Raw genomic sequence first — 57,671 nt, forward strand, 5'->3', positions numbered from 1 at the left:
GATAGTTGGTGGGTAGCTGCCTGCAAAAATAGCTCGATGCCAGGGCTCTTTTCTAAACAAACAGAGGGAGAGAGGAATGACAGTTCATTGTCACTCTTCTCTCCCTCTCCCTTTGGGACTCGTATTTCCAACGTCCCGATCGGCTCTGCTCTCACACCACATAGAATCCGATCGCCTGTCGTAAGCTGTGCTTTCGGATGAGTAAGTGTTGAGCAATGCTTCTGCTCTCCCTCCGGCATTGTTGAGGTAAATCGCCATAACCTGTCAACGCGTTCGACGAGGAATGAGTGGGGTGACACTCAGTTCTTATAACGTGGTGTCTTTGCAACACAATTGCAACAAGTCCGTATAAAAGCTGAAGCCAATTTAGGCTGAACTATTTCTTTCTCTCGTTGCAGTGAACTCCGTTTGGGAACACTATAGAAGTAAGGGCTAATATATGTAGCCTACTGGTTGAGTTCTGGCTTTGCTTATGAACGCACCGAGACTTGCTATTCAACGTGCAAATGATTGCTTTCGAAAAGCCGATTATGCCCGTTGGCACCGTCAGCAGAGCAAGATGCATATTTTGCGATCGCAGCTTGGGTTTACAGATGCCCCGAGTGGTCGTCCATCGACCTGTCAAGATTGCCGTCACTATCACGGCATTGCCTATGGTTATGGTCATCAACGAGCGGTTTTAATCTGCGGATTTCATCCCCACGGGTGGCAAGGTGAGCAATGCCCTGACTGGCAGTTTACGAGTAGCCTGGAACAATCACCTGAGAACCCTTAGCGAACAGAGCAGCCAAATGGGACAATAAATAGGAATGCTTTCGGAAACCTCACGATGTTGAAGCGAATTGCTGCGATTCTGCTTATTGTTTTCAGCCTTTCATTGCAAAGCTGTGTCTCAACAGTTGCAGGGCTCAAAAGCTTTGTTGATAGCTACGACGGTTATCAATTTCTCTATCCCAATGGCTGGGTTCCGGTTCAAGTATCCAGTGGCCCAGATGTGGTGTTGCATGATCTTATCGAGGAGACCGAAAACGTTAGCGTGGTGATTAGCCCAGTTCCCGAGGGAAAAACGCTGGCTGAAATTGGCACCCCCAGCGAAGTGGGATATAAACTCTCCAAAAATGCGATCGCCCCACCAGATTCGGGTCGTACTGCCGAGTTGGTGAATGCTGAAGCTCACGAAGCGGGTGACAAAACGTTTTACATCTTAGAATATGCCGTGAAATTGCCCAACCAAGACCGCCACAATCTTGCCAGCGTTATCGTGCGTCGCGGACAGTTGTTTACTCTTAATCTCTCTACATCCGAGGTTCGCTGGCAAAAGGCTGAGCCTCTGTTCCGCCAAGTCGTCGATTCTTTTGACGTGTACTAGATAGACGTTACTTCGGGATGGATGGGCTGAAGCACCTTTTTAAAAGCCCTGAACTAACACTGACGTTTGCTAAACGTTTGTTTGATTAAGCCGATTGATTCGATCCCATGTAAAACTTGCTGTTTGAAGCCCAAATCTTTGTGCAATTCTGCCGCGCAACGCTTTATGCGTAAAACCCATTGAATAAACTCTAAAAAGACTGTGTATTAAATTGCACAGTCTTTTTAGAGTTTATTCAGATTGCGCATAGGACACGCACCCTGTTAGCCTATCACGTTTGCCTGCTCTCCCCGACTCACAGGTGGCAAAGTCTGATTAGAACTGCGAACCGCACGGAACATCCCAAAACGGCACAACCCAGCGCCAAACGCCAGACGCATCAACAAAATTGTCGGCACTTCTCGTAGCGATTTAATAAAACCAGAGAAACCAAACTTAACCAATCCACGAGGCCGCACAATGCCCTGCCAAATGGAATCTAGCCACGATGGAAGAGTTTGCTCTGTCCAATCTGCGGTGATGACCCTGCCCTCGGCTAACCCCGTAGCTTCCAGCTGCTCTGCAAACCCTTCGATGCTAGAAAATGCAGGGTGCGACCACTGATCCAGAAGCTGCTTCATGACGGGCTTTTCCCAAAAGTTCAACGGCTTTTGGCGATCGTCGCGTTGGTTCCAATCGGCCACAACCAAAATACCGCCTGGCTTCAGTACGCGCAGTAGCTCCTGCGCAAAGGTGGCCTTGTCGGGCATGTGTGGCCCTGCCTCAACTGACCAAACCACGTCAAAACTCTCGTCGGGAAACGACAGAGCCATCGCATCATCCACCCGAAACTTTGCGTTAACGTCGGGGGGAGTGAGTTCTTGTGCTCGTTTCACCTGCTGAGGGCTAATTGTAATGCCAGTGACATCAAAGCCATAGTCGCGAGCCAAAATACGGCTACTGCCTCCAATGCCGCAGCCTACATCCAGCACGGTGGTTCCGGCAGGCAAGTGATTCAATCCGCCCCAGCGCACCATTTCATGCACAAAGTCTGCTTTGGCAGCCAAAAAGTCTTTGCGGCGCGGCGGCGATCCGTAATACCCCAAGTGAATGTGCTCTCCCCAATAAAACTCTAAGATGCCGTCTTCAGTCCATTCGTCGTAAGAATGAGCGACGGAATCGGAAGATTGGTAGCGGCGAGCGGTAAGAAGGTAGAGTGCAAGCCCTACAACAATTAGTGCTAAAGCTATTCCGAGCGCAGCAAACAACACGTTCATCCAACTAAATCCCCATTCTTTGCGATAACCATTGCTCCTAACCGGGTAATTTGGCAGGCATGGTTCTCCCTCCAGAATAAGATGAATTGCTGAATGGTGCTGAGTGTGAGCAATTGAATGCTGAGATGAGGGACTGAGGTGGGATGCGATCGCACTGATTAAATGACCGTGGCGACCGTGGCTCTGGCCTTGTGTCAGCTTTTGTAGCAAAGACATACCAAAATTGGCTGGATGCATGCATCCAGCCCGTTACCTTGAGGAATGTTTAACTGGTAAATTCGACTACACCAGGGCTGACTCACGTTTATGGTGGATAGGGTGCGTCGCATCCTATCCACCATAAAAACACACTAGGTTTAGTTGGTTCGCGTCAGCTCTATTCACATTAAGTGAGCGAATCTAGGTAATCGCGAACACGATTGCGGCGCTTGGGCTGACGTAGTTTTTGCAGAGCCTTGGCTTCAATTTGCCGAACCCGCTCGCGCGAGAGATCAAGGGCGCGACCAATTTCAGCGAGGGAATAGGGATGACCATTACCTAGCCCAAATCGCATTTGAATGACATCGCGCTCGCGGCTTGTTAGGTCGGTGAGCAACTGCTGCAAATCGCGGGCTAACGATTCACGCATCAGTAGCTCTTCAGGAGATGCGCCTTCTTCGGGCAGCAAGTCACCTAGCTCGGTATCGCGCTCTTTACCCACTTTTGTTTCTAACGAAACGGAGCGAGGAACCCGCAGCAATACTTCGCGCACCTGAGGCGGAGTCATATCTAGCTCAACTGCAATGTCCTCAATCGTGGCTGTGCGGCCTTTTTCTTGGGAAACCTTACGCTGGGCTTTTTTGATTTTGTTCAGCTTTTCGGTGATGTGGACGGGGAGGCGAATGGTGCGGCTTTGGGTGGCGATCGCCCGAGTAATGCCTTGTCGAATCCACCAGTAAGCATAGGTGCTGAATCGGTAACCCTTCGTTGGGTCAAATTTTTCGACCGCACGCTCTAAACCCAGCGTACCTTCCTGAATCAAATCCAGCAACTCTAGGCCCCGGTTTTGATACTTTTTGGCAACGGAGACGACCAGCCGCAGGTTTGCCTTGATCATGTGATCTTTCGCGGCAACCCCTTCCGACTGAATTTGGTCTAGCTCTTCAACTGTTTTTTCAGCCAGTTCTGCCCAGCAGCGCTTGCCTTCTGCTAGGGTCGGCTTCAAATCCACCACATCAATACCGGCTGCTGTTGCCCAACGCTCCAACGAGGGACGATGCCCCAGAAGCGAGGCGAGGCGATCGTGGGCATCCATTAAATTGACGTAGCGCTGCATGGTCACGTTGCCCTTTTCGGCAGCTTTGTGGCATAGCTCTAATAGAGCCATGTAGCGCTGTACTCGCTGGGCCTCGGTAACTTCTTCGTCTCGGCCCAACAGGCGAACTCGCCCAATTTCTTGAAGGTAGAGTCTTACGAGGTCCGTGGTACGGCGTGTTCCAGCCTTGGCCAATGGTTCTATCGCAGAATCATCAACGTCCAAGCTCGCTAAATCCTGCTCCATATTGTCAAATCCGGCGTTTTCCGCCTGAAGTGCAAATGCGTTTGAGGAGTCGTCGTATTCAGCTTCAGCGTAAAAAGGTCTTGCTGGCATAGTCTCGTCTCAGTTGCTCCAGATAACAGGGGGCTGGCCAAGTCCTGCATGTGATTAGTATTCCCGAATCACAGAACTAACTCATCAGACTGATGAAGAATATTCGAGTTCCTGGCAAGGGAACCTTTCTGCCTTCGGAGGTATTCTCGATTGGCATCAGGTAATTAAGTGTTCAGCATGCACCCGTAAAATTACGCAGCACTGAGCTAAAAGAAAGCTTTTGCGTGTGTAATAACCTGTTCTACATTGCCCTCGAAGCAAATTCCTGAAGAGAAGCTTGAATCTTAAAATTCTTTGCATTAAGTTCTTGTAAAGCGCAAGCGATCGCCTGTTTTAGTGATGAGAGGATCTGAAGTTAGTCGTTGCCCTGAGTGGAGGAACTGCTATACAGCGTGTGGTAGCAAGGCAATTTCGTTTTGCACAGCCTAAACGGCGTTGTATCATTTTTTATAGTTGCTTCGGCAATTTTCGATCGTGTCCTGCTGACAGTTTTTGTGACCTAGGGGTGTGATAGTAATTAGAATTCACGCATCACTTTAAACTGTTGGTTTGACCTGTTTATTGCAATTCGAAGCGTGATATTGAATTTCATCCATAGGAACGGCATGGCGAATCAACGGTTCTGGGCTTGAACAAGGGCTTCGATCGGGAGCGAATGGGACGGGATAAACGTAGGCCTGCTGTACCCCAGATAGCGCTTCTTATGGAATCTATTGATGCGTGAAATACGCTTATAAGGTTGTGCTGTTGGATGATGAGTGGAATTCAATTATGGAGTGTGAACCTGACATAGATTGCTGTTGGCAGCGAACTTCACAAATGGCTGCCGGACGCTGGTTTGGGGAGCTATGGGTTGCGATGCATAAGCGATCGCCCGTGGTACGAGTTTTGCCTGCTCTGCTTCTTGTTCAGCCAACGGGCTCTAGTTCACTGTGTTGGCCACTCAGAATGAGTTCGGTAGGCTTGTGATGAATAGTTTGCCCCTGCGGACCGACAACGGCACGATTTTGATTGTGGATGACAAGCCAGACAACCTAAGGCTGTTGTCGATTGTGTTAATGGAACATGCCTATGAGGTGAAGCAAGCCATCAATGGCTCGATTGCGCTGATGGGAGCCAAGGCAGCCCCTCCTGATTTGATTTTGCTGGATGTGAGCATGCCTGAAATGGACGGCTATGAAGTGTGCCAGCAGCTCAAACAAAGCGATCGCACGCGCGACATTCCCATCATTTTCTTAAGTGCGCTAGACGATACGCTGAATAAGGTGAAAGCCTTTGAAGTGGGAGGGGTGGATTACATCACTAAGCCGTTTCACATGCAGGAAGTGCTGGCTAGGGTTGAAAACCAGCTGACAATTCAACGCCAAAAGCAACAGCTCCATCGGCAGATGGAGCAAGAGCGAATTGTGGGGGCGATCGCCCAGCGGGTGCGCCAATCCCTGGATTTAAACGTCATTTTAGAGACTACCGTTTCAGAAATTCAGGCGTTTTTTCAGGCCGATCGCGTCATCTTATGTCGCTTTGTCGATCGCGAGCTCATTCGCTTGGTTACGGAAGCCGCCTCACCCATGGTGCCAACGTTGGGGGTGGGCAACGACTGGAGCCAGCTCTTTGAAGAAGCCGATTTAGAGCGCTTTTGCCAGGGCAGCATCGAAATTTTGGATAGCCGCAACCTAGAAAAAGTCACCCCAGCCCATGCTGCAATCATTCAGGAACTTGGCATCAAATCCAAGATGATTGCACCGATCCTCCATCAACATCAAGTGTGGGGATTCATCAGCATCCATTCCTATTTTGAGTTTCGGCAATGGTCGGAACAGGATGTGCGCGTTTTGCAACAATTGGCAACTCAGGTTGGCATTGCCATTCAACAGGCCGAGCTGTACCAACAGGTGCAGCAAAGCAATATGAACCTGGAGCAGCAAGTTGCCCAGCGTACCCAACAGTTGCAACTTGCTTATGATTTTGAATCGACCCTGAAGCGCATTATTGAGCGGGTGCGCGATAGCCTGGATGAAGCCAAAATTATGCAGGCGGCGGTCAAAGAGTTGGCGATCGCTCTGGATATGGCATCGTGTAACGCATCCATTTACAACCTGGAACGGCGCACTTCAACCATTTGTTTTGAGTACACCACCCTGGATTACTCGTTTCAAGGGCATGTGTCGCAGATGGAATCCTATCCCGAAATTTACAGCCAGTTGCTCAAGCGGCAGGTTGTGCAGCTATGTTCGCGCACACCCAACCCGCTGCAAGGCTCAATGGCCATGCTGGCACACCCCATTTTTGATGACCAGGGGGCGCTGGGAGATATTTGGCTAATTAATCACTGCAATTATGCCTTTACAGAACGCGATATTCAGCTAGTTGAGCAGGTTGCGTGTCAATGCGCGATCGCGCTGCGTCAATCACGACTGTATCGAGCAGTGCAAGCCCAAGTCAACGAATTAGAGCAGCTTAATCAACTCAAGGATGACTTTCTCAACACGGTATCCCATGAGCTGCGTACTCCCATGGCCAACATCAAAATGGCCACACAGATGCTGGAACTCCTGGTTGAGCGAGCAACCATGGTCGGAGAGGATAGCGTTGCATTTTCTCAATATTTGAAAATGCTGACCGATGCCCATCAGCAGGAAATGAAGCTGATTGATACGTTGCTGGATTTATCTCGGCTGGATGCAGAAACCGATCCGTTGGTCATTTCCACAATTGAACTGCAAATTTGGTTGCCATATTTGGCAGAGCCTTTTCTAGAACGAGCACGGTCTCAAACCCAGCAGTGGGAGATCACCGTTCAACCTGATTTACCACCGCTCACGACTGATTTGTTGTATTTAGAACGCATTCTTATGGAGTTAATGCAGAATGCTTGCAAATATACTCCGCCCAATCAAACCATTCGGTTAGAAGCACATCGCATTCGTTCGCCTTTGCCACTGCTTGATGCAATAAACCGTGAGGTGAACAATGAGCCCACTCCCTACGCTGTTGAAACTGGCGATCGCGATTGGGTGCAGATTAACGTCATCAACACAGGGGTTGAAATTCCGGAAAGTGAATGGGAACGGGTTTTTGATAAGTTTTATCGCATTCCCAACAACGATCCATGGAAGTATGGTGGAACAGGTCTGGGATTGGCTTTAGTCAAAAAACTCGCACATCGCTTAGGCGCAACAATTGCGGTCTCAAGCCTATCTCAGCAAACGATATTTACCCTTCGTTTGCCAATAACACCCACAGGCTTTATCAGTTCCCGCGCCGAATTTGGTGAGTAATGTTCTGGCTGAGTCAATTAAAGTGACAATCCGTATTGAGATGGCTCAGATGAGATAGCTCAGTAAGCGGGGTAGCGATCGCGCTTATACAACCTGGGTTTGGTAGCTCTCGTGACGAGAGTAGCACACCTGCATCCGAAGCTGCCGCTTTGCCTCTTGTTCCAGGGCTCGGCGCACCTGCAAGCAGGCAATCCCGGTAGGAGGGAGGTGATACAACTGCTGAAACCCCACAACCGCACTGCGGGTTCCCGTTCCGTAAAACTCGCTGATGGGTATCTGCGCCCGCATCACCAAGTTGAGGCTGTGTTGCAAATTGCGAACCAGCTGGCGTGCCCGCTCTTGGGTTGCTGCATCGGGCTGGCCGGTCAGGGCTAATCCGTAATCTCGCTGAAAGGCTTCGATTGCAGCTTGTAACAACGATGGTTCTATTTGGTGAATTGCATTGGCGTAGCCCAGTCCAACCAGCACTTCTACGAACTGACTCGCCGTATATGGCATGTTCATAATTCCCTCTGGCCGGATATGCAGATCTCTAAGCTGTTAGGGTGCTTCGAGGCACATACCCATAAACTTCCCGATACCTTTAGCCTAGAAAAGTTGGGTCAGTTTGGCCTCATGCCCCAGTGTCACCCAACAGTATGATTTTCAAGAGGGCTGAAGAACGGTTGCTGGTTAAGTTCGCGAGGATATTGAGAAGATATTGATCCGCATCCATGCCGTTTATTGAACGGTCGCTTGCTTCTGCGATCGCCCAATGTTCGGTATCCTCAAGTAGGTTGCTGCATTCAGTTGCCTTTATCAATTTGGTCTTGATTCATCTTGTTCACTTGGGATTGGCCCTGTAAACAAACGCTATGGCTTCACTATTGGATTTAGTGATCAAAGGCGGCCCCGTGATGGTGCCTATTTTGGGATTTTCGGTTGCGACTATTGCCTGTGCGCTAGAGCGGACATGGTTTTGGTATCAGCTGTTGAGTCAAGAAGATCGCATTGTCAATGATGTGCTAGAAGCTTCTCACGACGATCTTGACGCTGCGGCCGCCATTGCCGAACGTGCCCAAACGCTCCCCATTGGTCGGTTTTTGCATGCGCCGTTGCGGTTGCGCCAGCCCACACCCGAAACCTTTCGCTTAGCGATGGAAGCGGCAGGCGATAAGGAATTTGTACGGATGCAAAAGGGCGACAAATTGTTGGAAACCACCGTCGCGGTTTCGCCATTGTTGGGTTTGCTTGGCACGGTAACCGGGCTTATCGGCACGTTTACCAATCTCAATATTGGCGGGGGCGGCACCTCGGAGCAGGCAACTCAAGCGGCAGCAGGCATTGGGGAAGCGCTGATCACCACGGCTGGTGGCATGATTGTGGCAATTATGGCGCTGCTGATTTTTCGGGTGCTGGTGACGCTGCAAGCTCGCCAAATGAACTATTTTTCGGAAGTGGGCAATGAGCTAGAGCTGATTTATCGGCAGGTGTGGTACGAGCCTGGGACGGATGTCCCTGATGAACCGCTCGTGTCGGCTAGCAAACGGTCTGGTTTGCCATCGGGCGATCGCTACTAAATATGGCCGTGACAGGAGCAAACCATGCGGTTTAAGAGCCAGCAGCGAAGCAACCAGCTACCGGGAATTAACCTTACGCCCATGTTGAATGTGATGATGGGCATTTTGGCATTTTTTGTCATGATCACCATGATGCTGAGCGAGGAGCAAGGGCTAGAGGTGCCGCTGCCCAGCAATGAACCGAGAGCCACCCAGCAAGATGACTTGCCGCCACTGATTGTGGAGTTGGATGCGACCGGACAATTTGCGATTGAGCAAGTGCCGGTCAACTCAGCTCAAGTGCTCACTCAGGTACAAACGTATTTAGCCGAAAACCCTGGAGCGTTTGTGGTGCTACAGGCCGATCGCCAATTGCCCTATGAACGAGTGGTACAAGCCTTGGCCGAGCTAAAGCAGATTGGTGGCGATCGCGTATCACTGGCGGTTGATCCGTAGTGGCGTTGGGTAAGAGCAGGTTGGGATGATGGAGCACACCAAAAGGGCAGACCGGAGAGAAGCATGGCCTTGAAAAACCGTCGGCGATCGCCCATGCCAGAAGTCGATCTGGTGCCAATGATGGATGTGTTGATGACGGTTCTCACCTTTTTCATCATTATTTCCATGACGCTGCGAGGGCAGCAGGTTGCGGGTATTAACCTGCCATCGCCTGAAGACAGCGCTGGGGAAATGGGCTCTAGTCTGACCGCCCCAACGCTGGTTGTGGGGTTGAATGACCAACAACAAATTGTGATTGAAAATCAACCCGTTTTAGTAGCTGAATTGGCTGAAGCAATGCAGCAGCACTATAGTCAACATCCCGATGGGGTGGTGCTGCTAAAGGCAGATAAAACCTTAACCTATGACCAGGTTGCCAATCTGCTACAAACGATGCGCGACATCGGGGGCGATCGCGTTTCCCTCGCCATCACCCCCTAAGGCACGTCATTCACCAACCGCTCGGATGGCCATACCGCGAAATTGTAGTATGGCACTACAGCCTCAAGGGGTTAAGAGTCCGGTGGTTAAATGATGTTCAACGTTCGGTTAACCCCATGCCTGACCAACCAATGTTTCAGATTTGGGAATTAAGTGAAGGGCGAAAATCCTTGTTTTGTGAGGGATTTAGCTAAATTGACAAGGAGCGATCGCCCCAGACTGAGGTGTAAGGTACGGGAAACCTCACCCGGTAGGGTGAGCCCTTTGGGTGAGGCAAAAGCTAAGGCGTTTCTGTAGTATGAGCTTCATGCATTCTTTGCTCGAAAGGGAGGCAACGCACATGGTAAGAAATATACTGACTGACGCGCAGCTCGTATCGCAGGCAGTCGTTGGCGTTGCAGAAACTCCCCAAATTGGGCAGAAGTTGCCGCTCGCTCGCTTGGCCGACGTGACCAACCCCATTCACAGCGATCCGAGCCTGAAACAATGCAAACAACAATATAAACAGCCATGTGAACAGCGTGGACAAGATTTGGCTCCCTTTGAGCCATTGCTTCCTCCATTTCCCTTGCGACGAAGCGGGGTGTCTGGCAGCTCAAGCAGCACAGAAGATGGCTTAGCGTTTGGATTCCTGGAGCCAAGTTTTTGGTCTCTTCGGATAAGCAGCCTGTGGTTGGGACTTAGTCTCTAGCAGCTTTTCCAAACCTTACAGTCTGAAATTCTAGTGTTGCCTTGGGCAAAGGGCGGATGATGCCTTTTACTCAGGGTCGTTGTTGTTTTGACACCAGGCACCTTGTTTCTAAAGTTGGCGTGAGTGGCTTTGGGTCAGCGCCAGCCGATGAGATCGCTGAGCAAATTCCACGGGCGATCGCCATTCTTGATTCCCCAAGCAAGTTTTCGACCAAGGCCATCTTGGCTCAAGCCGATTGGCCCAAACATATCGAACTCAGGTTCGCAGCAAGCGGGCTTCGCGGCCTTCCGCAGGCTGAGTCTAGCCCTTTTTCAACAAGGCTGTGAATACCGCCTTGTCTTTACTCTTCACTAGGATTTCCAGCTATGAAAACTAAAACGCGCCTGTATCGGGAGTTAGAACTGATTCCCGAATCGACAGAACTTCATCCTGAGCCCAACCATAAACGGGTGGGGCGCAAACTACTGGCCATCGTGTTTGCGATTGTGGATGGACTGCAAGCGAATACCGATATTCGTATTCGGCGAGCTTATGGCTCCGATGGCACACTGATATGGTGGGTCCACGATCCCATCACCGGGCGATCGCATCGGTTCACGTGCGAAACTGAATTGCGGATTTGGCTCGACGAACGGCACCACAGCAAACCAAAGTTTGCACCCACTGTTGACCCCTACTTGGCCCACCGCAGAGGTAACACCCTCGGGTACTAGGCCAGCTGCTGGGTGCTGAGGGGTGTCGGTGCATTCAGCCCCGGTTCACTCTACAACTGGGCGTACGTTGGGGAATACTAACGCGATCGCCCAGTTGATTGAGCCCTCTCTGTGTTGAAGTCCCTGGCCCAACAAAAGTCAGCACAGAGCAGCTCCCCCGCGCGTCAAGCGCGGTAGCAGGTTGGGGAACGTAGGGGATAGCTCTACCCTTGCTCCCACCTGTACTTCATTCAACAAATCTTTCTGGTTTTCGTTGTTCAAAACGTTCACCAGTTTATTCATTTGCACTTCCTTTTCTCGGTCAATTCTATGTTTGCTTCCATGTTCAGCTTTAAGATGCGGGCTGAAATTACCGCTTGTTTATCTTTGGCGGTGCCGCTTGCCGCCGCCCAGCTTACCCAATCAGCTACGGGGTTTGTGGATACCGCCATGATGGGAATGCTTGGCAGCCAAACAATTGCTGCGGGCGGCTTAGGGGCAACTGTCTTTACCGGACTGCTGCTGGTGATGAGTGCGATCGTTTCAGCCGTGAGCCCACTCACCGCCGAGGCTTTTGGGGCTGGAGACCATACCATGGCGCGCCGGGTTGTTCGGCAGGCATTGCTGCTAGCGCTTATTTTGGGACTCCCCATTTCCCTGCTGATCTGGAATGGATCGGCGTTACTCACCGCATTGGGACAAGATCCTGCCAATGTGGACTTGGGCAAAGCCTATTTGCAAGCGGTGGCTTTTGGTTTCTTGCCGGGAATGCTGTTTGCAGCGCTGCGCAACTTTGTGGCTGCGCTATCTCAGCCTCGCCCAGTCATGATCATCATGATTGGCGGAACGCTGTTTAACATCCTGGGCAACTATGTTTTGATGTTTGGCAAGTTTGGGTTTTCGGCTTATGGCTTGATGGGCATTGGCATGGCTAGCGCGCTGTCGTTTTGGGGCATGTTGCTGGCGTTGTGCATCTACATTCTGCGGCATCCCCAACTTCGGCAATATCAAGTGTTTGGCAATATCTTTCAGCTCGATTGGCATGTTTTTAAGGAAATGCTGCGGGTCGGCTTGCCGATCGGAGTTTTGGCTGGAGTCGAGGTGGGTTTGTTTGTGGTCACCACGTTTTTGATGGGAATGTTGGGGACGATTACGCTGGCGGCTCATCAAATTGCGCTGCAAACGGCAGCGATTACCTTTACGGTGCCGTTGGGCGTTTCCTATGCCACTACGGTGCGTGTGGGCCAACTGATTGGCCAAAAGCGCTACGACACCGCTCGACTTGCTGGATATATTGGCATTAGCATGGGCTGCTTGTTTATGGGGGCGATGGCGATCGTGTTTTGGGTGATGCCTGAAACGATTGTGTCGCTGTATTTGGATGTGCAAAATCCGGAAAATCGCCCAGTGGTTGAGCTGGCCAAAAAATTGCTGGCAGTTGCCGCTATGTTTCAGGTGGTGGATGGTATTCAGGTTACGGCAACCGGAGCGCTACGCGGCCTTCGGGATACGCGCATTCCAATGCTGATTGGGCTGATGGCGTATTGGGGTATTGGGCTAACGAGCGGCTATGTGCTGGGCTTGCGCTTAGGCTTTGGCGGCGTGGGCTTGTGGTGGGGCTTGGCAATTGGCTTGGCGGTTGCGGCGGTTGTGCTGACGTGGCGCTTTGGCGTGGCCCGCATTCGCTCTGGCTTAGGGGCTGGTAGTCTCGCCTAATCTGCAGGCCTGCGGCAATCTCTATCTCATTGTGGCTGCCTGACGGTTCATATCCGAGGGTGCTCCTGGTGTGCCAGTTCACATCAGGAGCTTTTTGGTGCTTGCGGTTTTGCGATCGCCCTTGACTTTGCAACCAATTGTAACGAGATGAGTATGGCCCGTTGACAGAGCTGATGAATGAGTATAACGAAAATGCGATCGCCCCCATCGCCGCTACCGCCCAACAGTTGAGGACAGATCCATGAAAACTCAATGGCAGCCCCTCCTAAAAACCATCGTGACCTGGCTGTTTCTCGAAGTTGTGCTGAGCATTGCTGGAGTGGATGAACTAGCCGATTACAGCGAATTTATGTTTAACAAGCATTCTGTATTCAACCAATCGGCCAAAGCGGTTGAAGTGCTGCCTTACGAATGCCTTCATCGCCCTGCTGCGATTTCGCTGCACATTGCCTAGACCCAGCCACACAGAACTTGGGTTGAGGACAGTTGGATTAAAGAGAGTTGCGTTAGAGATAACCTGAGTTTTGGATAAGCTGAAGCGCCCATTTTTGCGTGCGCGTCACGCACGCAAAAATGGGCTTTTCTGAGGTTAAAGATAGTTGCGTTAAAGATAATTGCTTAAAAAATTTGCGTAAAACTGGTCGCCCCAAGCGATAAATCATTATCTCCACTCGTCGGAGTCAACCCATTCGCCCCCATGTCTGGCCCTTGTGGCACCAATTCTCACCGAATTGCCTAGCCCCCATTTCTTAGCCCTCATTTTTAATCCCCATACCCCCAAATCGAACGATGTCTTTCACCTCTGCTATTGCCCCAACGCCTGTTATCCCAGCCTTACCTGCGGCTGATTCGGTTCTATCCCTGCTGGCCCAGTACCAACTGATGCCTCAATTTTGGCGAGAGCATATTGTGGATCAGGCGATCGCACCGATTCACTGCACTGCCGAAGAAACTGCTGAAGCGCTTCACCAATTTTTTGCTCAGCGCCAGTTAACGACCGAGGAAGCGCAGCAAGCTTGGGTGGCTCAGGCCAATATTGATGAAACCCAATTGGAGGCGATCGCCACCCGCTCCCTCCGCATCACCAAGTTCAAAGAAATCGCGTTTGGCGTTAAGCTCGAATCCTATTACCTCAACCGCGCTCGCCAGCTCGATACCGTTGTCTACTCCCTCATCCGACTGAAAGATCCCGGCATTGCCCACGAGCTGTATTTCCGCATTGAGTCGGGAGAGCAATCCTTTGCAGACCTATCACGCCGCTACTCCCTAGGTTCCGAGGCCGGAAATCAGGGAATTGTGGGTCCTGTTGAGTTGGGTAATATGCACCCGGCGCTAGCCAAGCTGCTGCGCTCTAGCCATCCTGGTGAATTGCACATGCCCATGCCACTGGGTGAGTGGGTAATTATCGTTCGGCTAGAAAAGCTAACGCCCGTTCAGTTTGATGAAGCGCTGCGGCAGCGGCTGCTTAATGAACTCTTTGAACAATGGCTGCAAGAGCAAATGGGTCAGTTGCCCGAAAGCCACAGAGCCTGGCTCATGCCAACTGCCGCCTGATGAATGGCTAAATCGGGGTTTATGGCTGCAAAGAAGCGAAAAGCCCTCCCTCCCCAACAACCCTTCCCACGTTGAGAACCTAGCAAATGGCCGAAAGCATGACAGAAAAAGGTAGACTGAGACGAACAATCATTGCTGATCTCTCCTAGTTACCTTTGAGCTATGCAGTACGGCCCTGGTTTTGCCGCTACGTTTCTTTACTATTTCTCTAGCACGGCGATCGTGTTTGCATTAGTCATGGCCAAATCGCTGAATCTCAGCATTGCCAGTGGCTTACCGCAAGAAGTCGGCATTGCTGGTGGTCTTGTTGGTGGGTTGGTCGGGGCGTACTTTAACCGTTCAAGTTCCTACACTGTGCCATTTCAAAAAGAGAAAGAGTTTCTTAAAACGTTGGATGATACCTTGAGCCAAATGGGCTATGAGCAGCGAGCGCAGGAAGATAGTACACGAATGTACGTGCGCAAGGGACTGAGCAAATTGGTATCTGGCAAGCTGTACGTCACCCTGGATAAAGAATCGGCCACGATCGCAGGACGTGCCATTCAAATTAAAGCAATCAAACGATTGGTGTAGGGCGATGTCTTTATCCTTGAGGATGGGGTAGCCATGAGTAGCCATTTATTGCAGAGCTTACGCAGTTGAAGGATGGTTGGGACGCTCAGTGCCCCAACCATCCTTCAATCCCCTGGTTTTTGGGATGACGTGCGTAAGCCATTGATTGATCAAACAGACCAGATTGCAAGCGGTTTATTCAACAGCATTGCAGCGAATTTCAAGCAAAAAGCCATCTGGATCGTAGAAATAAATGCCGCGTCCCGTAGGCCGACTGACAGGGCCATGGTCGATTGCCACATGATGCTGATGCAGCACATCCACCGCAGTATCAAACTCACTGGGGGCGATATCAAATGCGAGATGGTTCGCACGGGTGAACTGTTGATGTGGATCGGTAGAGGGCGGTAACAAATCGGGTTCGTAGAACAAATCTAAAATCGTGCGATCGGGAAGAACAAAGCTGGTCACTTTGCCAGCCGCCACTAAATCTTTGAGCGTGGCAGGAATTTCTGCTCCGGCCAGTTCGTGCAATCCCAAAATGGTGCCGTAAAAATGGCGCGATATCTGGAGATTTTGAACATTCAGGGCAACATGATGCACTCCACGCAATACACCAGGGGACAATGTTGTTGAGGGGGGGTGGGTAGAAGTGTTCATAAGCAATGGAGAAGAGCAATGACCAAACGACAAGGCGGTCAGTGGGCAGATGGTAAACGAGTTGCTTGAGTCTTTAGTCTAGCGTTGGCGATCGCCCATTTTATGGCTACTTCCAGCAACTCGAATACATCATTTCTGCGTTCATCCCTCTGTTGATATCCAACCTCCTGCACGAATGGCTTTGAAAGCCTCAATCGTTGTGCGGTTCATGATGGAATAAAGCAGGTTTAGAGAATTTAGAGAAGGTGGTCTAAGACTTGGATGAGGCGATCGACTTCTTGCAGTGTGTTGTAGTGCACCATGCTGACCCGAACCACACCACCTTGCTCACTTAGACCCAGATCATCAATCAAACGGCGGGCATAAAAGTCACCGTAGCGAATGCCAATCTGGTGGGGATCGACCTGAGGCGGAAGGGTGCTGCTGTGGACGCCATCGACTACAAACGAGATCGTGGGAACTCGCTGGGCGCGATCGCCTGTGGCATGTCCCAAAACTCGAACCTGGGGCTTGGTATGCAGAAACGACAGCAGGCGATCGCTCAACCGTTCCTCCTGTTGAGCAATCAGGTCAAAGGCTTGAACCATTTGGGTTCGCAGTTCGGGCGCGGCCTGGCTGCCATAATGCCGCAGGGCCATATCGCTGAGGTAATCGCACACCCCCAGCATGCTGTAGCTCAGCTCAAAGTTGACATTCCCCGGCTGAAATTTGTAAGGAATGGTGTCTTCGGAAATGAAGAAATGGTTGATACCGGGCATGGCAAGCCAATGGTCGCGCTTGCCATACATCACTGCGTAGTGCGGCCCATACACTTTGTAAAAGCTGTAAACGTAGAAATCGACCTCTAACGCTTGCACATCCACCAAACGATGGGGCGCGTAAGCTACCCCATCCACACAGGTTAATGCGCCGCGATCGCGCACAAAGCGGGCAATATCTTGCACCGAGTGAATGGTACCCACCACGTTAGAGGTGTGTGTGAGGGCAACCAGCCGAGTGCGCGAGGTCATGAGCGGCTCTAGGTCTTCTAGATGTAACCGCAGCGTCTGGGGATTGACTTTCCACACCTTGACCTGAATGCCTTGCTTCTGCAAATCCATCCAGCAGCCCACGTTGGCTTCGTGATCCAAATTGGTCACAATCACTTCGTCGCCAGGGCTCCAGGTTTGGCTCAGGCACAGCGACAAAATGCGCAGCAGCATGGTAGTGGATGGCCCCATCACCACTTCCGATGCATCGGCGGCATTCATCAGCGTCGCAACGGCTTGGGCACCCATGGCTACGCGCTCAGTGGCCAGTTGCGACACCGCATACGAGGCCCCCAACTGTACATCTGAGGTCAGCAGATATTCGCTAATGCGATCGACCACGCGCTGCAAGGTTTGCGAGCCGCCCGCATTGTCAAAAAAGACCCAATCGCCCGACAAAGCAGGAAACTGCTGGCGAACATACGCCATATCGAGCGTGGGAACTTGAGCCTGCGTCGGGTTGGCAATCATGACAAGTGACCTGGGAAAACGCGACAAATGCAACTCACTCTAGCATTTCCCCGGTTGGGCAAAATGCCATCTTTATTGCACCCAGCGCACGTTCACAAAATGAACTGGATGCCCCCAGCGATCGCCCTTTTCAACGACATTCACAATTTCCAAGTTGAACGGAATGGCTGTGGTGACAAAGCGCTGTGCCAGTTGGCCCATGTCGGGTGCAAGGCTGGCCCCAGCCATTGCAGCCAGGCCAAAGCCCATCAGTTGCCCAAACGGATCTTTTGGCAGAACCAAGGTCATGCCAGCTGCCAAACCTGCCGTGAGCAACATGCCCACAGATAGGTTGGTGCCACATCGGGGATGCACGGCCAAATTCCATTCGCCATTGGTTAAACGCTCCAGGGCAACCTGGGCCGCTCGACGAATCGCCAACGTATCTACCCGGCCATAGAGATAAAAGCCCTGCTCGGTCGACATACCGCCATATTCTTCGGCATTGGGTTGCGATCGCACAGCGGCATCTTGCTCCGATAGCACCCACACCGTAGCGTGCTCCAGGGCATGCACCTGCCGAACCATGAGCAATTCTTTCAATCCAGGAACAAAGCCCAAATTTTGCACGAGTTCTGCATCGTGCTGCGAACTGGGTGCAAATTCAAACCCAAACGGCCCAAATGGATAGTTTTGCGATGAAGCTGATGCAGTCATAGTCATCGATACCAGCTTTTGTATGTTTCAACTTTAGCGAAAACCCTTCAGCCTGGGCAGATTGCAAAGATTTATCGCGATCGCCCAACCGATAAAAAGCCCCCAATACGACCAAGTCATACCGGGGGTTCCAAAAAAGAATTGGCAACAAAGCGCCTCAATAGCGCTAGTTCATCGCAATTTGCTCAGGCGGAGCACCCGCCGCCGTCGTTTGGCCGTTTTCTGTATTCGGTCTTTGGGGCTGGTTCCCTACAGCGAGTGGCACTTCAATACCAAACTGCTCAAACACCACAATGGGTTCAGCGGCTTGCATGTCAATGCGTTTTACCAAAACCTCGCCATTGGACAAGCTTTGCCCTACTCGCACATAGCGACTTGTGGCTTCGTTAGGGGCTTGCACAATGGCATGGGGAATACTGCCCACCTGTACAACCCCTAGCACAGCGACGCGTCGGGCGAGGGTGGGTTGCGGTGGGGGCGGCGGTGGGGCCGCTGCAATAGCCGTTGGCTCATTACTGCTAGGGGCTCCATCTCCAGATTGACCACCTGCCGTATCTCCGGGTGAGCTGGGTATCGCTCCCGTGCCTTGGGGAATGGGCTGGGTTGCGAACGGTACCGTTTGTGGAGATGCTGCCAGGTCTTCAGGTGAAGGCGTACTTACAATGACGGGGTTGGCTGGAACGAGCGAAAATGGATCTTGCCGATTGCGGCTGACCGTACGAGCGCGCTGCTGAGCACTGGTAGAGCCAATCAGATCCGGCGGAATCACGCCCTGAGGGGGTGGCGTGTCGGGTACGGCAACCGTGGGTGGGGATGCCGGCTGAGCTGGAACCACGGCATTAGGGTCAACCGCAGCATTGGGGTCAACTGCCGCGTTTGGATCAGTTGCCGCGTTTGGATCAGTTGCAACTTCAGAACCTGTGGTTGCAGGATCGGTCGCAGTGTCATCACCGCCACCACCACAGGCAACCAACCCAAAAGCCATAAAACCTGCGATCGCAATTAACGAAAATCGGCGCATAACCCCTTGCTCCCACCAGAGAAGTCTGATTCTCATCCTTCAATTGCTGCACAACAACTGAATTCTATTCTTAATGCTATCTCCCCATTTCGGATGTTGCCAACTTGAGTTAGCGCTACCCAAACCTAGGAAAGACCCGGCCTACTAAAATGACGTTTTCAAGACCTTGCATTGTGCATGCAGGTTCTTGCTGGCCCCGAGTGGCAGTACCCATGAGAGGATTGACCCAAAGGACACAGCCCCTTATTTATAGCAATCCTTGCGCGGAAGGAGTCATTTTCCTGGACTTTCTTGGAGCATTCGCCTGAAAGCAACGTTAAAAAGGGCGATGAGGTCTCAATTTTCGTCATTTTGACCATATTTTTTGATCAGATCGGGCGAATGTTATTTACAGTTATGGATGAGTCCTCAATTTAGCGATCGCTCCACTAATTGCTTGGTTCGTACCGCTTTGGCTCACATTGGTTGTCCTAGGTTGTCTTAATTTTTGGTTCATTGCCCTTGGGCATGTTGGCAATTCCTTGAAGAGACATTAGGTTCATTCAGGGCGATTGCCCCATCTAGGTTCCACGCATCCATCCCCCTTGCTGTCTCAACCGATTGAGGAGATTAATCATTATGAGTTTTCCTGAAATAAGTCGCCGGAAGCAAACCCTGGCTCAACGGTATGGGGCAGCGGTTTTAACGGCTACAACACTAACTCTTGGCGGCGTGCTGGGTTTGACGACCGAGGCTCAGGCCCAGGCCGCCTATGGCAGCTACGTTGGGGTAGGCGGTTCACTAGGGTTGACCAGTGGTGGCCCTGGCGAAGACAGCACGGCTGGAGGGGTTGTTTCATTCCGCTATCGCCTGCTTGAGGTACCCGTATCGCTGCGGGCTCAAGCGTTGATTAGCGAACGGGTGGCGATCGTGCCCACTGTCTCCTACGACATTCCCCTCAGTTGGGATTTGGATGCCTACGTGGGGGCTGGTGTTTCGTTCCCCTTTGGCGGGGGCGATGACGACACCTCGCCTGTGGGTAACCGCACTGCGTTTGTCATTCAACCCGGTGTGGATTATATTTTGCCAAACAGCGACTTGGTTCTGTTTGGCAATGCCGTGATCGCGTTTGATGCGTACCGTGATGGCGACGGGGCGGCGGCGGCCGTTCAAGCTGGGGTTGGTCTGCAATTTTAAGACCTCAGTAAGCAGCCATCATCCAACATAGAATAGAACTCCCAAACTCTGTGTAGCTCACTGTACGGGCGACACAGAGTTTTAAGATCTGGTTTTTAATGATGTCATGTTGCAAAAGCCCAGTTCGCTGCATACGTCAGCGAACTGGGCTTTTGCAACTCGATTCGAACGCCATTTCGGTGAAGGGGTTTTCTGAGGTTTACGCGCCGTGCAAATCTCAGAAAACCCCTTCCATAACTCACGTCAGAGGAATTTTTTGGCAAACGTGACGTTCTACGGGTGGCGATGCACCATCGTTGTGCTGGCCTGATCGGTTGGCATGAGAATGATTTCGTTGATGTTGACATGGGCGGGACGCGTGGCACAGAAGAGCACCACATCTGCCACATCGGCAGCCGTTAGTGGCGTAACCCCCTGGTAAACCGTTTTGGCGCGATCGCGATCGCCATGGAAGCGGACATCGCTGAACTCCGTTTCCACCATGCCAGGGTCAACCGTACTTACCCGAACGGCTGTTCCCAGCAAATCCATCTTTAGCCCTTCGGTAAGGGCGCGCACCGCCGCTTTGGTGGCGCAATACACATTGCCATTGGGATAGGTTTGGTGACCTGCAATCGAGCCAATGTTAATGATGTGGCCATGGTTGCGCTGCACCATTTTGGGCAAGATGGACCGAGTAACATACAGCACTCCCTTGACGTTGGTGTCGATCATTTCGTCCCAGTCGTCGAGGCTGCCCGTGTGGACTTTGTCTAACCCTCGACTTAAGCCTGCGTTGTTGATCAGCACATCGATGGTTGACCAGGCTTCGGGCAAGCTTTCCAACACGGTTGCAACCTGAGCGCGATCGCGCACATCTAGCGTCAAGATATGGATTTCGGCTCCAGTTGCGGCCAGTTCTGTTGCTAAAGCTTCAAGGCGATCGCGCCGCCGTGCCGCCAAGACAAGCCGCCCACCTGCCGTTGCACATGCATGAGCGCAGGCTGCCCCAATGCCGCTACTTGCCCCTGTAATCAACACCGTTTGAGATTTCAGTGAACCCATATCTCCCCTGCTGCGTTTGCCTAGCTGCATTTGTCTACAAGACGCTATCCGAAAAGCCAGCCTCCTGCAAGCACTCGCCCGGAGCAAGGGGCATCACCGCAAAATTACGGAACTCTCCACAAGCTTGAACACCATACGGCTGATCAGTAGCGTTGCAAATTATACGATCTAGTGATTTTCGCTCAAAAACTATAGATGTAGTGATGGCTACATAAAGTTAATTATTTTATTGTCAAGAAAATTTTAGGGAAATCACGAAAAATTCAAGCTTTCAGCGATTTTTTGTGATTTGAGTAGACCGTATTCACACGTAATTGTCTGATGCAGCTTCGTTTATCACAATTTTCAAGATAAAAGTCACACAAAATTTATCCGTGTTTTTGCTGATATTTTGTTGTGTTTTGCTGGTTTTATTCGTCCATTTTCAGGGAATTTTCTAGATCCAGGTATCTGGTGAAATTTCGCTGTGCTGTCAGAAATATCAAGGATAAGGTTGCAGCAAGTTTTATTTCTTTACGAGATATTGCGTAGGTTTGCGGAATCAATCGGTTTGGATTTTGGCCATACCAAAGCCTGAATCGCTTTGCCTGAGAGCGTTTTCCTAGTTGTTTTAGCGATGTTCTAGTCCGGCCTCATGGAGTTCGTCATGCTGAAAATTCAAGATGTCACGGATAGCGGTATTTGCGTAGATAACTCTGCTTCAACGCCTCAATCTACGGTTCACAAGCCCACTCGGGGCGATCAACGCTCGATTCATCACTTGTTTGAAGCGCAAGTGGCGCGAACTCCTGATTGCATGGCGATCGCCTCGGTGGATCAGGCTCTGACCTATCACCAGCTCGATGCCGCCGCAAACCAGCTTGCCCATTACTTGATGCACCGGGGCGTTGGGCCAGAAGTGTTGGTGGGGCTGTGTGTTGAGCGATCGCTAGAGATGGTGATTGCAATTTTGGCCATTCTAAAAGCAGGGGGTGCGTATGTACCGCTTGATCCTGCGTTTCCCAAAGAGCGATTGCTGAGCATTTTGGCTGATGGTCAGGCTCCGCTGGTGGTTACAACTTCGGCTCTGGCAGCAGAGCGATTGGATGAGGTGACCCAAGCCAGTCTACCCGCGTCAACCTCCCTCGTCTGCCTGGATACCGAGCGTGATGCGATCGCCCAATATCCCAGTACCTCGCCCCAGAGCACCGTTACCGCCACCAACTTGGCCTATGTCATTTACACCTCTGGCTCAACGGGCACACCCAAAGGGGTGATGATCGAGCATCAGGCGTTGGTGAACTATGCGATGTCGGCTGCGAGGGTGTATCGCTTGGGAGCGGGTGATCGGGTGCTGCAGTTTTGCTCCATTAGCTTTGATGCAGCCGTTGAAGAAATCTTTTGCACATTGGTGAGTGGCGCAACCCTTGTGCTGCGCACAGATGCCATGGCAAGCAACCTGTCTAGCTTCCTCAAGGGATGCCAGTCTCTGGGCATTACGGTGCTGTCGCTGCCAACGGCCTTTTGGCACCATATCACCGCCGAGTTGGCTCGTACCGATATTGTGCTGCCCAAGGCATTGCGACTGGTCATTATCGGCGGCGAACGGGCGATTCCGGCTCGCTTTCGGGTGTGGCAGGCGCGAGTAGGTCCCCATGTGCAGTTGCTCAATACCTATGGCCCCACCGAAACAACCGTCATTGCCACCTGGAGCAACCTGTCGGAGCTGGATGCAAATACAGAAGGTGAGCTGCCAATTGGCCGACCGCTTGAAGGCTTGCAAACCTATGTACTGGACGAAAACCGACAGCCTGTGGCGACAGGTGAGGTGGGCGAACTGTACGTGGGCGGTCGGGGCGTGGCGCGGGGCTATCTCAACCGACCCGATCTCACGATGCAGCGGTTCATCCTGAATCCCCTATCTCAGGCAACCGATCAGCGCTTGTATCAAACGGGCGATCGCGTTCGGTACCGGGCAGATGGCCAACTTGAGTTTGTAGGTCGTGTCGATCATCAGGTCAAAATTCGCGGATTTCGAGTTGAGCTTAGCGAAATTGAAGCCCTGCTCAACCACCATCCCTTGGTTCAGGATGGGGTGGTGGTGGCCCGAGAGGAGCAGGGCAACCACAAACGACTGGTTGCTTATGTGGTTCTCAATTCTGCTACGCAGCACGCGCCTGATGGGTCATCTCGCCCACTCACCCCGGCACAAGTCACCACCCAGATCACCGGGCACCTCCAGGCAAAACTGCCCGCCTACATGATTCCCGCGGCATTTGTTGTGCTAGAGGCGCTGCCACTTACCCCCACGGGCAAGGTGGATCGGCAACGCCTGCCCCAGCCCACCTACACCGCTGCCGAAACCTATGTCGCACCTCGAACGCCAATTGAAGCCAAGCTGTCGGCGATGTGGTCAAAGCTGCTGCATCTAGACAGGGTGGGAGTCTGCGACAACTTTTTTGCACTGGGGGGCGATTCGCTGCTGACCGCTGTGCTGATGACCTATGTCGAAGAGGCGTTTCAGGTTGAAGTGTTTACCGGGCAGTTTTATCAGTCACCCACGGTTGAGGGGTTGGCGGCTTTGGTGGAGCAGGCTCAACAAGGAGCGGTATTCAGCCCGGTCTCGATGGATTTACAGGCCGAGGTGGAAGCGCTACCTGCGATCGCACCAGCTCCGGGGCAGGTGTTTGAGTGGGTCGATGAGCCGCGCCATCTGTTTCTAACGGGGGCAACGGGCTTTTTGGGAGCCTTTTTGCTGCATGACTTACTGCAACATACATCAGCAACGGTTTCTTGCCTGATTCGGGCTGCCAGTGAAGCGGAGGCCATGGGCAAGCTGCGATCGGTGCTGCGCACGTATCAACTGTGGCAGGAGGACTGGGGCGATCGCATCATTCCAGTTTTGGGCGATTTGGGACAACCCAACCTGGGCTTGACGGTGCAGCAGTTCAACCAGTTGGCCGAGCGAGTTGACGCAATTTACCACAGCGGAGCCACGGTGGACTTTGTCAAGCCGTACTCGGTGCTGAAAGCTGCCAATGTGATGGGTACCCAGACCATTCTGGCGTTCGCGTGTCAGCATCGGCTCAAGCCAGTGCACTATATTTCCACGCTGGGCGTGTTTGGGGCGTTTGGCCATTTCACCGGAGCCAGCCTCGTTGCCGAAGATACCGACCTGGCCATCAGCGAACACTTTTTACATCTAGATGATGGCTATGCCCAAAGCAAATGGGTCGCCGAGCAAATTGTCAGCCGTGCCCGTGCCAATGGAGTGCCTATCAATATTTTTAGACCCGGCTTTATTGTGGGGCACAGCCAAACTGGAGCGCACAATCCCAAAGATTTCATCTCTCGATTGATCAAAGGCTGCATTCAACTGGGTAGTTTTCCCGCGTTGGAAGAGTACAAAGAGCAGATGGTGTCGGTGGACTATGTCAGCCGTGCGATCGTGCATCTTTCCACCCAGCAGAACGCATTGGGACAAACCTTTCATCTCACCCCCCTACCTGGGCAAGACTTGGTGTTATCCGACCTGTTTGGTGTGTTGAGCAGCTACGGTTATTCCTTGAAAAAGCAGCCCTATGCGGAATGGGCCCAGGCCTTGATTCAGCAGGTCAAGCAGTCGAAAGAGAATGCGTTGGCTCCTCTGCTGCCGCTGCTGACCGAGCGGGTTTATCGCCATCAGCAAACACTGCTGGAGCTATACGAGCACACGCCCGACTACGATTCTCACAATGCGATCGCTGGTTTGGCGGAAACGGCGATCGCCCCGGTTTGCATTCTGACGGCTTTGCAGCAAGTTTATTTACCCTACCTGATTGACAGCGAGTTCCTCTCGGCTCCGGCTTCAGCGCGAATGGTGGAGTTTGCCCGTTAGCGTCTTTGCCGACAACCCTGTTGAGCCAACTGCCCTAAAGGGGCGATCGCAACCGTCCAAAAAACTCAAACGCGATCGCCCTTTTACGGCATGAACTGCTTGCACAATCAACCTCTTGCGTAAATTGTTGTGTGGCACTGCCACACAACAATTTACCCCTTCCAAAAAGAAGTCCAATCAACCTCCTGTATGAAGGGTTGCGCGGCTTCGTTGTGTAACGCTTTATGGTGCAAAACCTTTGTCACACAAAGGTTTTGCTGCGATTGAACCAGAGAAGAAGCTTGGCCCAAAGTTGGCCCATGGTTTCAGAGGAACGAGCGCATCTGGAAAAAACAATTACAGAATGCAATCAAGATCTTGCAAGAATGACCCCAAAAGTGTTGGAATAGCAAAGGTCACAAAACGCAGTTGCGGGGGTGTGGCGGAATGGTAGACGCTGCGGACTTAAAATCCGTTGACTGAATAAGTCGTGAGGGTTCAAGTCCCTCCACCCCCATCTAAGTCCCTCGACACCATTAAAAATCAGGCTCCAAAACTCCGTGCCGCCCGCACAGCGGGCGGCACGGAGTTTTGGGGTTTCATATTTCATAATGGCTGCTTACTTGCAATCTATGGTGCTAAATAATTTTCAGGCGGTTGCGGCGATCGCTCCCACGCTTCAGTCTGTGCGGCAACTTCAGCCCTTGTGGGAAACAGGCCACGTGACGCTGTGGGTGCCTCAGTCCCTACAGGATTCGGGTGCGATCGCTCCTCACTCCAGCATCCAGTCTTACCCAAACTCCATTAGCGACCTGTTGCCCACGCTGTGGAACTCGCATCAGGCTCTGGTGTTTGGCTTGGCAACTGGGGCGACCGTGCGGCTGATTGCCCCACTCCTTCAACACAAACAAACAGACCCCGCCGTGGTGGTGGTGGATGCCGCCGGACAGTTTGTGATTAGCCTGTGTGGGGGCCATGTGGGTGGAGCCGATGCTCTGACTCAGGCGATCGCCCCCCTCCTCAAAGCCACTCCCGTGCTGACGGGTGCTGCCAATGCGCTGCACCTTCCTGGTATTGATGTGCTGGGTCAACCCTTTGGCTGGAATCCGGGAACGGGCGAATGGACTGCCGTGAGTGCGGCGATCGCCCATCACCAGCCCATTCAGGTTATCCAAACCGCAGGCTCAGCCCTGTGGCAGCAGCACCTTCCCGCCGATCACCCCTTCCAATTTGAATCGCACCCGTTGGAACCGCACCCCTCCTCAACCGCTGCCCAACTGTACATCACCCCCCACTCCTCACTCCCTACTCCCCACTCCCCGCTCCCCACCGTCTCCTGGCACCCCCGCGTCCTCTGGCTCGGCATTGGCTGCGAGCGTGGCACTTCGCGTGCGGTCATTGAGGCGGCAATTCAGCAGGCGCTTGCCCACCAAAACCTGGCAGAAGGGGCGATCGCTGGAATCGCAACGCTCGATCTCAAAGCGGATGAGGTCGCCCTGGTGGAACTGTGTGGCGATCGCCAGTTTCCCCTCCGCTGCTTCACCGCCGCAGAGTTGAGCCAGGTTGCCGTGCCCACCCCTTCAACGGTGGTTGCCGCCGAAGTAGGAACGCCGAGCGTGGCAGAGGCGGCAGCGCTTTTAGCAGCAGGAGCAGAGGCACAACTGCTGGTGAATAAGCACATTGTTCGCCTGGAGGGGCAACCCGGCGCAGCAACGGTGGCGATCGCCCAGGCTCAGCAGGAATATATTGGTCGGACTGGGCAGCTGTGGCTAGTGGGCACTGGGCCAGGAAAACTCAATCAAATTACGCCAGCGGCTCAGGCGGCGATTGCCCAGGCCGATGTGGTGATTGGGTACTCCTTATATATCGATTTGATTCAGCCGTTGTTGCGACCTGGGCAAATTGTTGAAGCGCTGCCCATTACCCAGGAGCGCCAGCGGGCACAGCGGGCCATTGAACTGGCGGAATGGGGCTTGACCGTGGCAGTCGTTTCGTCGGGGGACTGTGGCATTTATGGCATGGCAGGACTGGTTCTAGAAGAGCTGCGATCGCACGGGTGGGATGGCAACTCTCCCTCTATTCAAGTTTTTCCAGGCATTACCGCGCTTCAGGCGGCGGCATCGCGCGTGGGTGCTCCGCTCATGCATGACTTTTGTGCCATTAGCCTGAGTGACTTACTCACCCCGTGGAATGTAATTGAAACGCGCCTACACGCGGCTGCCCAGGCCGATTTTGTGACCGCACTCTACAACCCACGATCGCGCACCCGCACCGAACAAATGGCGATCGCCCAGCGCATTTTTCTGCGCTATCGCAGCCCCGAAACGCCTGTGGCATTAGTGCAATCGGCCTATCGCCCAACAGAGCACATCACCCTCACCACGCTGGGCGAGTTACCGATCGATGCAGTGGATATGCTGACTACCGTCCTCATTGGCAACCAAAGCAGCCAGTTTCACAAGGGTTGGATCATCACCCCCCGAGGCTACTTAGGCAAAGACGTTGGTTAACCTGAGTTTTGGAGAAGCTGAAGCGCCCAGTTTTGCGTACGCCACGTACACGCAAAACTGGGCGCTTCTGAGGGTTGGTTAGGAGGTGTAGGGCTGAATCGCTGCGATCGCCGCTTCGAGGGCGATCGCCACATGAGTCCAATGGGTCCCTCCCTGGCAAAACACTACATAGGGTTCGCGGAGAGGGCCGTCTGCCGAAAATTCCGACGTGCTGCCATCGATAAAGGTCCCGCCGGCCATGACCAACTCACTTTCATAACCGGGCATTTCGGCTGGAACCGGACTCAGGTATGACCCAATGGGCGAATGCTCCTGAATGGCTTTGCAGAAAGCGATGATTTTGTCGGGACTGCCCAGCTTAATTGCCTGAATCACATCTCGGCGGCGGGCACCCGGCAACGGATTCACCGGATAGCCCAACTGGTCGAACACCCGAGCCACGAGATGATTGCCCTTCATCGCTTCACCCACCATTTGCGGTGCCAGAAACAAACCCTGGTACAGCAAACGATTTTGGTCGAAGGTGGCTCCGCCTTCGCTGCCAATGCCGGGTGCGGTCAAGCGGCAGGCTGCTTGCTCAACCAACTCGGCCCGTCCGGCTACGTAGCCCCCAGCCGTCACAATCGTGCCTCCCGGATTTTTGATGAGTGATCCGGCCATTAGGTCGGCACCGACGGCGGTGGGTTCTTGGTCTTCCACAAACTCGCCGTAGCAGTTATCGACAAAGACCACCACATCGGGATTTTGCTGTTTAACCAGGACGATGATTTTTTCAATGTCTGCAATGGAGAGGCTGGGTCGCCAAGCATAGCCACAGGAGCGCTGTATGTGCACCATCCGGGTTTCGGGCCGAAGGGAGGTGGCGATCGCGTCCCAATCGGGTGTTCCCTCGGGTTGGAGTTCCAGCTGGCGATAGGTTATCCCCAGGTCTTTGAGCGAGCCTTGGTTTTCGCCCCGCAGGCCAATCACTTCTTCCAGCGTGTCGTAGGGGGCACCCGCTACCGCCAACAACTCATCTCCCGGACGCAGCACCCCATACAAAGCACAGGCGATCGCATGGGTTCCCGAGACAAACTGCACGCGCACCGCAGCGGCCTCTGCCCCCATCACCTCGGCAAAAACTTGATCCAACACTTGCCGCCCCAAATCGCCGTGGCCATAGCCACTGACGCTGGCAAAGTGATGCACTCCAACATTGTGCCGCCGAAACGCATTCAGCACGCGATGCAGATTCTTTTTGACGATGGCATCAATTTCAAAAAACGTTGGCATCAACGCTTGCTCTGCCTGATGCAGCAGCATCCCACTCATGAACAGCTCTCCCCAATACGGTGTTGAAGCGCGGTGCGCGATCGCTCAATTGCCACGATCTCTGATGATACCCTTCAACTGCATTGCAGCAGTCGCCTGCCCAGAAGGGACGGGTCACAATCGTGAACATATGGGGCGATCGCCCTTCTGCGAGAAATGATGGGTCAGGAATTGGTCAGGAACAAGAGGTCTCTCGACATAGGAAATACCATTGGGAAAACCATCGAAAATAAGATTGCTGAAGACGTGTGACTGGACTTCGAAAAACTTCTCAAAAAAACAATTCTCTTGAAGCTTTTGTCTGGAGAGTTGCAGCACAAAACTGATTTCAATGAAGACGTGAAAGGCTGTGACATCAATGACTTGAGTTTTTTTGACTGCCCATATCCTAAAGCTGGTCAAATTTAGGTTAAGCTTTTGTAGGTCTTTGTATCAATTCCTTAGATTTGTCTCTAATAATGGCGCATGGTGTTCCAAAGACAGTGGCTGATGTAACCCAACGTGGCGTAGATAGATGCAGCACGAACCTAACGCTGACAGGGCCAGCAGCAAGGTTCTAAGATGCTAGATATGAAGATGCTCGAGGGTATAGACCCGTCAGGTTGAATCTACGATGGCTTGGTTGTAAGTACGTGCACTGTAATCGTCAGGCGGAATGTGAGGGGAAAAGGTGACGAGTTTTTTAAACAGACTGCAATCTTTTGTTAAAGAATTCAGTTCCGATACGCCCGATAAGACCGCTGACGCAGGCAGCGCTAGTCACAGAATTGATGAGATGACTCCTCGATCGCCCTCTCAAACCAATGGGCAAGATGCGACATCCGTGAATGAATCGGCGTATGTTGCAGACGTGCCTAATGGGTATGGTGACCCTGGCAACGGGCAAAACGACCATCCGCAAAATGGTCATCCGCAAAACGATCAGCACAATACGGGTGGGCGATCGCACAAGGTCAAAGTTCCCAAGCCTTTGTACAAGCGATGGCCGGCTTGGGCCGTGATGGTCATCCTCATGGGCTCGACAGGTGCCGCTGTCGCCGCTGTACATGTCGCCCGAGAGTTCACCGCGAGCTTGCCCGATCCAGAGGAAGCGTTGACTTACGAGCGAGATGGAACCCTGACGATTCGGGGAGATGATGGCACGGTGTTGCAGCAGCTAGGGCCTGCAACCCGCGAAAAGCTCAAGCTGGATCAAATTCCTGACCAATTGGTCGAAGCATTTTTGGCATCAGAAGATCGTAAGTTCTACGACCATAACGGGGTCGATTACCGAGCCATTGTGCGCGCGGCCTATGCCAACTTGACGGCAGGCGAAGTTGTAGAGGGTGCCAGTACCATTACTCAGCAGCTCGCTCGCATTGTCTTTTTGGGGCAAGAGCGATCGCTCAGTCGCAAAGCTAGAGAAGCCTTCCTGGCTCACAAAATGGAAGATGAGCTCACTAAAGAGCAAATCTTGGAGCGCTATCTCAATTTGGTGTACTTGGGTTCGGGAGCCTATGGGGTTGCGGATGCCGCCTGGATCTACTTCACCAAGCCCGTTGATGAGCTGACGCTAGCTGAAATGGCCATGATTGTTGGCATTGCCCCAGCTCCCAGCGCCTACTCCCCATTGGTGAACCCCGACGTGGCTCAAACCCGTCGCAATATTGTGCTGGAGCGTATGGCAGCCAGTGGGTTCATAACCCAAGAGGAACAGGTGCGCGCCTCAGCGGAGCCGCTAGAACTGAATCCCAGTCAGCCACGCAACCTAAATAGCCGTTTCCCATACTTCACATCTTACGTTCAGCAAGAGTTGCCCAAGCTGGTCTCTCAGGATGAGATCGAAGCTGGTGGTCTCACCGTTGAAACCACGCTAAACCCAGCGTGGCAAACGTTGGCTCAAGAGACGGTGAATGATGCCATTGAGCGCTATGGAAGTCGGCAGCGCTTTTCGCAAGCGGCTTTGGTTTCAATTGACCCACAAACGGGTGAGATTAAAGCACTCGTGGGGGGGAACGATTTTCTCGACAGCCAGTTCAACCGGGCCACTCAGGCAATGCGCCAGCCAGGTTCAACGTTCAAAATGTTTGTGTATACAGCGGCGATCGCTGCTCGGTTCTCGCCGTACAAAACTTACACAGACGGCAAGCTATTTGTGGATGGGTATGAACCCAAAAACTATGGCGATCGCTACAGTGGCAACCGAACCATGCGCGAAGCCCTAATTAGCTCCATCAATACAATTGCCGTCCAGGTTTTGATTGATGTTGGCTTTGAACCCGTAATTGAACTCGCCCACAAAATGGGCATTCAATCAGATCTGGTTTCCGCCTATTCGCTATCGCTGGGTAGCTCCGAAGTGACTCCTCTGGAGCTGACGAGCGCCTATGGAACCCTGGCAGCCAATGGCAAACACGCTGCACCCCATAGCATTACTCGCATTACCAATCGGCGCGGCGAAGTGCTGTACGAAATGAAACCAGAGCCGGAGCAGGTTCTGGATGAAGAAGCAGCCTCGATCGTGACCTGGATGCTGCGGGGCGTTGTCACGAATGGTACCGGCGGGAATGCAGCTCTGCGAGGGAGAGCCGTGGCTGGTAAAACAGGAACCTCCGAACTCAACCGCGACTTGTGGTTTGTGGGGTATATTCCCCAAGTGGTCACTGGGGTATGGTTAGGCAATGACAACAACCAACCCACCCGAGGTGCTAGCTCAACCGCCGCTCTAGTCTGGCGCAACTTCATGTCTGAGGCTGTAGAAGACATGGAAGTTGAATCATTTACAAGTCCGCCTCGCCGCCTCATTGTCACGGAGCAAACGATTAAACCGGAGCGCATTCGTCCACGCCGCCTGCGAGTTGCCAACTCGGATTCAGGCACCGAGCGTGAATCGACTCGCTCTCGCTCTACGTCGCGCAGCCGAGAATCGACTCGCTCTCGTGAAGCTGAGCCAGAAACACCGACTCGTACCCCCGAAAGCATCACCCCCAGTATTAAACAGCCTGCTGCATCGCCTGATGAAACGGCTCCGGCACCGTCTCGTAACGAGGCTCCTGCCATTGAGGCACCCCCGGCACCTGAGGCACCCCCGGCACCTGAGGCACCTCCAGATCCCCCGGCGGCAGAACGCCCAGCGCCTCCCCCGCCCGAGCCGGCACCTCCTCCACCTGCTCCGGCCGAACCGCCTCCAGCGCCTCCCCCGCCTGCGCCATCGGCAGACGAATAAGCCGAACGATGCCGAGTCCTATACATTGAGTTATATCGGCGGGTAACATCGGCATACAAAATTCATTTGAAGGAGAGTTTGATCGTGTTGGTATTGATGGATGTCACTGCAACGGGAGCTCAGGGTTCATTTCCCTGGTTGTTTACCGCTGTGTATGTTGTCGGTTTTATTGCGGCTGTGTCGATTGGCTCAGTTGCCTGGTACAACTCCAAGCGTCCTCCCGGTTGGGAAGATCAGGAGCGTCCTAATATTGTTCCTGACATTCAAACGGATGATTCGAGCGAATCTTAAGGCTGCTAGTTCAATCAGCACGATTTAGCGGAGCCCCCTCATTCTGCACAGAGCCTGCAAGTTCAGGCTCTGTTGTTGTGTTTGTGGGCAACTCATGCTGCCCGCATGGACGTATAGCGATAGCCAGTTTGATTAAGACATTTTGGGGGGATGGCTTCGCCATCCCCCCAAAATGTCTTTGTCTCAACTAAGCTGGCGACAGCTATATATGCGATTTAGCCTCGACGAAGCCGCGCCATGAAGAAGCCATCCAGGTTGTGATGGTGGGGCAAAATGGTGAGCCATGGATGAGAGGAGGCGATCGCCCCATTGAACCATTGAGTTGGATCTTCGAGCTGCCAGTCGGGATGGGTAGATAGAAACTGCTGTACAACGGCTTCATTTTCCAATGGGTGCAGCGTGCAGGTGGAATATACGAGCACGCCGTCCGGTTTCACCCAAGTCGAGGCATGGTCTAACAGTTCGTGTTGCAGTTGGGCCAACTCAGCAATATTTTCGGCAGACTGCCGCCAGCGAGCATCGGCGTGGCGGTGCAGCGTACCCAAGCCAGAACAGGGAACATCGAGCAAGACGCGATCGCCCTGTCCCACAAACTGGTCTAAGCTGCGGCTGTCGCCAGCACAGGTTTGAATCATGGAGAGCTGAAGCCGTTGAGCATTTTCAGCTACTTTTTTGAGGCGGTTGGCGCTGCGATCGCACGCCCATACCACACCGCGATCGCCCATCAGCTCTGCCAGGTGGGCTGATTTGCCACCCGGAGCCGAGCATGCGTCAATCACCGTTTCGCCGGGTTGCGGATCAAGGAGATAGCCAACGAGCTGAGCGCTGCCATCCTGCACCATCCACCATCCCTCGGCAAATCCCGGCAATCGCTGCACAGCCCCCACGTGCCCTCGCAGCCGCAATCCTTGCGGAGAATAGGGGAGGCGATCGCTCTCAACCCCAACGTGGCTCAACGCGGCTTGTACCTGTTCCACCGTCGCTTTCAACGGATTCACCCTGAGGTCAATGGTTGGGGGCTGGTTAAACCATTGACATAACGCTTCCGTTTCCTGGAGCCCAAACTGATCCACCCAGGTTTGCACAATCCAGTCGGGAAAGCTGTGGAGCATTCCTAAACGGGCGATCGCATCCTCTGGTAATTGCAGCGGGTCGGTTCCGCCCTCACTCGCTCGAATATACTGGCGCAGCAACCCATTCACAAACCCAGATAACCCTGCAAATCCGTTGGTTTTGGCAAGCTCTACTGTGGTGTTTACCGCAGCCGACGCCGGAATCTGATCGAGATAGCGCAGCTGGTACAAGCCTAAATGCAAAATAAGCCGCAGCTTTGGGGCAGGGGCTTTTTGGGCAAATTGGGCAACCAACGTATCAAGGGTTCGCTGCCGACGCACACAGCCGTAGACCAGTTCAGTCATGAGACTGCGATCGCGCGATTCAAGCTCGGAACGATACAGCGCTTGGTCAACTGCGGCATCAGCAAATGCGCCCTTTTGCACGGCCAGCAGCGCCAACAGCGCAATGTGACGAGGATTGGAAGGTGAAGAAGGTGATGTCACTGTTAGGAAGAAACCATCTTAAATTGCAGTCAAGACCAACAGGACTTACGCCGTTTTGAATGATGTTTGGGGCGCTTAGCGCCCCAAACATCATTCAACCCCCTGGTTTTTCGGATGACGTGTGTAAGTCCTAACCAAGACTGATGCACCGTCTCAGTCCCCAAAAAGGCCAAGAGATTTTGAACAGGCTATGCCCATCCAAAATCTCTATACGGCATCTGTCTTTGAGATGTTTTGCGTTATTCGTGAATCCAGGGCATGATGGTAGGCTGCCAGCTCACCAGCTCTGCATCGGTAAACCACAGAGCAATCTCGGTTTGAGCAGTTTCCGGTGCATCAGAACCGTGAATGATGTTGCGGCCAATGTTGGCGCCAAAGTCGCCACGAATAGTGCCCGGCTCAGCATTGAGCGGATTGGTTGCACCGATGAGTTTACGGGCAGATGCAATGACTCCATCACCTTCCCACACCATGGCCACCACAGGGCCAGAGGTAATGAAGTCAACCAGGCCAGCGAAGAAGGGCTTGTCTTTGTGTACACCATAGTGCTGTTCGGCTAGCTCACGAGACACGCTCAGCGCTTTCAACCCCACCAGGGTAAAGCCTTTTTTCTCAAATCGACCGATGATTTCGCCAACCAGACCCCGCTGCACACCATCGGGCTTAATTGCGATAAAGGTACGTTCCACGACTCGTTAGCTCCTAACTTGCAAAACCTTTCTCATGGTCAGAAAAATGGGATCGTTTGTAAAGTGTTCTGCCAGGGAAGGGTTTGTTTTTTTGCGGATGGTTGTGGCGGATGGGCAGGCGAAAAAGGTATTTTGGGGCTGCTTATTGCCAGGATACATAAGGTTTACAGCGAAATACGTTAGACTTTCTATTCGGTCATTTGTCGTTCAAGAGGATAGTCAGAATGGAGCACGTGGTGTCTGTAGAAGAAGACAAACCTGGAGGCAGAAGCCAACTTGCTGACGCGGTTGATGCTTTACAGGTCCACGCGTTGGAAACAGCGGCTCGCCATCCGGCAGCACACCCCACACACTCGGTACAACCGAACGATCCACTCACGAAGAGGCGAACCATGGTACAAGCGCCAACCCCGCAAAGCACCGCCAAGCGCTGGACAATTGAAGACAGCGAAGAACTTTATCGCATCAATGGATGGGGCGATCCTTACTTTTCGATTAATGCTGCAGGCCATGTGACGGTATCGCCTAAGGGCGATCGCGGTGGGTCGCTTGATTTATTTGAGTTGGTGAATGCGCTAAAGCAACGCAATTTAGGTTTGCCCTTACTCATTCGCTTTTCGGATATTTTGGAAGATCGCATTGAGCGGTTGAATGCCGCCTTTGCCAAGGCGATCGCTCGCTACAACTATGAAGGTGTCTATCGCGGCGTGTTTCCGGTGAAGTGCAACCAACAGCGTCACTTGATAGAAGATTTGGTGCGGTTTGGTCGTCCCCATCAGTTTGGATTAGAGGCGGGTTCCAAACCAGAATTGATGATTGCTCTGGCCACGCTTGATACGCCGGGTGCTTTGCTCATTTGCAACGGCTACAAAGATAGCGAGTACATTGAAGCCGCCATTTTGGCTAAGCAGCTGGGCAAAACGGTCATCATTGTGCTGGAGCAAATTGAAGAAGTAGATTTGGTGATTGAAGCCAGCCGCAAGCTTGGCATTTCGCCGATTGTGGGCGTGCGGGGCAAGCTCAGCACGCGTGGGATGGGGCGCTGGGGCGGCTCTGCGGGCGATCGCGCCAAGTTTGGCCTTACCATTCCTGAAATTTTGCAAACGGTAGAAAAGCTCAAAGCGGTGGGTATGTTGGACTGTTTGCAACTGTTGCATTACCACATTGGTTCGCAAATCTCGAACATTAGCGTGATCAAAGATGCGATTCGCGAAGCCAGCCAAATCTATGTGGAGCTAACGGCGCTGGGGGCGAACATGCGCTACTTCGATGTGGGCGGCGGTTTGGGCGTGGACTACGACGGGTCGAAGACCAACTTCTACGCCTCCAAAAACTACAACATGCAGAACTACGCCAATGATGTGATTGCGGAGATTAAGGAAGCCTGCGATGAGCGGGAAATTCCCGTGCCAACTATCATTAGCGAAAGTGGACGGGCGATCGCTTCGCATCAGTCGGTGTTGGTGTTTGACGTGTTGGGGACGAGTGATGTGCTCACCGAAACGCCAGAACCCGTGACGGAAGACGATCATCTGCTGATTCGCAATCTATACGACACGTACAACAACATTACCGCCGACAATTACCAGGAAGCCTACCACGACGCCACCCAGTTCAAAGATGAATCGGTGAGTATGTTTGGGTTTGGCTACCTAAGTCTGACGGAACGCGCTCGTGCCGAGCGGCTCTACTGGGCTTGCTGTGCCAAAATTTTGGCGATCGCCCGCCAGCAAGATTATGTGCCCGATGATCTAGAAGATCTGGAAAAGATCATGGCGTCGATTTATTACGTTAATCTGTCGGTGTTTCAGTCTGCTCCCGACTCGTGGGCGATCGATCAGCTGTTCCCTATCATGCCCATTCACCGTTTGGGCGAAGAGCCAACCTGTCGCGCCACCTTGGCAGACCTCACCTGTGACAGCGATGGAAAAATTGACCAGTTCATCGACTTACGAGATGTCAAGTCGGTGCTGGAGCTACATTCCCTGAAGCGAACGGGGGGCAAAGATAGCGCCCTGGGGCATGAACCCTACTATCTGGGGCTTTTCCTAGGGGGAGCCTATCAGGAAATTATGGGCAACTTGCACAACCTGTTTGGCGATACCAATGCGGTTCACATTACCCTAACGCCCAAGGGATACCAGATTGAGCACGTGGTAAAGGGCGACACGATGAAGGAAGTACTGGGCTATGTGCAGTACGATGCGGAAGATTTGACGGAAAACATTCGCCGCCAAACCGAGCAAGCGCTGCAAGAGCGTCGAATTACGTTGCAGGAGGCGCAACTACTGCTGCAAACCTATGAGCATTCGCTCAGTCGCTACACGTATCTGGCTTCCTAACGGGCGATCGCCATTGCGGCCAGTTGCCAAAGGTCAGTAGAAACGAGAGTGAAAGGTGGATACCTTTCACTCTTTTGCTTTAAGTCAACTTCTGCATTGCAAGGCTGCTAAACTCATGCATCAATGGGATGCATTGAGGACTGACGCACTTCATCCGAAAAAACAGTCCGCCACATTGCGTTCAACCTTTTGCATCAAGATACCTCTGCCAACCGCAAGCTTCCTGACTGCGGTTCATCACGATGAAGAGATAAGCAGAGTCATGCGAATTGGCTGAACACGCCATATTCATGTCGACTTTCTGCCCAAATTATCTGACTAAATTGTTGCTCGGCGGAGTCGGACAACAATTTAGGCTTCAAACAACGATTCGTGCAAGAGGTCTAAATTGTGATGTTGACAGGAATGAAGTAAACACAATCTTCACGACACAATCTCTAGAAACCGTGTTATTCAGGTCATGATTTGAATGATAGGTTTTTTGCTCACGCCACCTCAAATTCTGACCCTGCATAAAAACGAACAAGGAAAGTCCGTTGAACTATAAAGATTTAAGTAATACATGACACCTCCGCCGGGTTGCAAGTTCCGTGTTTCTGCCAGTCTCCCTTATTTTCTATCAAGCTTTACTAAAAGCTGAGAGACCGACCGTTGAGCTGGGTATTCTTGAATCAACGCTGTTCTAGACCAAGCGCACGGGTGATGATTCATCGGTAAACCGTGTTGTGGTAGGGTGCACCAGGTCAATGCGAATTCATAGGTCGCATCGGCTCGGAAAGAAGACCACGTTATACACGCCAACGGGTTCAACTGAAAACCAGTCACTCTTGAGATCTCTATCCCTTGACATCTCTATCATGAGGGGCTCGTAGAACGATTTGTGTGTTGGCTACAGGTTGTAGGTGTATTCTGCAGACCTTTTCTTTCAAATCCACCTGTTTGTGTAAGTGAGTCGCTGTGGCTGAATTGAACAACCTCACCAATCCCATCACTGCAATGAATCAGATTCACCAGATTCATCTGCCGCCGACGTTTACCGTCAATCAGGCTGTTGATTTTAAGCGGAACTTTCAAGAAATCTGCCAAAATAACCCAGATTTAACTCGGGCAATTTTGGATTTTAGCCAGACGATTTTTATGGATAGCAGCGGCTTGGGAGCGCTGGTGTCTGCAAAAAAGCTTGCTCAGAAGCAGCGAATTGAGCTGGTGCTCCGCAATGTTTCCGAGCAGGTCATGATGGTGCTGGCCCTTGCTGACCTGAACAAGCTGTTTGTGATTGAGGAAGCGCCATCTGAGGCCGAGCCGTTGCCGACGGTGCACCATGAAATTGCAGCAGAAGCGAGTCCATCTTTAGCGGAATCGGTTCCTGTTGTTGAGGCCGCCGCTCCGTTTCCTAAGGCTCCTGCTGTTGTAAAACGTCGCCTCAAGCGAGAAGATCCATTCATTACCCATCCCTCGGTGCGATCGCCCTCCAAACGAGCAATGGATATTGCAGGAGCCTTGGTTGGGCTGACCATTACGGGGCTGCTAGCGGTTCCCATTGCGATCGCAATTACGTTGGATGATCCCGGCCCTATTTTGTTCAGCCAGGTGCGCTGCTCTCGAATGGGTCGCCGCTTCAAAATGTGGAAGTTTCGCTCGATGGTGATCAATGCTGAGGCGAAAAAGCACCTGGTGCAAAACGAAGCCAGTGGTGCAATTTTCAAGGCATCCCACGATCCCCGCATTACGCGAGTGGGTCGCATTTTGCGAAAAACCAGCCTGGATGAACTCCCCCAGTTTTGGAATGTGCTGAAGGGCGATATGAGCTTGGTGGGTACACGTCCACCAACTCCCGATGAAGTTGAGCGCTACGAAATTCCCCAGTGGCAACGTCTTGATGTCAAACCGGGTATGACGGGCGAATGGCAGGTTAACGGGCGATCGGCCATCAAGGAATTTGAAGACATTGTTCGGCTCGACTTGCAATATCAAGAGAATTGGAGCCTGATGTATGACATCAAGCTAATTCTCAAAACGGTTTGGATTCTGTTTAACAAAAGCTCTGGTGCTATGTAGTTGAGTTAAGGGGGAGTATTGCCAACTCTGCTTTGCCCGGTTGCACCCTAGCCAAAAGACCCAAAAAAAGAACCTGCATGTTGTGCAGGTTCTTTTTTTGCGGAAATGAGGGTTTCAACCTAAACGCTGGTGAGCTGAGTCCAGTAGCGATCGTATAGCTCAACTGTTTCCTCATCTAGCGGAGCAATTTCCTCGCACTTGGTCAGCAATGCTTCATCGGGATATAGGTTCTTGTTCTGGCGCAGCTCGTCGGGCAGTTGCGCAATTGCGGCCTGACTGGTGGTTGCAAACTTTAGGCGTTCGGCAATGCGGGCAAGGTTGCTAGGCTCCAGCACAAAGTTGAGCCAGGCATAGGCCGCTTCGGGGTTGGGAGCCGTTTTGGGAATCGCCATGGTATCTACCCACAGAGATGAGCCGCTACTGGGAATGATGTATGCCAGATCGGGGTTTTCCTCCATGACCTGAATTGCATCCGATGAATATGCCATGGATGCCAGCACATCACCCGACAAGATGAGGTCTTGCCAGCCGTCGGTTGTGAAGTTGACAATTGCCGGTCTCAGCTCCAACAATTTCTCGTAGGCTTCCTCAATCTCTTGAGGATTGGTGGAATTGTAGGAATAACCGAGCGATCGCAACGATGCCCCCAACACCTCACGTACATCGTTGGATAACGTTAGCTTGCGAGCCAGCTTAGACTGATTGCTCCACAAGTCATCCCAATCGGTTGGGTTAGGTTGCAGCGTTTTGGCATTGTAAATGAGTCCGGTCGTTCCCCAAACGGCAGGAACACTGTACTCATTCCCCGGTAGCGTTTGAAACTTTGCCAAAAGAGTATCTAGTCCGGTAACCTGCGACGGATCAAGCTGCATGAGCATATCCAGCTCAATCATTTGCTGCACCATGTAATCCGACGGATAAATGATGCTGTAGGTATTGCCACCACCCGCTTGCATCCGGGCCAGCATCGTCTCGTTCGAATCGAAAACATCGGCAACCACTTGAATGCCCGTTGCCTCTCGAAAATTTTCGAGCAACTCATCATCGGTGTAGCCAGCCCAGGTGTAGATCCGCAAGGTATTGGAATCGCCACCTGTCTCTGAGCCAGACTGCACATCCGTAAAGGTGCGGCGACAGCTCGACAGGGCGACCCCTGCCAATGCTGCCCCCGACCACTGTAAAAATCGTCGTCTTGACCGCGAAGAGGGTAGTCTGAAATGATTCATCGCTGGATCGTATTCCTTCGCACACCAGTGCTTACGCTAAGGGATTAACTGTGCCGCATCATTCTTAATGTCGGCACAAGGCCAGGCGTGTGCAAGAGGTTGAGTTCTGGTATTCGTCCTCATTCCTCAAAGTCGCCTGCCATTTATTATCCCCAGGAATGAGCAATTTGCTAAAGACTGTTATGTTAAATACATTTCTGAGCCTATGAACAAATCCCTCTACAGCACTCCAAAGCTATTGCTTAGGCTGGTTCTCTGCTCAACCTAACCTACAAACCTTTAAAGGGGAGTGAGAGAGGTGTGTCAACTGGGTTGACGAAAGCTGCAAGGCTGCCCCTTAATCTTTCAGATGCGCCGCAAAGCGTTGCAGTGGGCAGGCTTTACGGCGCAGTGTCATAACTTTAGGTTTGGGCAGACGTTGCCTTCATCGTGAGGGTTATCTGATGTGAATCCTCACGTTCCCTCTTTCCCAAAGGTCATAAAGTGCCAACCTTTGCGGCGATCGCCCGTCATATCAAACACCACATGCTTCACAATGGTGTATTCTTCGAGCGCATAATGCGACATATCTTTGCCAACGCCGCTCATCTTAAACCCACCATGGGGCATTTCGCTGGCAATCGGTAAGTGATCATTCACCCAGACTGTGCCAGCCTGCAACGCCTTAGAAACCCGCATTGCCCGCTGCACATTGAGCGTCCACACGCTAGCGGCCAAGCCGTAGGGAGTGTCATTGGCCAGCTCAATGGCTTCCTCCTCGGTTGAAAAGCGCTTAATCACCAGCACCGGGCCAAAAATTTCTTCGCACACACAGCTTGCCGTTTGGGGTGGGTCCACAATTAGCGTTGGCGGGAAATAGTAACCCTCGGATGGAACATCGCCACAGGTAATCACTTGGTAGCCCTGCTGTTTGGCCTCCTCAACATAGCCCGCAACTTTGTTGAGCTGCGCTTGGCTCGATAGCGGCCCAATGTCGGTATTGGCCTCAAACGGATCGCCCACCACCATTTGCTTGGATAGGTCAGTAAGGCGCGTTACAAACTGATCAAACACGTCATTTTGTACATAAATGCGGGTTGCAGCGGTGCAATCTTGGCCGGAGTTTTGGAAACCGCCCACGATCGCCCCATGGGCAGCCGCTTCAATGTCAGCATCTGCAAACACCACAAAGGGAGCCTTGCCACCCAATTCCAGCGTGACTCGCTTGATCAGGGGGCTAGCCAACTCGGCCACACGCTTGCCCGTGCGGGTGCTGCCCGTAAAGCTAATCATGCCAATGTCGGGATGGGTGCAAATGGCCTCTCCAACCTCAACTCCACCCGTCACAACGTTAATCAATCCTTCGGGCAGCCCTGCTTCTAAAGCAATCTCAGCCAGCCGAATGGTTGTGATGGGCGTGTTGGGGGCTGGCTTCAGCACAATAGCGTTTCCAGCGGCGATCGCCGGAGCAATCTTCCAAATCGCCATCATAAACGGATAGTTCCACGGGGTAATGGCCCCCACAATGCCAATCGGCTCACGTCGCAACATGCTCGTATAACCACTCACATACTCGCCTGCCGCCGCGCCCTCTTGTCGTCGCGCCACCGAAGCAAAGTAACGCAAATTATCAATCGAGAACGGAATATCGCCATTCACAGTTAGCTTCAGTGCTTTGCCGGCATTGCGGCTCTCCAGTTCGCACAACTCCTCGCTGTGGGCTTCCAACGCATCGGCAAACTTCATCAACGCGGCACACCGCTCCCCGTAGGACAACGCCGCCCATCCCGGCTGCGCTTGCTTTGCAGCGGTCACCGCCCGATCCACATCGGCTGCGCTACCCAAAGCCACCGTTGCAAACACCTGACCCGTCGCCGGCTCAAGGATGTCTTCGCTACCCGTACTCACTTTCTCTCCACCGATCACCATTGGGTAGTGAATCAATTTTTCTGTCGTTGCAGTCATAACAACCTCGTGAATTGAAAAACCGACAAATTTATGCGGCAAAGCTTTTAGAAGAAATGCGCTTTTAAGGTCACGCTAAATTCTGCATCTTCTCCTGATTGTATGTCTGTCGCCGATGATTCAGCTTGAGTTCATAGTATTTCGCAATGGAGAAAAGATAACAGGCTGAAGTGTCGGCACAGAACTGAATGTAGAGCATAAATGTGACGATATGTATCCAACCGGAATTCCTCTAGCGACAGAGATACAAAGGGGCTGAATCTGTTCTTTGGGCAGAGGTTGAAGCTGATTCGAACCGAATAAACTGCATACATAACGTCAGCAAAACGTGATAAACGCAAGCACCTGTTTTTGCAAACAAGTTTGAAGAATAGAAAGATTAAACGCGGGGGGAAGTACTCATGGTAAATAGAAATCCGTTAAACCGAGATAACCGTACTGATGAAAATCGTCTTGATCAGATAAACGAGACGACTCCGAACACGATTGACAATGTGAATACACGCCGGGTTACGCCAACCGAGGTTGCCTATCGCGATGGGTATGCAGAAGGCCGCACGAATGAGCATCGGCTCTCGCAGACCCGCAACTATCGCGAAACCGATAGCTTTGCTGGCGGGGCATTTCTAGGAATTATTTTGGCCTCAATTGTTGCATTGATGGCAGGAATTATCTACGTTGCAACCCGTGCTCCCGAAGAAGCCCCAGCCAATACCACTGCACCCGGTGCTGTTGAACCTGGAGTAAACGGAACAACGGTGCCACCGGCCCAGCCCAGTCAAATTAATGTGGCTCCTGCGGCCCCACCGACTGTGAACGTGGCCCCTGCACCTCCCCCGGATGTGAACGTTGATGTCATTGCGCCATCGCCTGTACAACCGCCTGCTGCCCCCTCAGTCGAACAGCCTGTTGGAACTGGGACGGAGTCTGTGGCTCCTCAGGTGGAACCCCAAGCAGATGGGACTCAGCCTGAGGCCGCTCAACCTGTTGCACCCGAAACTGGTGTTCCTGTCCAGTAGGTTTGCATAGGAGGGGTGCCAACTCTACCCCCATTCGCAAACTACACGCAAACGATTGTTACCTAGCTGAAAAGGCGCTTCTCCCAGATGGAGAAGCGCCTCTCTTACAGGGTTTGAGGATGGGTGTAAGTACCTTAGCACCATCAAAAAACAGACCCCAAAATGCTGTGAATGATGAACGACCATCGCATCCAGTGGATTGCCTGAAGCATCTAGGACTCATGCACTGCATCCGAAAACTAAAGGATTGAATGATGTTTGAAGCTCTAAGCGCTCCAAACATCATTCACTTGCGTAAGTCCTGGCATTATTGACTAGGAATTGATCAACGAAAATCCACACCATACTCAAAAGTTTATGGACCTTGGGATGGTGTGGATTGTTGCTTTCAAAGATGCTGAACAGTTTTGGATAGAGAATGCTAGAAGAGAGTAAACCGTGAGCGATCGCGTATTCGCTCTATCCTCTATTCCGTTTCAGGTTGAATACCCGTTCGTTCTTGAGCCTGTTGTCTGGAGCGCAAGCTCATGTATGGACGATGTGTGTTTTATTTATGACTTGCGGTGGTAGTTGGCCGTCATAAAGTGATACCACTGGCCATTATCTTTCAAGATATGGGAAGTCATCACTCGGTGATCAGGACTCTTAAATTCGAGTACGTCTTGATACTGGGCCATGGTGCCGTCGCCTGCCATGGATGGCCCCTCAGAGTTGAGCGTTAGCACGGTTTGATCGGCGTTCAGTTCGCCATCATATTGCCAGAGTTCTGTCATGATTGAGCCAACCCAGGTTCCAACGTAGCGCTGTTTGCGCGGGTCGTAGCCCAGGGTCATCAGCGTTGTGACAGGGCCACATCCGGGCATCTCTCCTTGCCCTTCTGCCAAAACCCAAAGTCCACCGAGCGATCGCACCGTTTCAGCTCCGGTTGAGGTTTCGTTGGGTTGCTCCGCTTCCATTTTGACTTCGGCTTCGTAAGTCCACTCACCGACCAGTTGATGCAACCACTGATGTTCTGCTTGCGGTTGAGCCTGCATAGTCGATTCCGGTTGAGTTTGAGTTTCCATGGTGTTGTCTCCTTATGGTTCATTGACCAATCAATGTGGTTTGTTGGAAATTAATATCGCGATCGCACATGCGCTTCAATGAAGATGACTCTTCAGGCTGACTTATCCGTAGGTTGGCTTTTGGGGCCAGCCAGCGGGCGAATCTTCGAAATCTTCTTGTCGTCCATAGGGTGTCATATCCAGCAAACTGTAGGAATCGGTGAGCGATTCTACCCCACGGGCGTAGGTTGAATAGGTGTGAAACACATCGTTGTCGATGCGAAAGAACACGCTAAGCCCATGACTTTCACCCTGCATCACATTTGGCCCATGCAATTGCTCTAGTTCTGCCTGGTTGCGATAGTTGTACTCAATGGGGGTAACGGTGGCATCGAGCGTGACGTGGAAATCGTAGTTAAAGTCACTGCCAAAGGAGGAATACCACGGTAGATTCCAGCCTTGGCCCGCTTGATAGGCTGCGAGCTTAGGTCGGGGAGCGCGCGAAACGAGTGCTAAAGTTGTGTTGCGCTCATGCAAGAGAGACAAGTCACCCAAGGCATTGACAAAGCCTGTGCAGCCCATGCACCCCTTCTCCCAACTGGGATCAAACATGAAGTGGTAGATGATGAGTTGCGTGTAGCTATCAAACATATCGATGAGTTTGACCGCACCATTAGGGCCTTCAAAGGTGTAGTCTTTCTCCAGCCTGACCATGGGAAGCCTGCGTCGTTCGGCATTAATGCGATCGCGATGTTTGGTTAATTCTTTTTCGTGTTCGAGTAGCGTTTTGCGAGCGGTGAGCCATACATCTCGATTGGCAATGGCTGGATGGGCAACTGTGGTTTGATTCATGATGAGTCTCCTTTCACGATTCCATTCTTTTGGGTATTCACACACCTGTTGCTTCTGCTACGGTTTCCGTTGATTGAATGGTGTTGGGATCCATATACATCAGTTCCCAAATGTGTCCATCCAAGTCTTGAAACCCTTGAGCATACATGAATCCGTGGTCTTGAGGATCACTGTAGGTTTTGCCACCGGCGGCGATCGCGTGACGAACCATGGCATCCACTGTTTCTTTGCTGTCCATGGATAAGCACGTCAGCACTTCGGTACTCTTGGTTGCATCACAAATGGCGTTGGGGGTAAATTCTTGAAACTTTGAATGAGTCAACAGCATCACAAAAATGTTGTCGGCAACAATCATGCAAGTTGCTGTTTCATCGGTGAATTGAGGATTGAACTGAAAGCCGAGTTGTTGAAAAAATGCGATCGAGTGCTGGAGATTGGCGACGGGTAGGTTGACAAAAATTTGAGTCGTCATTGTTACTCCTATTGTGGATGCTGTGGATGAATGAGTGAACAACTAGTACACAGAAAGTTGAAATAATCCTGGAAGCTGTTCAGGATGCTGTAGAGAATTTAATTGACCTGATCGCAGTTGATCATCCAGGGCGTTCCAAACTGATCCACCAACATGCCAAAGCGAACAGACCAAAAGGTTTGTGCGATCGCCATTTTTATGGTGCCGTTTTCTGCCAGTGCGTGAAATAAACGTTCTGCCTCATCAGGCTCGGGTACGCTCACCTGCACATAAAATCCTTGGGGTGGCTCAAAATATCCGGGAGGGCAGTCAGATCCCATCAAGAGGCGGCTCTCTGAGGGAGAAGTCCCGCCACCGTCCAATTCAAGACAGGCGTGCATAATTTTGTTGTGCCATTCCGGCGAAACCTCGTCTGCGGAGGGGGCCTCTGCATGGGTCATCATCATGGTGATTTTGCCACCGAGACATTGCTCGTAAAAGTTGAAGGCTGCCTCACAATTTCCGTTGAACATGAGATAAGAATTGATTTTCATGGTGGCTCCTGGAGGAGGTTGATCGAAGGTTTCTAGGGGTTGAGGGTGAAGACGGCTTGGGCTGTGTCGGGCGCAAAGGGTACTGAAATGTGTTCGTGCACAATTTGCCATGTGTCTTGAACTTTCTGGCACACGGCGGTTGCCCGCATCCACAGTTGCATTGCGGGGTGGTTTTGTTCGCCGATGAAGCGAAAGAGCCAGTGGGCCGTTGCCAGGTTCGTGTTTGCAGTGATCACCAGGTCTCGAGTTTCCATGCCAAATGCATCTGGGAAGCAGGGTAGGCAATCTTCCCATAGCTGGCGAACAGCGCTGTGACCTTTGGTTTGAAATGGGGGGGTGACATCAAAAATGATGATTTCAGGAGCATACCGAGCCATGATTTGATCAACATTTTTGGTGCAGATGGCGTGCTGCTGATCGGAAATCAGTTGACGAATTTCTGCTTCGTGGGTGGTGACGGGATGAGTTGTCGGCATAGATTTTTCTCCTTCCGTAATTTCACGTTTTCGGGGATGCAATGGCAGGGTTCAAGGCTCTGGAAGTCCGGCCACTTCCAGGACAGGGCGAATTTCGACGGTGCCAGCTCGGGCCCCTGGAATTTGGGAGGCGATCGCGATCGCTTCATCCAAATCCTGGGCATTGATCAGAAAGAATCCCCCCAACTGTTCGCGGGTTTCGGCGAACGGGCCATCGGTTACCAGGGGTTTGCCATCGCGCACGCGCACGCTGGTTGCTGTTGAAACTGGGTGTAGCGGAGCCGTTGCAAGATATTGCCCCTTGGCATTTAGTTGTTGGGCGAGTTGAGCAGATTCCACATAGCAGTGCTCCCGCTCGGAGTCGCTCAAGGCGTGTTCATTCATGTAAATCAACAGCAAATATTTCATGCGGTGGCCTCCATCTTTTGGGTATCCATTCGTGCCTGTAGAAATGAGTCGAATTGCGATCGCGCAAATCGACATTGCGCTGAAAAATTTTGGATTCGATACGATCAAGCTTTGTTTCTGTTGTAAGTGAGTCGAACGGGCCTTGCCGAAATCGACAGGTTGTTCAAATTTTTTTGTAAAGTATGGTTTCAAATACAGCGGCAGAGGTCGCTCAAGCGATCGCCTCTACGTACCGTGCAGAATGGGGAAGCATTATCGCCATCCTGATCCGATTGGTGGGTGATTTTGATGTGGCAGAAGAAGCCGCACAAGAAGCCTTTGCGGCGGCAGTCCAACAATGGCAGGATGGCGGCATTCCCAATCTTCCCCGCGCGTGGATTATCCGCACAGCCCGCTACAAAGCCATCGATCGCCTGCGTCGCAAAACGCGGCTAACCGAGAAGCTGGAATGGTATGCCGCTTCTGGGCTCATTCCATCCAGCGAAGACCCCGCCTATGACCGCGAGGATATTCCAGACGATCGGTTACGGCTCATTTTTACCTGTTGTCATCCAGCCTTGGCCATAGAAACCCAAGTGGGATTGACCTTGCGAATGCTGGGGGGGCTAGAAACTGATGAGATTGCCCGCGCGTTTTTGGTGCCGACTGCAACGATGGCTCAACGGTTGGTGCGCGCCAAACGCAAAATTCGAGATGCTGGAATTCCCTACAAGGTGCCAGATACTGCTGCGATCGCCCCTCGTATTGAAGCCGTGCTGAAGGTGATTTACCTCATCTTTAACGAAGGGTATGCGGCTACCAAGGGAGACGGAATGCTGCGGGCGGATTTGTGTACCGAAGCGATTCGCCTGGGAAAACTGGTGCGGCAGTTGATGGCTCCCCATCCACCTGCGGAAGTGACCGCCCTAGTGGCGCTGATGTTGCTGCACGATTCGCGGCGAGATGCCCGTTTGGATGCGGCAGGCGATCTCATTTTGCTGGAAGATCAGGATCGGCGTCTCTGGAATCATTCGCAAATTGCGGAGGCGTTGCCCCTGGTGGAAGAAGCCTTGCGCGATGGCCCAGGAGGGTATGCACTGCAAGCGGCGATCGCAGCCCTGCACTGCCAAGCCCCACATGCCGAAAATACCGATTGGCCCCAAATTGCGCGACTGTATGAGGTGCTGGAACGGGTACAGCCCTCGCCAATCGTGTCGTTGAACCGGGCCGTGGCGATCGCCATGGCTAGCAGTCCTCAGGCTGCCATGGAACTGATTGATGGGTTAGCCGTTGAACTCGATAGCTACCATCTCTTTCACGCCACACGGGCAGATTTGTTACGCCGCATGAACGCATTTGAGGACGCAGCCCAACACTATCAGCGGGCGCTGGAACTAGTCACAAACGATAGCGAACGTCGCTTTCTAGAACGGCGATTGCGCCAAGTGCAAACCTAGGGACTGCCCTCATTCAATCTGAACTTTTGAGTGGATGTGAGGATTCGTCTGATTGTTCAGCCCGGTTGCCTGTCTGTACGGGGATGATTGGCGGCAAAATGTACTTTGATAATAATTTTATTCGGTCGCTGCTTAAAGTTTGTGCATTAAACTTTAGTCATATTAATTCGTTGAGATGTGGCGATCGCTCCTCAACGAATCTTTGATTTATCATTTATAAATAATTAAGCCGGTGCTAAATATATAAAAACTTAATTAATTTATGAATTGATTGACGTTCATAATTTGGCACTTATTATCTAAGTATCTATTAATTTTGCAGTAGATAAATTTTGTCACGATCAATCAATTTTTGCCTTCATGACTGTTGCTGCTTATCTCACGAAATGTAAAGTCAACCTGATTCATCTTAAACATTCATTCAAGACAAAATTAACCTTGGCGAGAGCATAAGTATAAAAGCAGTTTTGTTTCCTGATGTTCGGCTAAAGCCGTTGATGAGTATAGATTCTGTAGTTGCTTTAAATTACCCTGAGAGTGTTATTTTCAAGAGGTTCTTTAGATGTTTCTTATAACCAGACTTTAAAGTGTACTGAAGGGAATACCATCTTAGCCATATCAAGCTTTAGTCAACTTCGTGACTCGATTTTTGCTCAGACGACCTAAACTGAGTTTGGCATTTCAGCTGGGCTTGTCATTTGGTGCGATCGCATTTCTACTCGCGCTCATTTCTGGATGGATAACCGGGAGGCTGGCCCAATACCAGCTCGAAAAAAACGTAGGTGGTACACTAGTCCATTTATCTCACGATCTCTCTTACACGCTCGATCAAAGTATGTTTGAGCGTTATCGAGAAGTGCAGATCTTGGCAGGGCTACAATCGCTGTACAGCTCACAAATCCCACTCGCAGAGAGGCAGGCCCTGCTGGATACCCTGCAAGCCACCTATCCAGACTACTCTTGGATTGGCTTTGCCGATGCGGATGGCACGGTTCAGGTCAGCACTCAAGGCTTGCTGCAGGGGCAAAACGTTGCTAGTCGTCCCTGGTTTCCGAATGCTCGCTATGGGCCGTATGTAGGGGACGTTCACGATGCGGTACTGCTTGCTAAGCTGTTGGCTCCCGATTCTGAAGAGCCATTAAGGTTTGTCGATATCTCGGCCCCTGTTGTGGATGCCCAGGGGCGATTTCAGGGAGTTTTGGGTGCACACTTGAACTGGCAATGGGCTTCCGCAGTGGAAGCGGTTTTGAGAAATACTCCCGTTGCGGATGGGAAAGAAATTTTTGTATTGGATAAAAATGCTACGGTGCTGCTGGGGCCACCTGGATGGGATGGCAAAACATTAAACTTGCACAGCGTTGATCTTGCTCGAACGGGGCAAGATGGCTACATTATTGAGCGTTGGCCGGACAAGCAAACTTATTTGACCAGTTTTTCGCAAAGCAAGGGATATCGAACTTATCCCGGATTGGACTGGATTGTGCTAGTGCGTGTGGATACTGCGATCGCCTTTGCTCCAATTCGAGATCTTCACCGACAAATACTTTGGGGTGGGTTAGTACTCAGCAGTGGGTTTACAGTGCTGGGCTGTTGGGTGGCTCAACGCATGACTCGTCCCATCCTCAACATTGCCTCTGCTGCCGAACAAATTCGACAAGGAAACCGCACGGTAGAAATTCCAAACTCGCTCTACCAACCAGAAATTTCTCAACTTTCTCAAGCGCTGAGACAGCTGATTTATGACTTAATCGAAAACGAGCATGAATTAGAAAAACAACTTGTACAGCGACAGCAAATGGCAGAGTCTTTGCACCGAAGCGAGGAGCAACTGCGCCAAATTGTAGACAATATTGAAGATGCATTGTTGCTTAAGGAAGTGGGTACGGGGCGCGTTATCTACTACAACACAGGGTATACCAGACTCCATGCAGATTTAGCCCCTCAGGGTCTCGAAGATATTCATCGCTGGATGCGATCGCTCCACCCTGATGATTACGCCCGCATCTCGCAAAAACTGCAATCTCAGCTCAACGGTGTTTCCTTTACCCAAGAAGATTATCGCCTTGTCACGGCGGATGGCAGTATTCGCTGGATTTCGGATCGGGCATTTCCGATTCGGGATGAAACTGGCAAGGTGTATCGCTATGCCGTCATCAAACGAGATATTAGCGATCGCAAGCACGCCGAAGAAATTCTCAAAACTCTCTTAGAAAATACCGCCTCTGTTACAGGGCAACAGTTTTTCTACACACTGGTTCAACATCTTGCAACCGCCCTAGATGTTGAGCATGTCTTTATCGCCGAACAATGTTTAGGCGGCACCATGAAGACCCTCGCCTTTTGGTCGCAAGGCCAAATGCAAACTAATCTGTGTTTTAGTTCAGACAATGCTCCCTGCTGCTTTATTCTCACCCAAGGGATTTATTACTGCCCCACGGAAGTGGCTCAACGGTTCCCCCAAAATTTATTTCTCAGCAAAATTCAAGCGCAGGGCTATTTTGGCATAGCCCTCAAAAACGCAGTTGGGCAGATCTTAGGTACTCTGTGTGCTATCAGCAGCAAGCCCTTGGGCGATCAAAGTCACTACATCACAATCTTGCACATTTTTGCTTTACGAGCGGTTGCCGAACTGGAACGACAGCAAGCCGAAATTACACTGCGCGATCGCGAAGAACGCTTTCGCCTGTTAGCAGAAAACACCCGAGATTTGATTTGTTTGCATGAAATCAATGGGTGTTTTCTCTATCTCAGTCCTTCCTGTAAAGCGTTACTTGGGTTCGAGCCAAGCGAATTGCAGGGTAAAAACCCATTGCACTTACTTCACCCAGATGATCGCCGCATCGTTCAAGTTGCAATTCGCCAAACCGTTACTCATAACCGCGAGTCTCCAATTACCTACCGAATTCGCAAAAAAAATGGAGACTATATCTGGCTAGAGAGTTTTGTAAAACCTGTCACGATGCATGACCATCAGCAGGTTTATCTACAAACGAGTTCTCGCGATGTTACAGATAAGGTTCGCATTCAGGAGCAGCTTCAGTATGATGCTGTTCACGATTTACTCACGGGCTTGCCAAATCGGACGCTGCTGCTGGAACGGTTGAACCTGGCCTTAGAGCGACTTGATCAAAATGCTCGATTTTTGTTTGCGGTTCTGTTTGTCGATTTAGATCGCTTTAAGATGATCAATGACAGCCTGGGGCATTTGGCTGGCGATCAACTTTTATTGATGGTTGCGGCAAAGCTTAAGGCCGCTATTCGACCCACGGATTTGGCGGCACGACTGGGTGGAGATGAGTTTGTGATTTTGCTTGAAGATGTGGAAAATCCCCAGGATGTTTTTCGGGTGAGCGATCGCATTTTGGAATGTTTGCGATCGCCCGTTGAATTGGGTACCCACGAAGTTGTCATGAGTGCCAGTATTGGCATCGTTATGGGAACTTCAGCCTATAAAAGTAGTCTGGATTTGTTGCGAGATGCCGACATTGCGATGTACTCCGCCAAAGAAAAAGGCAAAGATTGCTATGCCATTTTCAACACAGCCATGCATGTTCAAATTATTCGGCAACTTGAATTAGAAAATGATCTGCGACAAGCGATCGAAGGCCGTCAATTTACATTGTTCTATCAACCAATCGTGTCTCTTGCATCCGGTCAGTTGTCCGGGTTTGAGGCTCTTGTTCGGTGGCAACATCCTCAAAAAGGAATGGTTTCTCCTGCTGAGTTTATTCCGATTGCCGAGGAAACAGGGCTGATTGTGCCGTTGGGGAAATGGATTTTGCAAGAAGCTTGCCAGCAAATGGTGACTTGGCAAACCCAATTTGCCGCAGCTCTTCCTCTCAAAATCAGTGTGAACCTATCGGTAAAGCAGTTACGAGAAGCGTGTTTGCTCAGCCAAATTGAGCATATTTTGCATGAGACGGGATTGCCAGGTAGCAGCTTGGCGCTTGAAATTACCGAGAGTATCCTAATGCAAGATATTGCGATTGTTAGCGATGTGCTGGAGCAACTAAGAGCATGGCATATTCAGATTAGTATTGATGATTTTGGTACGGGTTTTTCATCGCTCAGCTATCTTCATCGTCTGCCAGTGAATAATTTGAAAATTGATCGCTCGTTTATTACAAACTTGCTGGATAGCCCTAGAAATTTAAATGTGACTAGCACTATTATTAAGCTGGCTGATGAGTTGGGCATCAATGCGATCGCCGAAGGGATTGAATCAGCCGAACAGTTGAGGCAGCTTAAGTTTCTTGGCTGTGAACTGGGTCAAGGATACTTATTTGATGCCCCAATTGCGGCTGATGCGGCTCAGCAGTTGATTTGCCATCTCAGTGCTACCCAGCGCACAGTTTCTAGATTTTCTTCCATAGTGCGCTCGTTAGATGTTTAGCAGATCGTTCAAAGTAAGTACCTTGACACCATTAAAAACCAAACCCTAAAACTACCTGAGTTTTGGACAGGGCTTACGCAAGCCCCCTAAATCTGGTGTGTTGGTGTTGTGGGTAGGGTGCTTTGCACCCTACCCACAACACCAATGCGCAAGTCCAGTTGGATAAGCTGAAGTGCCCATTTTTGCATACGCAACGCGCACGCAAAAATGGGCTTTTCTCAGGTTTGTGCGATGCGCAAACCTGAGAAAAGCCCTTAACCGAAACTGATGTTAATCAACTTCGTCTCTGAAATCGTGATGAATCCAATTCAAAATTTGTTCAAATTGGAACTGGTCTGCGAGTTCGGTTAATTGAGTGGCCAAGGTGGCAAATTCTGGCGAAAGTTGAGCTGTAAGTTCAATAATTGCGCGATCGTTTCCGTGCATGGTTGCTTTTTCTAGCTGGTTCAGCCATGTGGGGGAAAGCTGCCCAAGCAAGGCCGTATCAAGCAGTGGATGGGGTGGTGGAGGAATGACTGAAACATCGACCGTAGAAGAATTGTGGGATCGTTCCGACTCTGCATATTCATAGTCTAGGCCCAGGTGCTCGGACAGTTTGAGGAAAACTGTTTCTTCCCGAAATGGCTTGTTGATGTAGTCGTTGCATCCGACGGCTAAGGCCAGGGCGCGATCGTCTTGCGAGGCTTGGGCTGTCAGGGCCAGAATGATCGTTGTTTTATCTTGTTCCATGCTACGGATTTGTCGGGTTGCTTCGTAGCCATTCATTCCTGGCATGCGAATATCCATCCAGATGAGGTCGGGCTGCCAATCTTGCCATCGTTGAACGGCCTCTCGCCCTGTGGTTGCTTCTCGAACCTGTAGGCCGATTCGAGTCAACAACCGCACCATTAACAACCGATTTTCGCGTTGATCATCCACAACCAGGATGCGATAGGTGGGCTGGCCGGGAGCTAACCCAATCACCGTGCGATCGCCCGGTTCGTGAGTGATGGGTACCTCATCCGTTGCGCACACCGTTATGGTGACTGTAAACGTACTGCCCACATTGGGAACGCTCTGTACCGCGATCGTTCCGTTCATTAAATCAATCAACCGACGGGTAATTGCCAACCCTAACCCAGTCCCGCTGGTGGATTTTTTGCCTGCTTCCGCCTGAACAAACGCTTCAAAAATGGTGTCTTGTTCTTCGGGGGCAATGCCAATGCCCGTATCAATCACCTCGAACTGTAGCGTGTAGGCAACAGGCAGTATTTGGCTGATTGTTGAGCTGTGGTGTGTGTGCAAGTGGAGCCTAGAGCAAGCATGAGTTGGGGCTTCTTGCCAGGTATTGCGGAGCGTAACGTGTCCTTGCTTTGTAAACTTAATGGCGTTACTCAACAGGTTAAGCAATACCTGACGCAACTTTTGTTCATCAGCAATGATGAACTGGGGGGTATCTGGTGCGAGATCAAAGGTGAGTTGCAACCCTTTGGAACTGGCTCGTTCTAGCATCATGCTGTGAAGCCCTTGCAAGAGGGCACCCAGATCAAACCCAACTTCCTTTAAAGTGCTATGGCCGGCTTCAATTTTGGAAAGATCCAAAATATCGTTGATCAGGTTTAAGAGATGATCGCCACTGCGCTGAATGGTATACAGATCGTCCAGTTGGTCGGCAGTTAGGGTGGGGTCATGGGTCATGACTTGAGCGAATCCTAGAATGACATTCAGCGGCGTTCGCAGTTCGTGACTCATGTTGGCGAGAAACATACTTTTGGCCAGGTTGGCGGCTTCTGCGGCTTCTCGGGCCTGCTGCAAGGCAACTTCTTTGCGCTTGCGATCGCTAATGTCTTGTCCAATTCCTAAAAACCGCTCACCCGAAAGCGGTACATTGGCCCAGGAAGTTTCTAAGGACTGCTGTTGAGCATTGAGCGTGGTGAGATCTTTCCAAGCTCCGGTTGCTGCCAGCATATGCTCCAGCACCATTTGGCGATAGGCTGGATCGGGGTAGCATTCGACTAAAATATCGTGCTGCTTCCAATCTTCCAAGCTCCACCCTAGCGTTTGTTCTAGCTCTGGGTTAATTAACTCAATCGAGCCTTGGCTGTTGAACAGGGCAATCATGACCGGAATGTGGTCAACAATCGCCTGGAACATTTCTTTTTGCTCTCGTAATGCTTCTTCTGCACACTTTCGATCGGTAATATCCATCACGGTGCCGAAATAGCGATGAATCCCTCCAGCCTCGTTGTGGACGGCGATCGCCTTTCCTGCTACCCATGTCACCGTACCATCGGGTCGCTGAAAGCGGTATTCCAGCACAAAAGTCCGACCTAGCTGGGTGGACTGTGTCCATTCCATGACAACTTGCTCCCGATCATCTGGATGCAGAGCCTGTTGCCATCCATTGCCTATGGCATCGGCAAATGATAGCCCAGTCATCTCCAGCCAACGGGGATTGACATATACGCACAGCCCATCGTCATCCGCTTGAAAAATGCCAACCGGAGCATGGGTTACCAATATGCGGAAGCGGGCTTCACTTTTCTGTAAAGCCATTTCTGCCTGTTTGCGCTCGGTAATATCTGAGGCTAGGCCAATGGTGCTTTTTACGTTTCCTTTCTCATCAAATGTGGGAAACGTTCGGCTCAAAATCCAGCGAATGGAGCCATCGGGCCGAATGATGCGATATTCCTTTTGAAACGGTTCTCCTATGATTTGCTGTTGCAAATCGGCTGTTACCCAGGGCCGATCGTCAGGATGAATGCTTTCCAGCCAGGAAGCAGGATTTTGGTACAGGCTCTCACGCGATCGCCCCCAAATCGTTTCATAGGCGAGACTGACATAATCGACTTGCTGAACATCGGGTGTGTTGATGAAGAAGACATCTTGAATGGTTTCGGCAATTTGTCGAAACCGTTCTTCGCTCTGGCGAACAATGTGTTCTGCCTGTTTGCGCTCGGTAATATCCCGCGAGATACACAAAATCGACTCAATCTCACCCTGGGCGGAATATTCGGGAACGATCGCCATTTCAAAACAGCGATCGCCTTCTAGCGTGGGGGTTTCAAACTCAATGATTTGTTTTTGCCCCGTTTCAAGTAAGCGGGCTGCTGCCGCTTCCCAGGCAGTAATCATGCCCTCATCCATATCCAACTCTTGACAGGTCTTCCCAAAAAAGACATCAGGAGATAAGCCGGTGAGGCGGGTTAAAACAGGGCTAACGTAGAGATGGCGCAGATTTAGGTCAAAGCGTTCAATAATATCGGGAGAATTTTCAATCAGATTCTGAAATCGCTTTTGTGAAATGGCCAAGGCCACTTCAGCAACTTTGCGATCGGTAATATCGAGCGCGGTGCCAAATAGTTTTTCGATCTGTCCCTGGTCATTGAATCTGGCTTTTCCCCGGGCTTCGATATAGCCCAGCGTGCCATCTTTTTTGAGGGTTCTAAGTTCAATCTCGTAGGGCATTCCCTCGCGGGTGGCGCGTTCTAGAACCTGCTGTAGGTGATCGCGATCATCGGGGTGAATGTAATTAAAATGTTCGGCATAGCCTGGCTCTGGATTGTGAGGATCAAAGCCAAACATGCGGAACATTTCATTTGACCAGGTAATGTGTTGTGTGGCGACATCTAGCTCCCAGTTGCCCAAATGAACCATTGCCTGAGCCTCGGCCAAAGCAGCTTCACTCTTCCGCAGTCTTTCAATCGCTTCTCTGCGTTCATCTTCCATGCGTTTGCGATCGCTGATATCCGTCATCATGGCGATCGCCCCAGCATACTGCCCCATCGCATCCAACAAAGGACTGGCAGACACCAACACCCATAGCGCCGAACCATCCCGCCGCTCAAATTCAAATTCGTACTGTCCGGACAAGCTCTGATGATTGTGGTGCAGGTGAGCCTGGGCCAAGTCTCGGTTTGCTTGCGTCATAAAAGCAAAGACAGGCTGACCCAGCATATCTTCCACGTCGTACCCTATCAAAGCTGCCATTCGAGGATTCACAAATGTCGTTCGGTGCTCGGCATCGAGCATCCAAACGCCTTCCATCGCCGTTTCAATAATGTTGCGATATCGAGCCTCGCTGGCTTGTAGGGCAAGCTCTTGGCGCTTGTTTTCTGTAATATCCAGGTGGCTGCCCACCATGCGAATCACCCTGCCCGCTGCATCTTTGAGGTGCAGCGCCCGCGACAGCACGTAGACCGTTGATCCGTCCTTATGGTGAAACCGTTGAATGGTTGTAAAGTGATCGACTTTGCCACTGTTGTAGGCTTCTGTCAGTTGGAGAGCTGCCGCCCGATCCTCCTCGTAAATGAGCGATGCCCACATTTCAAGGCTGTTTTCCAGCTCATGATCGGCATAGCCCAGCATGGCTTTCCACTGCGGCGAGAAGTAAATTTCATGGGTCAACAGGTTCCAGTCCCAAAAGCCTTCTGATGAGGCTTGCAGCACAAGTTCAAGCTGCTCTTTAGTCCACTTCAGTTCTAGCGCGGCTTGTTTGCGCTCGGTAATGTCGCGCACCACAACCAAAACTTCATTGTCCCAAAGGCGGGTAATGCACGCTTCTTCGTAAAAGATCTGGCCTTGGTCATTGAACTCGTATTCTTGCCACTGAGTTTCGCCCGTGGCGATCGCCTGTTGAGCCAGGTGCACCCGCTCTTGAGCAATATCCGCAGGCAATATATCAAAAATTGAAGCCGTCTCAAGCTGGGCTCCATTCTTGGGCCACAATCGGTGTACGTTGCCTGGGTTAATGATTTGAAGCTGCACACCATCCTGCCGCAT

44 protein-coding genes and 1 tRNA gene (1 of these 45 running past the window's edge) are annotated in these 57,671 nt (G+C 51.6%); 23 read left to right on the forward strand and 22 right to left on the reverse strand.

The window, feature by feature from the left end:
• The first annotated feature begins 472 nt into the window (after positions 1-472).
• Both ACQ4M4_RS10410 and psbP read left to right on the forward strand, forming a co-directional pair.
• Complete coding sequence (locus ACQ4M4_RS10410; RefSeq protein ID WP_430684433.1) at positions 473-775, forward strand: hypothetical protein; 303 nt, start codon at positions 473-475, stop codon at positions 773-775.
• 54 nt (positions 776-829) lie between these two features.
• Positions 830-1,369 carry a photosystem II reaction center PsbP gene (gene psbP / locus ACQ4M4_RS10415; RefSeq protein ID WP_430684434.1) on the forward strand — a complete coding sequence of 180 codons (540 nt, stop codon included), beginning with the start codon at positions 830-832 and terminating at the stop codon, positions 1,367-1,369.
• A gap of 263 nt (positions 1,370-1,632) precedes the next feature.
• Here psbP and ACQ4M4_RS10420 read toward each other — a convergent pair whose 3' ends face one another.
• The 3 genes from ACQ4M4_RS10420 to ACQ4M4_RS10430 all read right to left on the reverse strand — a co-directional run bounded on the left by ACQ4M4_RS10420 (position 1,633) and on the right by ACQ4M4_RS10430 (position 5,171).
• Positions 1,633-2,841 carry a methyltransferase domain-containing protein gene (locus tag ACQ4M4_RS10420; protein ID WP_430684435.1) on the reverse strand — a complete coding sequence of 403 codons (1,209 nt, stop codon included), beginning with the start codon at positions 2,839-2,841 and terminating at the stop codon, positions 1,633-1,635.
• A 169-nt stretch (positions 2,842-3,010) separates the two neighbouring features.
• Positions 3,011-4,255, reverse strand: a complete 1,245-nt coding sequence (gene sigC / locus ACQ4M4_RS10425) for an RNA polymerase sigma factor SigC (RefSeq protein ID WP_430684436.1) — start codon at positions 4,253-4,255, stop codon at positions 3,011-3,013.
• A 769-nt stretch (positions 4,256-5,024) separates the two neighbouring features.
• Entirely contained in the window at positions 5,025-5,171 is a 147-nt protein-coding gene (locus tag ACQ4M4_RS10430) for a hypothetical protein (RefSeq protein WP_430684437.1), read from the reverse strand.
• Positions 5,172-5,223: 52 nt separating this feature from the next.
• Between ACQ4M4_RS10430 and ACQ4M4_RS10435 the strand changes: the two genes are divergently transcribed.
• Complete coding sequence (locus ACQ4M4_RS10435; RefSeq protein WP_430684438.1) at positions 5,224-7,533, forward strand: hybrid sensor histidine kinase/response regulator; 2,310 nt, start codon at positions 5,224-5,226, stop codon at positions 7,531-7,533.
• Positions 7,534-7,617: 84 nt separating this feature from the next.
• On the opposite strand, the gene ACQ4M4_RS10440 is transcribed toward ACQ4M4_RS10435, so the two are convergent.
• Complete coding sequence (locus ACQ4M4_RS10440; RefSeq protein ID WP_430684440.1) at positions 7,618-8,031, reverse strand: peptidoglycan-binding domain-containing protein; 414 nt, start codon at positions 8,029-8,031, stop codon at positions 7,618-7,620.
• A gap of 356 nt (positions 8,032-8,387) precedes the next feature.
• Between ACQ4M4_RS10440 and ACQ4M4_RS10445 the strand changes: the two genes are divergently transcribed.
• The 9 genes from ACQ4M4_RS10445 to ACQ4M4_RS10485 all read left to right on the forward strand — a co-directional run bounded on the left by ACQ4M4_RS10445 (position 8,388) and on the right by ACQ4M4_RS10485 (position 15,233).
• Positions 8,388-9,092: a MotA/TolQ/ExbB proton channel family protein gene (locus tag ACQ4M4_RS10445; RefSeq protein ID WP_430684441.1), complete on the forward strand. Its 705-nt coding sequence runs from the start codon at positions 8,388-8,390 to the stop codon at positions 9,090-9,092.
• A 24-nt stretch (positions 9,093-9,116) separates the two neighbouring features.
• A complete protein-coding gene (locus ACQ4M4_RS10450) occupies positions 9,117-9,527 on the forward strand; it encodes an ExbD/TolR family protein (RefSeq protein ID WP_430684442.1) in 411 nt (136 codons plus the stop codon).
• A gap of 63 nt (positions 9,528-9,590) precedes the next feature.
• Complete coding sequence (locus ACQ4M4_RS10455) at positions 9,591-10,007, forward strand: ExbD/TolR family protein (RefSeq protein WP_430684443.1); 417 nt, start codon at positions 9,591-9,593, stop codon at positions 10,005-10,007.
• Between the two features lie 340 nt (positions 10,008-10,347).
• Positions 10,348-10,698, forward strand: a complete 351-nt coding sequence (locus ACQ4M4_RS10460; RefSeq protein ID WP_430684444.1) for a hypothetical protein — start codon at positions 10,348-10,350, stop codon at positions 10,696-10,698.
• A gap of 365 nt (positions 10,699-11,063) precedes the next feature.
• Positions 11,064-11,411, forward strand: coding sequence for a hypothetical protein (locus tag ACQ4M4_RS10465; RefSeq protein ID WP_430684445.1), 348 nt, complete (start codon positions 11,064-11,066; stop codon positions 11,409-11,411).
• A gap of 309 nt (positions 11,412-11,720) precedes the next feature.
• Positions 11,721-13,106: an MATE family efflux transporter gene (locus ACQ4M4_RS10470; protein ID WP_430684446.1), complete on the forward strand. Its 1,386-nt coding sequence runs from the start codon at positions 11,721-11,723 to the stop codon at positions 13,104-13,106.
• A gap of 241 nt (positions 13,107-13,347) precedes the next feature.
• On the forward strand, positions 13,348-13,560 hold the full coding sequence (locus ACQ4M4_RS10475) for a hypothetical protein (RefSeq protein WP_430684447.1): 213 nt from the start codon (positions 13,348-13,350) through the stop codon (positions 13,558-13,560).
• A gap of 335 nt (positions 13,561-13,895) precedes the next feature.
• On the forward strand, positions 13,896-14,660 hold the full coding sequence (locus tag ACQ4M4_RS10480; protein WP_430684448.1) for a peptidylprolyl isomerase: 765 nt from the start codon (positions 13,896-13,898) through the stop codon (positions 14,658-14,660).
• 162 nt (positions 14,661-14,822) lie between these two features.
• Complete coding sequence (locus ACQ4M4_RS10485; protein WP_430684449.1) at positions 14,823-15,233, forward strand: hypothetical protein; 411 nt, start codon at positions 14,823-14,825, stop codon at positions 15,231-15,233.
• Between the two features lie 174 nt (positions 15,234-15,407).
• On the opposite strand, the gene ACQ4M4_RS10490 is transcribed toward ACQ4M4_RS10485, so the two are convergent.
• The 4 genes from ACQ4M4_RS10490 to ACQ4M4_RS10505 form a co-directional block, all read right to left on the reverse strand.
• On the reverse strand, positions 15,408-15,872 hold the full coding sequence (locus ACQ4M4_RS10490; RefSeq protein ID WP_430684450.1) for a VOC family protein: 465 nt from the start codon (positions 15,870-15,872) through the stop codon (positions 15,408-15,410).
• A 236-nt stretch (positions 15,873-16,108) separates the two neighbouring features.
• Entirely contained in the window at positions 16,109-17,371 is a 1,263-nt protein-coding gene (locus ACQ4M4_RS10495; protein ID WP_430684451.1) for a cysteine desulfurase-like protein, read from the reverse strand.
• Between the two features lie 72 nt (positions 17,372-17,443).
• Positions 17,444-18,067 (reverse strand): DUF6391 domain-containing protein, encoded by a 624-nt coding sequence (locus ACQ4M4_RS10500; RefSeq protein ID WP_430684452.1) that lies wholly within the window; start codon positions 18,065-18,067, stop codon positions 17,444-17,446.
• 166 nt (positions 18,068-18,233) lie between these two features.
• Positions 18,234-19,088 carry a hypothetical protein gene (locus ACQ4M4_RS10505; protein ID WP_430684453.1) on the reverse strand — a complete coding sequence of 285 codons (855 nt, stop codon included), beginning with the start codon at positions 19,086-19,088 and terminating at the stop codon, positions 18,234-18,236.
• A 618-nt stretch (positions 19,089-19,706) separates the two neighbouring features.
• Between ACQ4M4_RS10505 and ACQ4M4_RS10510 the strand changes: the two genes are divergently transcribed.
• A complete protein-coding gene (locus ACQ4M4_RS10510; protein WP_430684454.1) occupies positions 19,707-20,264 on the forward strand; it encodes a hypothetical protein in 558 nt (185 codons plus the stop codon).
• Positions 20,265-20,537: 273 nt separating this feature from the next.
• Here ACQ4M4_RS10510 and ACQ4M4_RS10515 read toward each other — a convergent pair whose 3' ends face one another.
• On the reverse strand, positions 20,538-21,308 hold the full coding sequence (locus tag ACQ4M4_RS10515) for an SDR family oxidoreductase (RefSeq protein ID WP_430684455.1): 771 nt from the start codon (positions 21,306-21,308) through the stop codon (positions 20,538-20,540).
• 646 nt (positions 21,309-21,954) lie between these two features.
• On the opposite strand from ACQ4M4_RS10515, the gene ACQ4M4_RS10520 reads away from it, so the two are divergent.
• On the forward strand, positions 21,955-25,164 hold the full coding sequence (locus tag ACQ4M4_RS10520) for an amino acid adenylation domain-containing protein (RefSeq protein ID WP_430684456.1): 3,210 nt from the start codon (positions 21,955-21,957) through the stop codon (positions 25,162-25,164).
• On the opposite strand, the gene ACQ4M4_RS10525 is transcribed toward ACQ4M4_RS10520, so the two are convergent.
• A complete protein-coding gene (locus ACQ4M4_RS10525; RefSeq protein WP_430684457.1) occupies positions 25,135-25,269 on the reverse strand; it encodes a hypothetical protein in 135 nt (44 codons plus the stop codon). The genes ACQ4M4_RS10520 and ACQ4M4_RS10525 overlap by 30 nt on opposite strands.
• 307 nt (positions 25,270-25,576) lie before the next feature.
• Between ACQ4M4_RS10525 and ACQ4M4_RS10530 the strand changes: the two genes are divergently transcribed.
• Positions 25,577-25,660, forward strand: a tRNA-Leu gene (locus tag ACQ4M4_RS10530).
• A gap of 94 nt (positions 25,661-25,754) precedes the next feature.
• Positions 25,755-27,653: a precorrin-3B C(17)-methyltransferase gene (cobJ, locus tag ACQ4M4_RS10535; protein ID WP_430684458.1), complete on the forward strand. Its 1,899-nt coding sequence runs from the start codon at positions 25,755-25,757 to the stop codon at positions 27,651-27,653.
• A gap of 78 nt (positions 27,654-27,731) precedes the next feature.
• On the opposite strand, the gene ACQ4M4_RS10540 is transcribed toward cobJ, so the two are convergent.
• Positions 27,732-28,964 carry an aminotransferase class I/II-fold pyridoxal phosphate-dependent enzyme gene (locus ACQ4M4_RS10540; RefSeq protein ID WP_430684459.1) on the reverse strand — a complete coding sequence of 411 codons (1,233 nt, stop codon included), beginning with the start codon at positions 28,962-28,964 and terminating at the stop codon, positions 27,732-27,734.
• Between the two features lie 775 nt (positions 28,965-29,739).
• Between ACQ4M4_RS10540 and ACQ4M4_RS10545 the strand changes: the two genes are divergently transcribed.
• Both ACQ4M4_RS10545 and psb35 read left to right on the forward strand, forming a co-directional pair.
• A complete protein-coding gene (locus ACQ4M4_RS10545; protein ID WP_430684460.1) occupies positions 29,740-32,169 on the forward strand; it encodes a transglycosylase domain-containing protein in 2,430 nt (809 codons plus the stop codon).
• A gap of 84 nt (positions 32,170-32,253) precedes the next feature.
• A complete protein-coding gene (gene psb35 / locus ACQ4M4_RS10550) occupies positions 32,254-32,460 on the forward strand; it encodes a photosystem II assembly protein Psb35 (protein ID WP_430684461.1) in 207 nt (68 codons plus the stop codon).
• A 215-nt stretch (positions 32,461-32,675) separates the two neighbouring features.
• Here the strand turns inward: psb35 and ACQ4M4_RS10555 are convergent, their stop codons facing one another.
• Both ACQ4M4_RS10555 and ndk read right to left on the reverse strand, forming a co-directional pair.
• Entirely contained in the window at positions 32,676-34,019 is a 1,344-nt protein-coding gene (locus ACQ4M4_RS10555) for a 16S rRNA (cytosine(967)-C(5))-methyltransferase (protein WP_430684462.1), read from the reverse strand.
• A gap of 239 nt (positions 34,020-34,258) precedes the next feature.
• Positions 34,259-34,708, reverse strand: coding sequence for a nucleoside-diphosphate kinase (gene ndk, locus ACQ4M4_RS10560; protein ID WP_430684463.1), 450 nt, complete (start codon positions 34,706-34,708; stop codon positions 34,259-34,261).
• Between the two features lie 224 nt (positions 34,709-34,932).
• On the opposite strand from ndk, the gene speA reads away from it, so the two are divergent.
• Together speA and ACQ4M4_RS10570 are read left to right on the forward strand one after the other, a co-directional pair.
• The gene (speA, locus tag ACQ4M4_RS10565; protein ID WP_430684464.1) at positions 34,933-37,050 is read left to right on the forward strand and encodes a biosynthetic arginine decarboxylase; all 2,118 of its coding nucleotides are present in this window, start codon (positions 34,933-34,935) and stop codon (positions 37,048-37,050) included.
• Between the two features lie 957 nt (positions 37,051-38,007).
• The gene (locus tag ACQ4M4_RS10570) at positions 38,008-39,108 is read left to right on the forward strand and encodes a sugar transferase (protein WP_430684465.1); all 1,101 of its coding nucleotides are present in this window, start codon (positions 38,008-38,010) and stop codon (positions 39,106-39,108) included.
• 119 nt (positions 39,109-39,227) lie between these two features.
• Here the strand turns inward: ACQ4M4_RS10570 and ACQ4M4_RS10575 are convergent, their stop codons facing one another.
• Positions 39,228-40,334: an ABC transporter substrate-binding protein gene (locus tag ACQ4M4_RS10575; RefSeq protein ID WP_430684466.1), complete on the reverse strand. Its 1,107-nt coding sequence runs from the start codon at positions 40,332-40,334 to the stop codon at positions 39,228-39,230.
• A gap of 453 nt (positions 40,335-40,787) precedes the next feature.
• Positions 40,788-42,278, reverse strand: coding sequence for an aminobutyraldehyde dehydrogenase (locus ACQ4M4_RS10580; RefSeq protein ID WP_430684467.1), 1,491 nt, complete (start codon positions 42,276-42,278; stop codon positions 40,788-40,790).
• A gap of 401 nt (positions 42,279-42,679) precedes the next feature.
• Between ACQ4M4_RS10580 and ACQ4M4_RS10585 the strand changes: the two genes are divergently transcribed.
• Complete coding sequence (locus ACQ4M4_RS10585) at positions 42,680-43,297, forward strand: hypothetical protein (RefSeq protein ID WP_430684468.1); 618 nt, start codon at positions 42,680-42,682, stop codon at positions 43,295-43,297.
• A gap of 551 nt (positions 43,298-43,848) precedes the next feature.
• Here the strand turns inward: ACQ4M4_RS10585 and ACQ4M4_RS10590 are convergent.
• The 6 genes from ACQ4M4_RS10590 to ACQ4M4_RS10615 form a co-directional block, all read right to left on the reverse strand.
• Complete coding sequence (locus ACQ4M4_RS10590) at positions 43,849-44,361, reverse strand: DUF1579 domain-containing protein (RefSeq protein WP_430684469.1); 513 nt, start codon at positions 44,359-44,361, stop codon at positions 43,849-43,851.
• Positions 44,362-44,463: 102 nt separating this feature from the next.
• Entirely contained in the window at positions 44,464-45,192 is a 729-nt protein-coding gene (locus ACQ4M4_RS10595; protein ID WP_430684470.1) for a DUF899 domain-containing protein, read from the reverse strand.
• A 37-nt stretch (positions 45,193-45,229) separates the two neighbouring features.
• Entirely contained in the window at positions 45,230-45,664 is a 435-nt protein-coding gene (locus ACQ4M4_RS10600) for a VOC family protein (protein ID WP_430684471.1), read from the reverse strand.
• A 98-nt stretch (positions 45,665-45,762) separates the two neighbouring features.
• On the reverse strand, positions 45,763-46,197 hold the full coding sequence (locus tag ACQ4M4_RS10605; RefSeq protein ID WP_430684472.1) for a VOC family protein: 435 nt from the start codon (positions 46,195-46,197) through the stop codon (positions 45,763-45,765).
• 32 nt (positions 46,198-46,229) lie between these two features.
• Entirely contained in the window at positions 46,230-46,673 is a 444-nt protein-coding gene (locus ACQ4M4_RS10610; RefSeq protein ID WP_430684473.1) for a YybH family protein, read from the reverse strand.
• 51 nt (positions 46,674-46,724) lie between these two features.
• A complete protein-coding gene (locus ACQ4M4_RS10615) occupies positions 46,725-47,081 on the reverse strand; it encodes a YciI family protein (protein ID WP_430684474.1) in 357 nt (118 codons plus the stop codon).
• A gap of 182 nt (positions 47,082-47,263) precedes the next feature.
• Between ACQ4M4_RS10615 and ACQ4M4_RS10620 the strand changes: the two genes are divergently transcribed.
• Positions 47,264-48,517: an RNA polymerase sigma factor gene (locus ACQ4M4_RS10620; RefSeq protein ID WP_430684475.1), complete on the forward strand. Its 1,254-nt coding sequence runs from the start codon at positions 47,264-47,266 to the stop codon at positions 48,515-48,517.
• 637 nt (positions 48,518-49,154) lie between these two features.
• Positions 49,155-52,910, forward strand: a complete 3,756-nt coding sequence (locus ACQ4M4_RS10625; protein ID WP_430684476.1) for an EAL domain-containing protein — start codon at positions 49,155-49,157, stop codon at positions 52,908-52,910.
• 270 nt (positions 52,911-53,180) lie between these two features.
• Here the strand turns inward: ACQ4M4_RS10625 and ACQ4M4_RS10630 are convergent, their stop codons facing one another.
• Positions 53,181-57,671: the 3' portion of a PAS domain S-box protein gene (locus ACQ4M4_RS10630; RefSeq protein ID WP_430684477.1), read on the reverse strand. The gene runs 2,754 nt beyond the window's last position; 4,491 of the gene's 7,245 nt are visible here — the last part of the coding sequence; its start codon lies beyond the right edge, outside the window — the gene reads right to left on this strand; its stop codon occupies positions 53,181-53,183.

The sequence above is a fragment of the Leptolyngbya sp. AN02str genome (assembly GCF_050565595.1).
Taxonomy (GTDB): Bacteria; Cyanobacteriota; Cyanobacteriia; order Elainellales; family Elainellaceae; genus Kaiparowitsia.

Bases quoted from the DNA above. Each gene is read 5' to 3' on its own strand.
- ACQ4M4_RS10410 (WP_430684433.1), top strand. From the start codon at position 473: ATGAACGCACCGAGACTTGCTATTCAACGTGCAAATGATTGCTTTCGA.
- psbP (WP_430684434.1), top strand. From the start codon at position 830: ATGTTGAAGCGAATTGCTGCGATTCTGCTTATTGTTTTCAGCCTTTCA.
- ACQ4M4_RS10420 (WP_430684435.1), bottom strand. From the start codon at position 2,841: ATGTCTTTGCTACAAAAGCTGACACAAGGCCAGAGCCACGGTCGCCAC.
- sigC (WP_430684436.1), bottom strand. From the start codon at position 4,255: ATGCCAGCAAGACCTTTTTACGCTGAAGCTGAATACGACGACTCCTCA.
- ACQ4M4_RS10435 (WP_430684438.1), top strand. From the start codon at position 5,224: ATGAATAGTTTGCCCCTGCGGACCGACAACGGCACGATTTTGATTGTG.
- ACQ4M4_RS10440 (WP_430684440.1), bottom strand. From the start codon at position 8,031: ATGCCATATACGGCGAGTCAGTTCGTAGAAGTGCTGGTTGGACTGGGC.
- ACQ4M4_RS10445 (WP_430684441.1), top strand. From the start codon at position 8,388: ATGGCTTCACTATTGGATTTAGTGATCAAAGGCGGCCCCGTGATGGTG.
- ACQ4M4_RS10450 (WP_430684442.1), top strand. From the start codon at position 9,117: ATGCGGTTTAAGAGCCAGCAGCGAAGCAACCAGCTACCGGGAATTAAC.
- ACQ4M4_RS10455 (WP_430684443.1), top strand. From the start codon at position 9,591: ATGGCCTTGAAAAACCGTCGGCGATCGCCCATGCCAGAAGTCGATCTG.
- ACQ4M4_RS10460 (WP_430684444.1), top strand. From the start codon at position 10,348: ATGGTAAGAAATATACTGACTGACGCGCAGCTCGTATCGCAGGCAGTC.
- ACQ4M4_RS10465 (WP_430684445.1), top strand. From the start codon at position 11,064: ATGAAAACTAAAACGCGCCTGTATCGGGAGTTAGAACTGATTCCCGAA.
- ACQ4M4_RS10470 (WP_430684446.1), top strand. From the start codon at position 11,721: ATGTTTGCTTCCATGTTCAGCTTTAAGATGCGGGCTGAAATTACCGCT.
- ACQ4M4_RS10475 (WP_430684447.1), top strand. From the start codon at position 13,348: ATGAAAACTCAATGGCAGCCCCTCCTAAAAACCATCGTGACCTGGCTG.
- ACQ4M4_RS10480 (WP_430684448.1), top strand. From the start codon at position 13,896: ATGTCTTTCACCTCTGCTATTGCCCCAACGCCTGTTATCCCAGCCTTA.
- ACQ4M4_RS10485 (WP_430684449.1), top strand. From the start codon at position 14,823: ATGCAGTACGGCCCTGGTTTTGCCGCTACGTTTCTTTACTATTTCTCT.
- ACQ4M4_RS10490 (WP_430684450.1), bottom strand. From the start codon at position 15,872: ATGAACACTTCTACCCACCCCCCCTCAACAACATTGTCCCCTGGTGTA.
- ACQ4M4_RS10495 (WP_430684451.1), bottom strand. From the start codon at position 17,371: ATGATTGCCAACCCGACGCAGGCTCAAGTTCCCACGCTCGATATGGCG.
- ACQ4M4_RS10500 (WP_430684452.1), bottom strand. From the start codon at position 18,067: ATGACTGCATCAGCTTCATCGCAAAACTATCCATTTGGGCCGTTTGGG.
- ACQ4M4_RS10505 (WP_430684453.1), bottom strand. From the start codon at position 19,088: ATGCGCCGATTTTCGTTAATTGCGATCGCAGGTTTTATGGCTTTTGGG.
- ACQ4M4_RS10510 (WP_430684454.1), top strand. From the start codon at position 19,707: ATGAGTTTTCCTGAAATAAGTCGCCGGAAGCAAACCCTGGCTCAACGG.
- ACQ4M4_RS10515 (WP_430684455.1), bottom strand. From the start codon at position 21,308: ATGGGTTCACTGAAATCTCAAACGGTGTTGATTACAGGGGCAAGTAGC.
- ACQ4M4_RS10520 (WP_430684456.1), top strand. From the start codon at position 21,955: ATGCTGAAAATTCAAGATGTCACGGATAGCGGTATTTGCGTAGATAAC.
- cobJ (WP_430684458.1), top strand. From the start codon at position 25,755: ATGGCTGCTTACTTGCAATCTATGGTGCTAAATAATTTTCAGGCGGTT.
- ACQ4M4_RS10540 (WP_430684459.1), bottom strand. From the start codon at position 28,964: ATGAGTGGGATGCTGCTGCATCAGGCAGAGCAAGCGTTGATGCCAACG.
- ACQ4M4_RS10545 (WP_430684460.1), top strand. From the start codon at position 29,740: ATGACTCCTCGATCGCCCTCTCAAACCAATGGGCAAGATGCGACATCC.
- speA (WP_430684464.1), top strand. From the start codon at position 34,933: ATGGAGCACGTGGTGTCTGTAGAAGAAGACAAACCTGGAGGCAGAAGC.
- ACQ4M4_RS10575 (WP_430684466.1), bottom strand. From the start codon at position 40,334: ATGAATCATTTCAGACTACCCTCTTCGCGGTCAAGACGACGATTTTTA.
- ACQ4M4_RS10580 (WP_430684467.1), bottom strand. From the start codon at position 42,278: ATGACTGCAACGACAGAAAAATTGATTCACTACCCAATGGTGATCGGT.
- ACQ4M4_RS10585 (WP_430684468.1), top strand. From the start codon at position 42,680: ATGGTAAATAGAAATCCGTTAAACCGAGATAACCGTACTGATGAAAAT.
- ACQ4M4_RS10590 (WP_430684469.1), bottom strand. From the start codon at position 44,361: ATGGAAACTCAAACTCAACCGGAATCGACTATGCAGGCTCAACCGCAA.
- ACQ4M4_RS10595 (WP_430684470.1), bottom strand. From the start codon at position 45,192: ATGAATCAAACCACAGTTGCCCATCCAGCCATTGCCAATCGAGATGTA.
- ACQ4M4_RS10600 (WP_430684471.1), bottom strand. From the start codon at position 45,664: ATGACGACTCAAATTTTTGTCAACCTACCCGTCGCCAATCTCCAGCAC.
- ACQ4M4_RS10605 (WP_430684472.1), bottom strand. From the start codon at position 46,197: ATGAAAATCAATTCTTATCTCATGTTCAACGGAAATTGTGAGGCAGCC.
- ACQ4M4_RS10610 (WP_430684473.1), bottom strand. From the start codon at position 46,673: ATGCCGACAACTCATCCCGTCACCACCCACGAAGCAGAAATTCGTCAA.
- ACQ4M4_RS10615 (WP_430684474.1), bottom strand. From the start codon at position 47,081: ATGAAATATTTGCTGTTGATTTACATGAATGAACACGCCTTGAGCGAC.
- ACQ4M4_RS10620 (WP_430684475.1), top strand. From the start codon at position 47,264: ATGGTTTCAAATACAGCGGCAGAGGTCGCTCAAGCGATCGCCTCTACG.